Source organism: Streptomyces sp. NPDC005805, assembly GCF_040630445.1.
Lineage (GTDB): Bacteria > Actinomycetota > Actinomycetes > Streptomycetales > Streptomycetaceae > Streptomyces.
Genome location: NZ_JBEXXN010000015.1, coordinates 1 through 57,017 on the forward strand (window position 1 = coordinate 1; position 57,017 = coordinate 57,017).

A 57,017-nucleotide genomic window follows, 5' to 3' on the forward strand; every position below is an offset into this window, starting at 1 on the left:
CGGCGACAACCCCGTCGTCTTCGCCGTCGACTCCTTCCCCGAACAACTCCACAAACCCGTCACCGACCACGGCGACTTCATCAACGTCTTCGACGCGAGGCTCATGAACAAGATGGTCAACTGCATCAACGGCAACCGCAGGTGCCGGTGACACCCCACCACCGGTAACCCGCGGGACGCGCCGGGGCCGGGACCGGCTGGACTCCTCCAGCCGGTCCCGGCCCCGGTGTGCGTGCGGACGGACGGAACGCGGACGGGTGCCGCCACGGTCCCGGGCCGGCCGGCCCGGGACCGTGAGCGGGGGGCGGGGCGTCAGCCCCCGTGCCCCTCGTGCTCCCCGTGGTCCTCCGACTTCTCCCCGTGCCCCTTGTGATCCTCGTCGTGGTCCTTGTGCTCCTCGTGGTCCTGGTCCTGGCCGCCGTCCGAGCCGCCCTTGCCCGGCCCGTCCGTGTGCGCGCCGTGGTCCGTGCCCGTCTCGACCTCGCCGCCCAGGCGCTCCCGCAGCGCGGCGACCACCTTCTCGTCGCCGCTCGCGACCCACTTCCGGCCGACCAGGTACACACCGCCGTAGTCGTTCGCCTCGTTGATCCACTCGCGCTGGCCGCGGTCCGTGGCGAAGGTCGTCAGGATGTAGCGGCCGTCCTTGGTCGCGCAGTTCGCCTGCCGCAGCTCGGCCGCGTCCGTCTGGATGTTGGGCTCGCAGTCGGCCCGCTTCGCTATCTCCTCCAGGCTCCCGGTGGCCGCCTCGGGCGCGTCCGCGACACGCCCGTTGTTCTTTTCACCCGATGAGCAGGCAGCCGCGAGGACCAGGGCCGCAACCGCCAGTCCTGTCCGGGCCACCCGTGCCGTACTCGTGTTCGTGGTCGTCCGCATCCGGCCATGGTGCCCCCACAGGTCCCCGTTCGGGGAGTGAACCGCGAGTAACGTGCGCTCCCGCACGCACCAGGAGTCCCCGCCGCACCACGGAGGAACGGGATATGGCCGAGCTGTCGAGACGTACCCTGCTGGGCGCCGCCGGACTGGCCGGGGCGGGTGCGGTGCTCGCCGCCCCCGGTGCGGCGGCCGCCTCCCCCGCCCTCGCGGCACCGCCGCCGCCCCCGCCCGGCGGGGGCCGGGCCGACACCCTCGCGCCCGCCCGGGCCGCGCTGGAGCGCCTGCTGCCACGGCACGCCCACCAGTTCGCGCTGCGCGCCCTGACCGGGCCCGAGCGGTTCCGGGTCACCGGCACGGCCGGGCGGATCCAGGTCGCGGGGACCGACGCGGCCGTGCTGCTCACCGGCGTCCACTGGTACCTCAAGTACGTCTGCCGGGCGCACATCTCGTGGTCCGGCTCCCAGCTCGACCTGCCCGCCGTGCTGCCGGCCCCGGCCACCCCGCTGGAGCGTACGGCGACCGTCCCGCACCGGTTCGCGTACAACGACACCCACGACGGCTACACCGCCCCCTACGCCGACTGGGCGCGCTGGGAGCGGCTGATCGACGTGCTCGCGCTGCACGGCTGCAACGAGGTCCTGGTGACGCCCGGCCAGGAGGCGGTCTACCACCGGCTCCTCAGGGACTTCGGCTACTCGGACACCGAGGCGCGCACCTGGCTGCCCGCGCCCTCGCACCAGCCGTGGTGGCTGCTCCAGAACATGAGCGAGTACGGCGGGCCGATGTCGGCGGCGCTGCTGGAGCGGCGCACCGAGCTGGCGCGGCGGATCTGCGACCGGCTGCGGGAGCTGGGCATGCGGCCGGTGCTGCCGGGCTGGTTCGGGACGGTGCCGGACGGCTTCGCGGCCCGCAACCCGGACAGCGACGCCCGGGTCGTCCCGCAGGGCACCTGGAACGGGCTGCGCCGGCCCGACTGGCTGGACCCGCGCACCCGCGCCTTCGCCGATGCCGGCCGGGCCTTCTACCGGCACCAGGAGGAGCTGTTCGGTGAGGTCGCGTACTTCAAGATGGACCTCCTCCACGAGGGCGGCACCGCCGGGGACGTGCCCGTGCCGGACGCGGCCCGCGCGGTGGAGCGGTCCCTCCAGGAGGCCCGGCCGGGGGCGACCTGGGTCATCCTGGGCTGGCAGTCCAACCCGCGCCCGGCGCTGCTGGACTCCGTGGACACCTCCCGGATGCTGATCGTGGACGGGCTCTCCGACCTGGACACGGTCACCGACCGGGACACCGAGTGGGGCGGGGCGCCGTACGCGTTCGGGACCATCCCCAACTTCGGCGGGCGGACGACGATCGGCGCCAACACCGACCGCTGGACGGCGAAGTTCACGGCCTGGCGGGACCGGCCGGGCAGCGCCCTGGTGGGCACCGCGTACATGCCGGAGGCGGCGGAGCGGGACCCGGCGGCGCTGGAGCTCTTCAGCGAGCTGGCCTGGCGCGAGGAGACGATCGACCGGGAGGCGTGGTTCGCCTCGTACGCGGAGGTGCGCTACGGCGGCGAGGACCCGGCCGCGCGCGAGGCGTTCGCGGCGCTGGCGGCCACCGCGTACCGGCTGACCAGCAGCGACGGGCGGCCGCACGACTCGCTGTTCTCGCGGCGGCCGTCGCTGGGTTCGGCGGTCAACACCGCCTTCGACCAGGCCGGTTTCGACCGGGCGCTGGACGCGCTGCTGCGGGTGCGGCCGGAGCTGCGGGACTCGGACGCGTACCGGCACGACCTCACGGATGTGGCGCGGCAGGCCCTCGCCAACCGCTCGCGCACCCTCCAGGTGCCGCTGCGGGCCGCGTACCGGGAGAAGGACGCGGAGTCGTTCCGGGCGATCGGGGCGCTGTGGCTGCGGCTGATGCGGCTCAGCGGGACGACGGCGGGCTGCCACCGGCAGTTCCTGCTCGGGCCGTGGCTGGAGGACGCCAAGCGGCTGGCCACCTCGACGTCGGAGGCGGTGGAGCTGGAGCGCACGGCGCGGGCGCTGGTCACCACCTGGGCGGACCGGGCGGCGGCGAACGAGCTGAGCAACTACGCCAACCGCGACTGGCAGGGGCTGATGGAGGACGTCCATGTGCCGCAGTGGGAGGCGTTCCTCACGGAGTACGGGGACGCGCTGGCGGAGGGGCGGGCGCCGAAGTCCTTCGACTGGTACCCGGCGGAGGAGGCGTGGACCCGGGAGCGCACCCCGTATCCGGTGCGGGCGACGGGGGACGCGTACCGGACGGCGCTGCGGGTGCGCGACGCGCTGGCCGTCGCGCCGTACCAGGGCGCGGCCTCGCTGCGCTGCGACCCGCCGGGGCTCACACCGGGCGGTACGGGCAGGGTGACGGTCACCTTCCGGAACCTCAGCGGGCTGCGGGCCACCGGCCCGGTCGAGCTGGAGCTGACCGGGCCGGACACCGACCGGCAGGGCCCGGCGCGGCTGGACGGGGTCCCGGCGGGCGGCAGCGGCGAGGCGGTCTGGCGGGTCACGGCCCCGGCGGTGGACCTGACCGAGCCGCTGGTGCCGCTGCCGTACGCGCTGACCGCCCGCTACGGCCCGCTGGGCGAGGAGCCGGTGGCGGTCACCCGGCGGGGCGATCTGCACCTGGCGGCACCGCTGGACGCGGGCTGGCGCACGTACACCTCCAACGAGGCGGTGTTCGGGCAGCTCGGCGACCGCTTCGCGATCGCCGGCGGCGGCGCGGACCTGTGGCGCGGCACGGTGGAGTTCGGCACCGCGTACCGGCCGGGGGCGCTGCGCCCGGGCGGGAGCGTGCTGCTGCGGGTGGACGCGCAGGACGACACCGGCGCATGGGCGCGGGCGGGGATCACCGTCCGCGACGACCTGTCCGCGCCGGGCGCCACCGGTTTCGTCACCCTGGCGGTGACACCGGGCCGGGGCGTCGCGATGGCGTACGACACCAACGGCGACGGCTCCCTGGACACCCAGCGCCGGATCGCGGGCGTCCGCGCCCCGGTCCTGCTGCGCCTGACCCGCAACGTCTCCGGCACCTTCACGGGCGCGTTCTCCACCGACGCGGGCGCCACCTGGCGCACGGTCGCCACCGCGACCGTCCCCGGCGCGTCGACCGTCCAGGACGCGGGCCTCTTCCAGTCGGCGGGCAACGGCGGCGGGGGTGCGCGCGGGACGGCGCGCTTCAGCGGGTGGGGGGTGACGGGGGCGTAGCCGCGCGGGCGCGCGGCCCGCTTCCGGCCGCAGCGGACCCCGTCCGCGAGCCCGGCGCCTTGGGTCCCGGGCTCGCGGGCGGGGCTCGCACCCGGTGCCCGTGTGGAGCCGGGCCCGGCAGGCCGCTCCGCCGGGCGGGTTGCACCCCTGCCCGAGGCGGCGGACCCTGCGCGGTCCCCGGGCCCGGTTCCGGGCCCCGGCCCGGTCTCGGACAGGAACCGGCCCGGCGGGCCCGGGGCTCGGCCCCGGGCGGGCGCCGCTGAGGGCGGGCCGGCTCTGCCGAGCACCCCGGACGACGGTCCCGGGCAGGTCCGGGCCGAGACCGGGACCTGCCCGGGCAGCGGGGCGGCGCGCGCGGGCCACCCGGGCGGAGCCTGCGGACCACTGCCGGACCTCCCCCGGCCGGGCCCCGGAGCGGCCCGGCGGGCCCGGGGCTCGGCCCCGGGCGGGCGGGGCCCCCGGGAGCGGTGCCGCGGCCCGGCGGGGGTGGGTTCGTACCCGGGCCGGGGCCCGGGGACAGCCCAGCCGGGCTCGGCCGGGGCCGCCGGCCGGTGGCGGTGCACGGTCGGGGGCGTCGGCCGGGGGCGGTGCACGGTCGGGGGGACGCGGGCCAAGGCGGTCGCCGACCGATGCGCGCGCCCGAGCCCGGCCCGGCGGCGGCCCGGTGGTGACCCTCGGGCCCGTGGCTCGTTCTGAGGGCATGCAGCGACAGCCGGCCGATTCCCCGACCGTCTCCTCACCCGTCGTCGAGGGCTTCGGTGCCGTGGCCGCGAGCGGGGTGTGCGGGGAGTATCCGCGGTTGGTGCGGCTCGCCTATCTGCTGCTGCCCGCGTCGTACGGGCGGCGTCGGCGGGTGCTCGCCGCGCATGCCGTGGCGCGGCGGGCGCTGCCGCGTGGGCGGGAGGCGGTGGTCCGGGTGCCGCGGGCGCGGCGGCCGGAGGAGGAGGGCGGGGCCGTGGACGCGGCGTACGCGCTCGCCCGGGCGCGGGTGGTGCGCGGGGCGCTGCGGGGGCGGCTGCTGCCGTCCGCGCTGCCGCGCGTCTGGGGGCTTCGGGTGTTCCCGCGGCCCGGCGGCAGCGGTGAACTCGCCCTGGACCAGCGCCTGTCGGAGCTCTCCGGCCCCGGGCGCGCGGTGTGTGTGCTGCGCGGCCTCGAAGGGCTGGACGACGCCCGGGTACGGGACCTGCTCGCGGCCGCCGGGGTCGCCGACCCGGCCGCCGCGGTCGCGGAGGCGGACGCGGTGCCCGCGCGGGAGCTGCCCGGGGAGCTGTTCCTGTCCTCCGGGTTCGACGCCTGCTCGCTCCAGGTGCGCCCGCCCGACCCGGATCGCCGGGGACGGCGGCTGCGCGCCGGCGCGGCGGCCCTCGCGGCGCTCGCCGTCTGCGGGACCCTGCTCGCCCTGCCCGGCACCGGCGGCGACGGCCGCCCGGACGACGCGGCGCGGGCGCTGACCCCCGAGTCGCTGACACGAGTCTCCGCGTCGGCCTGGGAGGCGTCCACCCGGCGGGACTTCTCGGTGTGGCCGGTGCGCGGCACGCTCACGGAGGACACCGCGCTGCTGGGCCGGGCGCTGGCGATGTGGGCGGAGCCGTCCGGCGGGATCACCGTCTCGGCCACCCCCGGCACCCCGTCCGGCCCGCCCGCCGGGCCCGCGCAGCTCCTGTTCGCCGGGGAGGTCGGCCGCGCGCGGGTGGTGCTGCTCCACGACGGGCTGCGGATCGTGCGGTACGCGGAGTCCCTGCGGCCCGGCGGCGCGTCCGCCCTGGACTTCGCCCGCACGGACGGCGCGGACGCGGCCTCGGCGGCGGCCCTGGTCGCGGGCCGGACCGGCGGCTCGGTGCGCTATCTGACCGCGCCCTGGGTGCGGGAGGTGTCCGTACGGGACCTGCTCGACCCGGACGCCCGGCCGCGCCCGCTCGGCCGGGACAGCGCCGATGTGACGGAGCCGCTGCGCACCGTCGGCCGGGAGGACTCCTGCGAGGTGTGGGAGACCCTGCGCGTCGAGGACGCGGACGGCGCCACCCGGCTCCTGACCGATCTCGGCGAACTCGCCCCGGCGCGGCTGACCTTCGGCCCGCCCGACGCGGCACGGGACGCGGACGGGACGGCGGCCCGCGCCGTCTGGGCCCGGGCCGCGTGCTCGCTGACCGCGCTGCGTTCGCACGGGGTGCGGGAGGTCAACGGCTGGGCGTACGCGCGTCAGCGGCTGCCCGAGGCGAACGGGACGGCCGTGTGGCTGTGCACCCGGGGCGAGACCTGGCGGGGCCCGGGCAACCGGGTCATGGCTCAGTTCCTGCCGCCGCCCGCCCGGCCCGCCGCCCCGGCCACGGTGGTGGCCCGCGCGCAGGGCACCCCGGCGTGCGGGGTGCGCCGGCCGCGGGTGCTGGCGGGGGTGCTCTGGCAGTCGCAGGCGGGCCAGTGGTACGCCCTGGCCGCGGGCGGGGGCCCGTACCGTTCGCTGAGGCTGTCCGGCGGGGTGACGGGCGAGGGCGAGGGGCCCACCCTCGCGGTGCGGGCGCGGGAGGGCGCCCGGGCCGGGCTGGACGGGGAGTTGGCGGACGGGACGCGGGAGGGCGCCCTGCGCTGACCCGGCGCGCACGGCACTCCACGGGACGGCACGGCACACGCGCCCCGGGGACACGCCCGCCCCGGCGACCGCCCCCGCAGTGCGCGCCCCTGCGGTATACGCCCCGCCCGTCAGGAAGTCCGCGCAGACCCCTGTCACCCCGGCGTACTCCTCAGTACATTGACGCCATGTCTAACACGCAGCCCCGGCCGGTGGCTTCGGAGCGGACCACGCTCACGGCGCGCAAGGTCTCCTTCGAGTGGGCGGACACGCCCCTGCACTGGATACCGGGCGACCCGTTCGCCACGCACACCGTCAACGTCCTGCATCTGCTGCTGCCCGCGGGCGAGCGCTGGTTCGTGCACGTCTACCGGCAGGTGCTGCCGTACATCCGCGACGAGCAGCTGCGCCAGGACGTCATCGGGTTCATCGGCCAGGAGGCCATGCACTCCCAGGCGCACGACGACGTCCTGCCGCATCTGCGCGAACTCGGTCTGGACCCCACGCCGTACACCGCCCAGGTGGACTGGATGTTCGAGAAGCTGCTCGGCGACCGGACCCTGCCGCCGGGCCGGGCGAGCCGCTGGTGGCTGATGGAGCGGGTCGCCCTGATCTCGGCGATCGAGCACTACACCGCCTTCCTCGGCGACTGGGTCCTCAACGCCGAGGAGCTGGACCGGCGCGGCGCGGACCCGGTGATGCTGGACCTGCTGCGCTGGCACGGCGCCGAGGAGGTCGAGCACCGCTCGGTCGCCTTCGACCTCTTCATGCACGTGGACGGCGGCTACCGCCGGCGCGTCCGCACCTGGGCCGTCGCCTTCTCCACCCTGGTCTTCCTGTGGCAGCGCGGCGCGCGCTTCTTCATGGAGAACGACCCGACCCTGCTCGACGGCCGGGCGAGCTTCGGGCAGTTCCACCGGGCGGGCCGCCACGGGGTCCTGCCGCGCACCGAGGACATGATCCGGTCCATCCCCCGCTACCTCAGCCGCGCCTACCACCCCTCCCAGGAGTGCAGCACGGCGCAGGCCGTGGCCTATCTGGCCACCTCGCCCGGCGCGGGCGGGGGCCGCTGAGATGCCCCGACTGCGCACCGCCGTCCTGGTCGCCGGGGCGGCCCTGCTCGCCCGGCGGGCCGCCCGCCGCCGTATCCGGCGGGCCCCGCTGTGGCCGATGCCCGCGCTGGCGACGCCCGTCTCCGGGCAGGGCCGCCCGCGTACGCCCGTGCGCCGCGCGGTCGTCACCGCGCGCACCGAGCCCGCCGAGGGGGTCGTCCGGCTCCGCCTGGAGGCCCCCGGGCTGCCCGCCTGGGAGCCCGGCGCGCACATCGACCTGGTGCTCCCCTCGGGCCTGGTACGGCCCTACTCGCTGTGCGGCGACCCGGCCGAGGCGGATGTGTACACGGTCGCGGTCCGACGGGTGGAGGACGGGCGCGGCGGCTCCCGCGAGGTGCACGAACAGCTCACCGAGGGCACCGAACTGGAGATCCGGGGCCCGCGCAACCGCTTCCCGCTGGCGCCCGCGCCCGGGTATCTCTTCGTCGCGGGCGGCATCGGCATCACCCCCGTCCTGCCGATGGTCCGGGCGGTCGCCGCCGCGGGCCTGCCCTGGCGGCTGCTGTACTGCGGGCGTTCCCGCGCCTCGATGCCCTTCCTCGGCGAACTCACGGAACTGGCACGGTCCGCCGGACGCCCGCAGGCCGGCGGACCCACGCGGCCCGCCGGGTCGGAGGGGCCCGGCGGGCGGCTGCTCGTGGTGCCCGAGGACGAGGACGGTCTCCCCGATCTCGCCGCCTTCCTGGCCGGCACCGCCCCCGGCACCGCCGTCCACACCTGCGGCCCCGCGCCGCTGATGGCGGCGGTCGGGGACCTCCTCCCGGCGGGCTGCACCCTGCGGCTGGAACGGTTCGCCGCCGGGGCCGCGACCGCCGCCGCGGACCCGGGGACGGCGTTCGAGGTCGAACTCCGGCGCACCGGCGCGGTGGTGCCGGTGGCCGCCGGGCAGTCGGTGCTCGCCGCGGTGCGCGAACGCCTGCCGGACGTCCTCTACTCCTGCGAGCAGGGCTTCTGCGGCACCTGCCGCCAACGGGTCCTGGACGGCGAGGTCGACCACCGTGACGAACTCCTCGGCGAGGAGGAGCGCAAGGACGCGATGCTGCTCTGCGTCTCCCGCTGCCACGGGAAGCGGCTGGTCCTGGACCTGTGACGGGCCGCGGTCCGGGCCGGGGACGGGCGCTGCCCCGGGGTGCGCGGGCGCGCTCCGGGGACGGGCGCGTTCCGGTCAGTCGGTAGGGTGTTCGTATGACGACCGGGGTGCGCAGGAGGATGGGCGTCGAGGAGCGCCGGCAACAGCTCATCGGCGTGGCGCTGGAGCTGTTCAGCCACCGCTCCCCCGACGAGGTCTCGATCGACGAGATCGCGGCCGCCGCCGGGATCTCCCGGCCGCTCGTCTACCACTACTTCCCGGGCAAGCAGAGCCTGTACGAGGCGGCGCTGCGCCGGGCGGCCGAGGAGCTGGCCGCCCGGTTCGAGGAGCCGCACGAGGGCCCGCTCGGGGCGCGGCTGCTGCGCGTGATGGGCCGGTTCTTCGACTTCGTCGACGAACACGGCCCGGGTTTCTCGGCGTTGATGCGGGGCGGCCCGGCGGTCGGCTCCTCCACCACGACCGCGATGATCGACGACGTCCGGCAGGCCGCGTACGAGCAGATCCTGGCCCATCTCGGGGTCGCCGAGCCGTCTCCCCGGCTCGCGCTGGTGGTCCGCTCCTGGGTGTCGCTGGCCGAGTCCACGGCGCTGATCTGGCTGGACGGGCGCGCGGTGCCGCGCGCCGAGCTGGAGTTGCAGCTGGTGCACGACTTCGCGGCGCTGGCGGCGGTGAGCGCCGCGTACGACGCGGAGATGGCGGCCGTCCTGGTCGGCATGCTCGCGGACGAGCCGGCCGACGGCCCGTTCGGGGACCTGATGGTGCGGCTGGCCCGGCTCGCGCCCGAGGTCCTCAAGGTCCCGGCCCAGCGCGCCGGTTCCTGAAACAGCACCCCCGGCTCCCGCCCGGGTTCACACCTTGCGCGCGTCCGTCCCCAGGTAGCGGAACCGGCCGCCGGTGACCCGGTAGAAGGAGACGCCGGTGCCCACGAAGCCGCCGTTCTGCGGTTCGAAGGCGTAATTCCGGGACACGCCTTCGTGCCGGGCCCGGCGCAGCAGCGGCACCAGGTCGCCCCGGGAGACCGACGCGCGGCCCGCGTCCCGTACGCAGCCGGCGACCAGGCCCACCAGGTCGTACGCCTCGGCGGCGAACGGCGGGGGCGGGTCGCCGTCGTGGCGGGTGCGGAAGGCGCGGGTGAACTCCCGGGCGCCGGGCGCGGCGAGCGGGTCGGTGGCGGTGGAGACGACCAGCCAGCCGTCCGCCGCGCCGCCCGCCGAGGCGGTGAAACGCTCCTCGTGCGCGGCCTGGCTGGCGATGCGCGGCCCCCGGTAACCGGCCTTCGCCAGGGCCCGCGCGAACGCGGCGGCGGCCTCCGCTCCCCCGCCGTGCACCACGGCCCCGGGCTTCTTCGCGACCAGGGCGCGGGCCCGTGCGTCCAGGTCGGCGGCGCCCTCGGGGACGGTCTCGGCGAGGACGCTCCGGCCGCCGGTGCCGCGCAGTCCCTCGCCGAGGAAGCGGGTGACCTGGCGGCCGTACTCGGTCTCGTCGTCGACCAGGGCGATGTCGTCCAGGTCGTGCAGGCCCAGGTACTGGGAGACCGGGTACATCTGCATCGCGTTGCTGGGGCGGGCGCACAGGAAGACGCGGTTGATGTGGCGGGTGTCGCCGTCCAGGGCGCTGAGCAGGGTGAGCGCCGCCGTGTCGTAGAGGCCCAGCACGGCGCCCGCCGCGTCCGTGCCGGTCGCGCCGACGACGGCGGCGACGGACTCGTCCGCGATCAGCTTCTCGGCCGCCGCGACCGCTCCTTCGGTGTCGCCCCGGTCGTCGGCGACGGTGAGCCGGAGGGTGAACGGTTCGTCCGCGCGGGCGTTGTGCTCCGCGACGGCGAGGCGCATGCCCTGTTCATGGGCGCGGCCCGCCGCCCGCCCGGGGCCGCTCAGGTCGGCCTGGAGGCCGAGGTGGACCACGGGCCGGTCGGCGGTGGTGCCGTCCCCCTCGCCCGTGCCGGTGGTGCGGTCCTCGCGGCGGCCCAGCAGCCAGGCCGTGGTGCCGCCGCCGGTGGCGACGACGGCGGCCCCCGCGCCGAGCCAGGTCAGCATCCGGCGCCGCCCGGGCGGCGGGACGGCACCACCCGGCACGGTCGCGCCGGGGGCCCCGGCGGTGGCCGGTTCAGGGGCCGGGAGGGAGACGCTGGTCGCCTCGATGTCCGGCAGGGCGAGCATCCGGGCGGACCGTTCGGCGATCAGATGGGTGACAGGGCCGGGCAGCCAGCCGCCGCCCGCGTCCTCGGCCCAGGCGGCGCGCAGTTCGGCGGCGGTGGGCCGGCGGGCGGGGTCCTTGTCGAGGCAGGCGGCCACCAGCGGGCGCAGCCCGTCCGGGACTCCGTCGAGCCGGGGCTCGTCGTGGACCGTGCGGAACAGCACGGCGTCCACCGGCCCGCTGCCGAACGGCCGTGTGCCGGTCACCGCCCACACCAGCACGCAGCCGAGGGAGAACAGGTCGCTCGACGGGCCGACCCGGGCCCCGGTGGCCTGTTCGGGCGAGAGGAAGCCGGGTGAGCCGACGACCATGTCGGTGGCGGTGAGCACGGTGTCGTCGAGGGCGCGGGCGATGCCGAAGTCGATGAGCCGGGGCCCGTCGAGGGCGAGCAGCACATTGCCCGGCTTGACGTCCCGGTGCACCATCCCCGCCCGGTGCACGGCGTCCAGCGCCTCGGCGAGCATCGCGCCCAGCGCGCGGACGCCCGGCTCGGGCAGCGGACCGGTGTGCGCGACGGCCTCCGACAGGGAGGGGCCGGGCACGAACTCGGTGGCCAGCCACGGCGCGGCGGCCTCCGTGTCGGCGTCCACCACGGGCACCGCGTACCGGTCGCGCACCTGCCGGGCGATGGCCACCTCGCGCCGGAAGCGGGCGCGGAAGGCGGCGTCGTCGGCGTACTCGGCGCGGATCAGCTTGATGGCGGCGAGCGCCCCGCCCGGGGAGCGCCCGAGCAGCACCACGCCCATGCCGCCCGCGCCGAGGCGGCCGAGGACCCGGTATCCGGCGACGCGGGCGGGGTCGCCCGGTCCGAGGGGTTGCAGTTGGCTCACGTCAGGGGCTCGCTTCGGACTCTCTTCGGGACGACGGTGTCACTGACGGCGTCCGGGACACCGTCACTTCAGTTCCAGCTCGACGCGGTACAGCAGCTTGGCGCCCGCCTCGGCGGCGAGCCGGATCAGGTCGGAGACGGTGTGGCCCTTGGCGCCCTTGACCGAGACGGCCGTGGTGACGCTGCCGATCCGGGACTTGGTCCACACATAGGGCTGCGGGCCGCCCGAGCCGGGGCCGGTGTACTTGCCGGACTCGAAGAGGGTGGCGTCGGCGTTCTTGACGTCCTTCGGGTCGAGGTGCATGGACATCAGGCCGTCGAGCCGCTGCCCGCCGCCGAGTTGCTGCACCGGGCAGCGGAAGCTCTCCTGGACGGTGTCCTTCATCTCCCGGTCCGCCAGGGCCTCGGTGCGGTGCACGGTGACGGTGAGCGAGCCCTGGACGCGGCCCTTGCCGTCCTTGGCGGGCAGGTCGATCCGCCGGGTGTAGCTGTCGAGCATCCCGTCGGGCAGCGGAGTGCGCGTCCAGGTGCAGGAGTCGGGCAGCAGCGGGCGGCTGCCGGCCACCTCGTACGGGTCGTGGCGGACCATCCCGGGCGTCCAGTCGGCGGGCTCCAGGGCGGCGTTGCGGGTGAGTTCGCGGGCCCGCTCGGCGGTCTTCGGGACCCGCTCCGGATCGGGCGTGAAGTCGTAGGCGTCCGGCAGCGCCCCCGTGGAGGGGGACGGCGAGGCGGACGGCGACGGCGAGGCGGAGGCCGTCGGGGAGGGCGAACCCTCGCCGCCCTTCGCCGTGGTGCGCTCCCCGTCGCCCTTGCCGCAGCCGGTGAGTACGGCGGTGGCGGCGAGTGCCGCGCAGAGCGCGGCGGTACGGCGGCGCTGGGCCGCCGGCTGCTGTCCGGACATGGCATCCCCCTGTGGTTCACTGCGCGTTCACTGCACCCCGGCCCGTGCCGGTACCGCCCCCGCGGTGTCGGTGCGAGGCGAGCGTAGGCGGTCCGGGCGGGCGGCGCATGGGTGCGGATACTCATGCCGGCACCCGGTGAACCACTCGCCCGTGGCACGTGTTTCGCACCTTGCGCGGTTCCGCCGGCCGGCCCCGGGCACTCCACGGGCGCAGCCGGTGGCGGTGCGGTGGCGGTGTGTGCAGACGCGGGTGCGACCGGTACAGTCCAATCCGTGACCGCACCCGCACGCCTGGCCGACATAGCCGCCCAGGCGGGGGTCAGCGAAGCGACGGTGAGCCGGGTTCTCAACGGGAAGCCCGGAGTCGCCGCGACCACCCGCCAGTCCGTCCTCGCCGCTCTCGACGTCCTCGGCTACGAACGGCCCGTGCGGCTGCGCCGCCGCAGCGCGGGGCTGGTCGGCCTGATCACGCCCGAGCTGGAGAACCCGATCTTCCCGGCGCTCGCCCAGGTGATCGGGCAGGCGCTGACCCGGCAGGGCTACACACCGGTGCTGGCCACCCAGACCCCGGGCGGCTCCACCGAGGACGAACTCACCGAAATGCTGGTGGAGCGGGGCGTTTCGGGCATCATCTTCGCCTCCGGTCTGCACGCCGACACCAACGCGGACACCGACCGCTACGAGCGGCTGCGCGCCCAGGGCGTCCCGTTCGTCCTGGTGGACGGCTTCTCGCCGTATGTGCGGGCGCCGTTCATCTCCCCGGACGACCGGGGGGCGATGCAGCTCGCGGTGACGCATCTGGTCTCCCTCGGCCACAGCCGGATCGGACTGGCCGTCGGGCCACGGCGTTTCGTCCCCGTACAGCGGAAGATCGAGGGGTTCGCGCGGGCGGTGCGGGACCAGCTCGGCGGCCCGGCGGACGCGGTCGAGGACGAGCTGGTGCAGCACTCCCTCTACACCCTGGAGGGCGGGCAGGCGGCCGCCTCGGCGCTGATGGACCGCGGCTGCACGGCCGTTGTCTGCGCGAGCGACATGATGGCGTTGGGCGCGATCCGGGCGGCGCGGCAGCGCGGCCTGGACGTACCGGGGGACGTCTCCGTCGTCGGCTTCGACGACTCCCCGCTGATCGCGTTCACCGACCCTCCGCTCACGACCGTGCGCAAACCGGTACCGGCGATGGGCCAGGCGGCCGTCCGCGCGCTGCTGGAGGAGATCGGGGACGTGCACTCGGCGGGCGACGGCAGCGACGGGCGCCGGGCCCCGGTGCACGGCGAGTTCGTCTTCATGCCCGAGCTGGTCGTCCGCGGTTCAACCGCCTCCGCGCCCCGAACGGCGACCCTGCCGCATCCCCGGGAGGTACCTCGTCCCTAAGGTGGAGCGGGTGCGGCCGGGACCCGACCGAGGGATGATCAGGGTGGGCCGTGTTTCTGGCAAACTCTCGTCCCATGGGTGAAGCGACTGTGAAGACTCTGGACAGCCGAACAGCGACCCCGTCACCCATCGTGGACGACGAGGCCGCCGCGAGCGCTGCCCCGGACACGGGCGCTCCCCGCGCCCGCGGCCCCCGCTCCCCCCGCCGTCCGCGGATCTGGTTCGAGATCCTGCTCATCGCGGTGAGTTACTGGACGTACTCCCTCATCCGCAACGCGGTCCCCGAGCAGAAGGCCGAGGCCCTGCGGAACGCGGACTGGATCTGGCAGGCGGAGCAGACCCTCGGTATAGCGGTCGAGGAGTCGGTCAACCACGCCGTGAACTCGGTGACATGGCTGATCGTGTCGATGAACTACTACTACGCCACCCTCCACTTCGTGGTCACCATCGGTGTGCTGGTGTGGCTGTACCGATGGCATCCGGGCCGTTACGCGGCGACACGGCTGGTGCTGTTCGCCACCACCGGTGTGGCACTGGTCGGTTACTACCTGTATCCGCTCGCGCCCCCTCGGCTGATGAACGGGCAGAACTTCATCGACACCGTCCTCGTCCACGAGACCTGGGGCTCGATGGCCTCCGGCAACCTCAAGAACATGTCCAACCAGTACGCGGCGATGCCGTCCATGCACATCGGCTGGTCGCTCTGGTCCGGCATCGTCATCTGCGCGCTGGCGACGGTGCCGTGGGTGCGGGTCCTCGGCGTGCTGTACCCGACGCTGACCCTGGTCGTCATCGTGGCGACGGCGAACCACTTCTGGCTGGACGCGGTCGGCGGCATGATCTGCCTGGCCTTCGGCTTCGCGGTCTCCTGGGCCTGGTACCGGGCGCTCCCCCACCGGCTGCCGCGGCTGGTCGACGAGTCGGCGCAGCGCCCGCGCGGCGCCCTCGCGGCGAAGCTGGCCCGCTTCCGGTCCTGAGTCCCGCGTCCTGGGTCCTGATGTCCGAGTCCGGGCGCGGGGCCGTCCGCCCGGCGGCGTAGGGCTTCCGGCGCAGCCGGGTTGCGTCCCGCGCCCGAGGCGGCGGGCCGGCGGGCGTCCGTAGCGTCACGGGTATGACGACGACACCACGCACGGTCAGGACCACGGTCAAAACCCTCGGCATCCTCGGCACGGGGACGGTCGGACGCACCCTCGCACGCGCCTGGGCCAAGGCGGGCCACACGGTCCTCCTCGGCTCCCGCCGGCCCGGCGACCCGGAGGTCCGCGCCCTGGCGGCCCGGGAGGCGGGCGAGAGGGTGACCCTGGTGGACTCGGCGGCGGCCGTGACCGGTGCGGACGTGGTGGTCAACGCGACCCCCGGCACGGTCTCGGTGGAGCTGCTGTCCGCGATCGGTGAGGCGGCGCTGGCGGACCGGGTGCTGCTGGACGTCGCGGTGGGCTTCACGGAGGACTTCTCGCTCTCCCACCCCGGGGAGAGCCTGGGCGAGGAGATCCAGCGGACCTTCCCCCGGGCCCGGGTGGTCAAGACCCTCTGCACGGTGGACCGCAACCTGATGGTGGCGCCGGACTCCCTGGAGGGCCCGAGCACCCTGTTCCTCTCCGGCGAGGACACCGGCGCCAAGGAGACGGTCCGCGGGCTGCTGCGCGACCTCGGCTGGCCGGACGGCTCCCTGCTCGACCTGGGCGGCATCGGCACCGCGCGCGGGCAGGAGCACTTCAGCCTGCTCTTCATGGGCGTGGCCGAGGCGCTGGGCGACTACGGCTTCGGCATCCGCGTGGTCCCGCCGGCCGCGACCCGGTAGGGCGCCTCCCCTCCGTCGTCGCCGCCGGGGTCTCACGCGCCGTAGAACAGCTCCTCGACCACGGCGCGTGCCCGGCGGGTGACCCGGCGGTAGTCGTCCAGCATGTCCCCGACCCGCCCCGGGCCGTAGCCCAGGTAACGGCCCACGGCGCCCAGCTCCCGGCCGTCCGAGGGGAAGGTGTCCCCGGCCCGGCCGCGCACCAGCATCACCGCGTTCCGCACCCGGGTGGCCAGCACCCACGCCTCGTCCAGGACGGCCGCGTCCTCGGTGGCGATCAGCCCGGCGGCCTGCGCGGCGGCCAGGGCCTCCCGGGTGCGGGTGGTGCGCAGACCGGGCTCGGCCCAGCCGTGCCGCATCTGGAGGAGCTGGACCGTCCACTCGACGTCGCTGAGCCCGCCGCGCCCCAGCTTGGTGTGCAGGGTCGGGTCGGCGCCGCGCGGCAGGCGCTCGGACTCCATGCGCGCCTTCAGGCGGCGGATCTCGCGCACCGCGTCCTCGCCCAGGCCCTCCGCCGGATAGCGCAGCGGGTCGGCGAGGTCGAGGAAGCGGGCCCCGAGGTCCGCGTCCCCCGCCATGTGCCGGGCCCGCAGCAGTGCCTGGCTCTCCCAGACCAGCGACCAGCGGCGGTAGTAGGCCGCGTAGGAGGCGAGGGTGCGCACCAGCGGGCCGCTCTTGCCCTCGGGGCGCAGGTCGGCGTCGATCAGCAGCGGCGGGTCGGCGGTCGGGAGCTGGAGCAGCCGCCGCATCTCGGCGACGACGGTGTTCGCCGCGCGGGCCGCCTCCTGCTCGTCCACGCCCTCGCGCGGCTCGTGCACGAAGAGGACGTCCGCGTCGGAGCCGTAGGCCAGCTCCCCGCCGCCGAAGCGGCCCATGCCGATGACCGCGAACCGGGTCGGCAGGGTCTCGCCCCAGCCGTTCGCGACGGCGGCCCGCAGGGCGCCCGCGAGGGTGGCCGCCGTCAGATCGGTGACGGCGGTGCCGACCCGGTCCACCAGGGCCCCCGGGTCGGCCTCGGCCGGGCTGTCCTCGGTGCCGTAGGAGCCGATCAGATCGCCCGCGGCGGTACGGAACAGCTCCCGCCGGCGGACCCCGCGCGCGGCGGCGACCGCGGCCTCGGCGGTGTCGGCCCGCTTCACCGCGGCCAGCACCTCCTGCTCCAGGTGCTCCCGGCCGCGCGGCTTCAGGCCCTCCGGGTCGCCGAGGATAGCGACCGCCTCGGGGGCGCGCAGCAGCAGGTCGGGGGCGAGCCGGCCGGCGGACAGGACCCGGGCCAGGTTCTCGGCGGCCGCGCCCTCGTCCCGCAGCAGCCGCAGGTACCAGGGGGTCTGGCCGAGGGCGTCGGAGACCTTGCGGAAGCCGAGGAGGCCCGCGTCCGGGTCGGCGGAGTCCGCGAACCAGCCCAGCAGCACCGGCAGCAGGGTCCGCTGGATGGCGGCCTTGCGGCTGACGCCCGAGGACAGGGCCTCCAGGTGCCGCAGGGCGGCGGCCGGGTCCGCGTAGCCGAGGGCCTCCAGGCGCTGGCCGGCGGCCTTGGCGCTGAGCCGGGTCTCGCCGGGGGCGAGCTGGGCGACGGCGTCCAGCAGCGGCCGGTAGAACAGCTTCTCGTGCAGCCGGCGGACCACGGAGGCGTGCCGGCGCCACTCGCGGTTCAGCTCGGCGACCGGGTCGGTACGCAGGCCCAGCGAGCGGCCGAGGCGGCGCAGATCGGCCTCGTCCTCGGGCACGAGGTGGGTGCGGCGCAGCCGGTAGAGCTGGATGCGGTGCTCCATGGCGCGCAGGAAGCGGTAGGCGTCGTCGAGCTGGGCGGCGTCCGCGCGGCCGACGTAGCCGCCGGCGGCCAGGGCCTGGAGGGCGTCCAGGGTCTTCCCGCTGTGCAGGGTCGCGTCGCTGCGGCCGTGCACCAGCTGGAGGAGCTGGACGGCGAACTCGACGTCCCGCAGCCCGCCCGGGCCGAGCTTGAGCTCGCGGTCTATCTCGGCGGCGGGGATGTTGTCGACGACGCGGCGGCGCATGCTCTGCACGTCGGGGACGAAGTTCTCCCGCTCGGCGGCCCCCCAGACCAGGGGGGCGACGGCGTCGATGTACTCCTCGCCGAGCGCGGGGTCCCCCGCGACCGGCCGGGCCTTCAGCAGGGCCTGGAACTCCCAGGTCTTGGCCCAGCGCTGGTAGTAGGCGAGATGGCTGGAGAGGGTGCGCACCAGGGGGCCGTTGCGGCCCTCGGGGCGGAGGTTGGCGTCGACGGGCCAGATGGTGCCCTCGACGGTGGTCTCCGAGCAGATCCGCATCAGATGGGAGGCGAGCCGGGGGGCGGCCTGGAGGGCCTTGGCCTCGTCGGGGACGCCGTCGGTGGCGTGGGGGCCTTGGGTGCCGGTCGCGGAGGTGCCGGTCGCGGGGCCGCCGCCGTGGGTGCCGTTGGCCGGCTCGGCGACGAAGATCACGTCCACGTCGGAGACGTAGTTCAGCTCGTGGCCGCCGCACTTGCCCATCGCGATCACGGCCAGCCGGCAGGCGGCGGCGTCCTCGGGCGCGGCGGTACGGGCGATGGCGAGCGCGGCGCGCAGGGTCGCGGTGGCGAGGTCGGCCAGTTCGGCGGCGGTCTCGGCGACGTCGGTGGTGCCGCACACGTCCCGGGCGGCGATGGCGAGGAGGCAGCGCCGGTAGGCGACCCGCAGCGAGACGGGGTCGTCCGCCTCGGCGAGGCCGCGCTCGAACTCGGCGACGCCCGGGTGCAGGTCGGCCGACTCGTAGGTGAAGAGCGCCTGCCAGTCGTCCGGGTGCCGCACCAGGTGGTCCCCGAGCGCCTCGGACGCGCCGAGCACCCCGAGGAGCCGGTCCCGCAGGGGCTTGGCGGCCACGAGGGTGTCCAGGAACCGGCGCCGCGCGTCCTCCTCCTCGTGGGCCTCGGCGATCCGGACCAGGGACCGCAGCGCGAGATCGGGGTCGGCGGTGCCGCCGAGGGCGTCGAGAAGGACGGGGTCACCGCGGACGGCGGCCACGGCGGGCAGATCGAGCAGCCGCTCGGCGGCGGACGGGTCGGTGAATCCGTGCCGCAGAAGTCGCGTGAAGGTGCTGCTTCTGCGCCCCGGCACCGCCGTCATCCCGCTCTCCCGTCCTCACGGTGACCCACCCACGACCGAACGGGCCCGCCCGGCCCCGCCGATCATGCCGCCAGTTCGAGCCTAGCCCCCGCCTCCCGGCGACGACCCGCCGGGACGACGGGGTGTGGCGGGGTCACCGCCCCGGGCCGGGCGGGACGGGGTCCCGGTCCGCGCCCCGCCGGGACGGCACGATCCGGCCGTCCCGGGCAGGGCAGCGCGCCGCCGGACGCGCGACAGCGGACGTCTCCGCGGCAACCCCCGCGCCCGCAGCCAGGCGGGGTGGCCCCGCCCCGGGGCGGGGCGGGCCCGGGGCGGGGCGGGCCCGGGGCGGGGCGGGCCCGGGGCCCGGGTCCTGGGACCGGGCCCGCCGGGACGGCACGATCCGGCGGGCCCGGCGGGGCCGGGGGCAGGGCCCCGCCGGGACACGCGTCAGCGGGCGGCGCCACCGCAACCGCCGCCCCCGGCGCACACCGGGGCCGGGCGCGGCAGGGCCCGGGCCCCGGGCGGGTGGCCTCTGCGGGCGAGGACGGGCTCCGCGACCCGCCGGAACGGCACGATCCCGCCGGGGGCCCGGCAGGGGCACCCACCCGCCGTGCCCCAGCGAACCCCCGGGCGGGTGGCCCCGGGGCCTCTCCGGACGAGGACGGCCTCCCCGCGTCCCCCGGAACGGCACGATCCGGCCCGGGGCGCGGGAGGGCTCCTGCCCGCCGTGCCCCAGCGGCCCCTGGGCCCAGGCCCGGGGCGCCACGGCAACCCCCGCAGCGCGGACCGGGGCCCGGGCCCGCCGGGCGGCCCCGCTGCCGGGCGCGGGGCGCCCCGCGCCCGCGCTCGCGCCCGCGTGACATTCGCCATGTTCCTGGCATGGACGCCCCACTGAACCGCATCCTCGGTATTTCCGTCTTCCCGGCCGATCAGCGTCGATCACGCCGATGTCCGCCGGTCGGACCGCGGAACCCGCTCACCGCCGCCCGCGCGGCCGGGCCCGCCCGCGTCCTCCCACCTGAACACCGAAAGCACCACCACCGCCATGCGCTCGTCCGGGTCCCGCCGCCGTCCTGCCCTGCTGTCCCGTCGAGGCCCGACGGCGGCCCTGCTGATCGTCCCGGTCGCGGTGGCCGGCTGGTTCCTCGCCGCACCCGGCGCGTCCTCCACCGATGCCGAGGGCGCCCCGGCCGCCGCCCCGAAGGCCCGGCCCGTGACCGCCGCGCCCGCCGCCGCGCACGTCCCCGCCTCCGTCGTGCAGATCGTGGCCCACCCGGACGACGACCTGTTCTTCATGAACCCCGACACCCGCCAGTCCGTCGAGACCCGCACCCGGCTGACCTCGGTGTATCTCACGGCCGGCGAGTCGGACGGCGTGAACGCGGCCCGCACCGGCCCGTTCGCCCCCGCCGCCGTCCCCGCCGCCGACAAGGCGCACTACGCGGAGGCCCGGCAGAACGGCATACGCGCCGCCTACGCCGAGATGGCCACCGGCGACCGGACCAGCCCCTGGCGCCGCACCGAGATACCCACCGCGGGCGGCGCCACCGCCGAGCTGGACGTGCTCGCCGCCCGGCCCGAGATCTCCCTGGTGTGGGTGCAGCTGCGCGAGGCCGGGTCGGTCTCCGGCGACCGGCCGGTCAGTCTGCACGGCCTGTGGGACGGCCGGATCACCGAACTCCCCTCCCAGCTCGCCTCCGGCTCCCCCGTCCGGCAGGGCTTCCGCTACGCCAAGCAGGACGTCGTCGACACGGTCGCCGGCCTGCTGGAGCGGTTCCGCCCCACCCACGTCCGGATGCAGGACCCGACGCCCGGCCGCTCGCTGAAGACCGGCCGGGCCACCGACCACCAGGACCACATGTACGGCGCCCGGTTCGCGCAGGCGGCCCTCGCCCAGTACGCGGGCGTCCCGGACCGGCCCGCGTTCGGGGTGCAGAACTACCTCGGCTACCTCAACGGCGGCCTCCCCCGCACCCTCGACCCGCAGACCGCGGCGGCCAAGCTGCGCACCCTGCACACCTACGCCTGGATGGACGCGGAGAACTACTGCGGCGCGCCCGCCGGCTGCGGCGACCGCAAGGTGGCCTCCCGCCCCGGCGGCCACGGCTGGACGCAGTCGATCCGCTACTCCCGGGGCGAGTCGGTCTCCTGGACGCAGCCCGGCCGGGACGGGGGCCTGTGGGCGTTCTCGGTGCTGGACACCCGGCTCGCCGTCTGGCACCGCCCGGCCGGCGGCGACTGGACCGGCCCCCGGCTGCTGCCCGGCCGTGGCCTGGACAGCGGGGTGAGCTCGGTGCGCCTGCCGGACGGGCGGATCGCCGTGTTCGGCACCCGTACCGTCCTCGACGGCGGCCCGGCGGACTACCGGCGCGAGGTCGTCACGGCGGTGCAGCGCACGGCGGACGGCGCGTTCGGCCCGTGGACCTCGCTCGGCACCCCGGAGCGCAGCGACGCCCACGCCCTGTCGGACATCAGCGCCCCGGCGGCGGCCGTCGACCCGGCGGGCCGGATCACGGTGTACGTGCGCAACGGCCGCTACAGCCTCAGCTCCACCGCGCAGCACTCCGACGGCAGCTGGACGCGGTGGCGCGGCCGGGGCGGGCGCGATCTGCACGGGGACCCGGCGGTGGCCACGGACGCGCGGGGCCGCCAGTACGTGTTCGCGGGCACGCCGCTGAGCGTGGTCGCCTGGGCGCAGCCGCGCGCGGGCGCGCCGCTGTCCGGCCCGACGGCGACCGGTCTGCCCCCGACGACCCTGGCGCTGAGCGCGGCTCCGGACGGGGACGGGGTGCGGCTGCTGTTCCGCAAGCCGTCCTCGGGCGCGGTGCGTTCGGCGCACTTCGCGGACGGCACGGTCACGGCGCCGGCCGTCACCGACCTCGGCGGTGTCTCGGGCTTCGGCCCGGTGAGCGCCTCCGGCCCGGCCGGGACCTGGCTCACGGTCCGCTCCGGCAGCGGCACCCCCGGCACCTACGCCCCGGGCACGGGCACGGCGGGCCGCGCGGCGGGCGCCCCGCGCTGGCAGACCGGCCCGGACGGCCCCCTCTTCGCGGGCGCGCCCTCGGGGACGGAGGCCGGGGCGGGGGCGATCGGCCTGGACGGGCGGCTGTACTGGACCGCGCCGGGCGCGGGGAGCGGCTGGCGGACGGTCCCGGCGGGGTGACGCGGCAGGGCGGCGGTCTCCGGTCCGGCCGGGCCGGGCCCGGCCGGGGGTGACGGGGCAGGCCCGGCCCGGTCCGGTCCGGCAGGGTGACGGCCCCGGGTGCGATGAGTTCCGGGGGCTCGTACGGTCCCCCTTGGGGGACGCACGGGCGACGGCCCCGTGCCCCGCGCCCGGAAGGCCAGGTCTCTCCATGTCCGCGACACCCGCCGCACCGCCCGAGCCCGACGTCCGGCTGGACCCCCGGTTCAGCGACCCGGCCGCCTCCCCCGCGTCCTGGGCCGACGCCCGGGAGCTGATCGAGACGGCGGAGGTCTTCTGGCTGACGACCGTCCGCCCCGAGGGCCGTCCGCACGTCACCCCGCTGATCGCGGTCTGGCACGACGGCGCGCTCCACTTCTGCACCGGCACCGCCGAGCGCAAGGCGAAGAACCTGCGCGACAACCCGGAGGTCGTCCTGACCACCGGTGGCAACTCCCTGGCCGAGGGCTTCGACCTGGTGGTCGAGGGCGCGGCCTCCCGGGTCACCGAGTCGGCGGCGCTGCGCGCGCTGGCGTCCGCGTACGTCGCGAAGTACGGCACGGACTGGACCTTCGAGGTCGGTGACGGCGTGTTCCTCGGCGACGGCCACGAGGCCCTGGTATTCCGGGTGGCACCGCGGACGGTGTTCGGCTTCCGCAAGGGCGACCCGTACGGCCAGACCCGCTGGCGCTTCCCCGCGTAGACCGCCCGGGCCGCCCGGGCCCCCGCTCCCCTCTTACCGAAAGGTGCATCCCACCATGGACATGACCCTGGAAGTCGCCACGATCCCGGTGGCCGACATCGACCGCGCCAAGACCTTCTACGCGGACGCCGTGGGCTTCCGTGTCGACCTCGACCAGGAGGTCGCCCCCGGCATGCGCATCATCCAGCTCACCCCGCCGGGCTCGCGCTGTTCCGTCGCCCTGATGTCCGGCATGCCGAACCACCCGCAGCAGCCGTCGATGGCCCCCGGCTCCCTGCACTCCCTCCAGCTCTGCGTGACCGACATCGCCCGGGCGCACGAGGAGCTGTCCGCGCGGGGCGTGCCCGTCACACCGGTCCAGCACGTCGGGGAGACGGGCTGGGAGGACGGCCCGAGCGGCCAGGAGTGGAACGCGTTCATGTTCTTCAAGGACCCGGACGGCAACACCTGGTGCGTCCAGGAGGCGCCGTCACCGCTCTCGGAGCGCTGACGCCCGTCGGTCGGCCCTGATACGGGACTTCCTCTCCCGGCACGGGTTGTGAGGCGCCCGCCCGCCGGCCGGATCACTCCCGGCCGGCGTCCTCCGGTCCGTCAGCGGGCTTCTCCCACACCGAGACGTGACGGGTGCTCTCGTGTGTGAACGGTGCTCTCGTCCAGTCCTCCCAGCGGTCGCGCAGCCGCAGCCCCGCAAGCCGGGCCATCAGGTCGAGTTCGGCGGGCCAGACGTAGCGGAACGGGATCGACCGGTGGCGGGCGGTCTCCCCGTCGGCGTGGACGGTGACGTAGTCGGAGCTCATCGACTGGGTGGCGGTGTCGTACACGTCGAAGGCCCAGCCCTCCGGGCCGATCCGGAACGGGACCGCCGTCTGGCCGGGCGGCAGGAGCCGCAGTCCGGGGACGCCGACCTCGACCACGAAGCAGCCGCCCGGCCGCAGATGCGCGGCCGCGTTGCGGAAGCAGTCGACCTGGGCGTCCTGCGTGGTCAGGTTGTCGATCGTGTTGAACACCAGATAGGCGAGCGCGAACTCGCCCGGTACGCGGGTGGCGGCGAAGTCCCCGATCGTGGTGGCGACCGCCTCCGCGCCCGGCTTGGCCCGCAGGCGTCCGACCATCGCGCGGGAGAGGTCGATCCCGTGCACCGGGACCCCGCGGGCCGCCAACGGCAGCGCGATCCGCCCGGTGCCGACGCCCAGTTCGAGCGCGCCGCCGTCGCCCGCGAGCCCGGCCAGCAGGTCGACCGCCGGATCGACCGCTTCCGGCCGGAACATGTCGGCCGAGAAGGCGTCGTAACGGGCCGCGACGCTCTCCCCGAAGTACCCGTCGCCGGTGTCGTCCGGCCGGCCCGTGTCGTGAACGTTCCGCTCGTCGTCATGCATCGGGGGACCGTACCGCCGGACCCGCCGCCCTCGCACGCCCATTTTCCGTCGCCCCCGCCCCGGGAACGGCCGTCCGGGGCAGGATGGCTGACATGACGACGACAACGGCAGCGGCGGCGGGCGAGTTCGCCATCGGCGGGGATCTGACGGTACGGCGGCTCGGCTTCGGCGCGATGCGGTTGCCGACGGAACCGGGGCCGGAGCGCGAGGCGTCGGTCGCCGTCGCCCGGCGGGCCGTGGAACTCGGCGTCACCCTGATCGACACCGCCCATCTCTACGGCGGCGGAGCCAACGAGGAGCTGCTCGCCGAGGCCCTGCACCCGTACCCCGCGGACCTGCTGGTCACCACCAAGGTGGGTGTCGCGCGGTCGGCGGAGACCGGCGAGTGGGGGCTCGACGCCCGGCCCGCCGTCCTGCGCGACCAGGTGGACCAGGCGCTGCGCCGGCTGCGCGTCGAACGGATCGAACTGCTCCAGCTCCACCGCCTCGACCCGGCGACACCCCTGTCCGACCAGATCGGCACGCTGCGGGAACTCCAGCTCGCGGGGAAGGTCGCCCGCATCGGCCTGTCCGAGGTCACGGTCGCCGAACTGGCGCAGGCGCGGGCTCTGGCCGACATCGTCAGCGTGCAGAACCGCTACAACCTGCTGGACCGCGAGCACGAACCGGTGCTGGAGGCGTGCGAGGCGGCGGGGATCGCGTTCCTGCCGTGGCGGCCGGTGGCCACGACCCTGCCCGACACCTCCGGGGGCAGCGGCGGACACCAGGAAGGGGGCGCGGACGCGGATGCCGCCCGGGCGGAGATCGCCGCCGTCGCGGCCGAGGCGGACGCCACCCCGGCGCAGGTCTCCCTCGCCTGGCTGCTGGCGCGTTCCCCGGTCGTCCTGCCGATCCCGGGCACGGGCCGGACCGCGCACCTGGAGGAGAACGTCGGGGCGGCGGGCGTCCGGCTGTCGGCCGCGCAGCGTGCGCGGCTGGACGCGCTGGCCGGTCCGGCGGCCGTGAACGGGGGCGCGGACCGGGCCGGTTGAGCCCCCGGGCCCGCCCCGTTGAAGACGCCGGAAAACCCGCCCCGGGTCGCCCCGGAACGGCCCCGGGGCGGGCCTCCAGGAGGCCGTTCCGGGGCCCCGGCCCGCCCGCCGGACCCGGTGGGTCCGCCCGCCTCCACCAGGCCCCCAGCAGCCCGCCGAAGCCCGTCTCGCACACCGCCTGACCTGGGCAAACACCCCTCCACCGCGTACCGTTGGGTCCTACGGCAACGCGCGGGACAGGGGACTCGTATGCACGGCACCGACACCACCAGGGACCGCGCGACGGGCACCGCCACGGACCGGATCGGGCACCGCGGCATCCGTACCGTCGAGGACGTACTCACCCTCCTGGACGGCCTGTTCGCGCCCGCGGCCGACCGCTGGGGCGAGCGCGGCACCGACTGGTGGGACGGCTTCTACGCGGACCGGGACCGGCCGGTGCCGTTCTTCGTCCCCAAGCCCGACGAGAGCCTGGTCGCGGCCCTCGCCCGGGGACTGGTCCCGTCCGGCGGGCGGGTCCTCGACCTGGGCTGCGGTCCGGGCCGGAACGCGGTCCACCTGGCCGCCGCCGGGTTCGCCGTGGACGCCGTGGACCTCTCGCCGACCGCCGTCGCCTGGGGCCGGGAACGCGCGCGGGACGCGGGCGTCGACGTCCGGTTCGTACGGGGCGACGCGTTCACCGCGGAGCTGGACGGCCCGTACGACCTCATCCACGACTCGGGCTGCTTCCACCATCTGCCGCCGCACCGCCGCATCAGCTACCTGGCCCTGCTCGACCGCCTGCTCGCGCCCGGCGGCCTGTTCTCCCTCACCTGCTTCGCCTCGGGCGCGATGGGGTCCGAGCTGCCGGACACCGCGTTCTACCGGGACGGCGGGCTGGGCGGCGGACTCGCCTACCGGGCCGGGGAGTTGCGCGGGATCTTCTCCGGCCCCGGCACCCGCCCGCTGCTCGACGAGGTCGAACTGCGCCGGATGCGCGACGAGCCGGCCGACTCCCCGCACTTCGGCGAACCGTTCCTCTGGGCCGCCCTCTTCCGCCGGCCGGCCGCCTGATCCACCGGCGCCCGGCTGAGCAACCACGCCCCACCGGCCGTAGTGAGGGGCAACGGACCAACGGACGGGGCGACGGGACCGCTCCCGTCAGGGATCATGGGTGGGACCGAGAACGACGCACGGACGCACGGACGCGCGACCGCGCGGGGGGAAGGAAGGCTCGTGAGCTACTGCCTGCGGATGAGCACCGGCGACATGCGGCAGGTGATCCGGCTGCTCACCTCCGTCGAGCGGACCGACGACCAGGAACGGGTGCTGGAGAGCGTCCGCCAGCACTGCCGGGAACGGGACGCGCGCCACACGCATGAGGGCGTCCGCCGGCGGCTCACCGTCGAACAGGCCCTGGAGGAACTGCTCGACGGCACGCCCGGTTCGGACATGGGCGCCGAATACACCTACGCCTTCGACGCGTTGGTGTCCCGCCACTTCTCGGACCCGGTCGACCTCGGGGCCTGGCGCCGGCCGTCGTGGTTCTACGCGATGGACGCGGAGCTGGCCGGCTGCGGTGTCCCGTCCGCGCTGCGGCCGGGCGACTTCCTCTTCGCCGGCCCGCCGATCCGGCTCCCGCACCCGGGGGACGCCTTCCCGTCCATCGGCACCCTCGCCACCGACCTGGCGGGGCAGCTGGCGGACGCGTACGAGGCGGTGCTGCACCGGCTGGCGCCGGAGTTCCAGAACACGGCGCAGCACTTCGCGAAGCTGATGCGCTTCGAGGCGGAGGAGTGGGCGCACGCGAAGGCGCGCGGCCGGACCGAGGACACGATCTACTTCTTCTTCACCTGACGCCACCCCTGACGTCGCCGGCACGGCCGGCGCCCCTGACGGGCCCGGCGCGCTCGTCGCGCGCATCGGCCCCGGTCCCGGCATCGCCGGGCACCGGGGCCGGGGGCGGCCGGGCGCTTCATGGGTCCCGGCCGCCTGCCGCACACCGTCACCGCTCGGTCACTGCTGCGGCGGCTCCTCGCGCCGGCCGCCGAACTGGTCCTTCATCTTGTCCTGTGCCGTGTCGACCTGGTCCTTGTACTTGCCCTGGGTCTTGTCGTCGACCATGTCACCGGCCTTGTCGATGCCCTTGCCGGTCTGGTCCTCATGACCTTTGAGCTTGCTCTTGATCTTGTCCATCATGGACATGTGGTCTCCTCCTCGACGCAGGAATCGCCGTCCCTCCAGGGTCGGCCGCGCGGGCGAGTACCGCATCTCCAGACCAGCGCTCCGGCGCTGACCTGCGGTTTCAGCTCAGCACGCCATCGAACACAGTCTCGAATGCCGACTTGAACCAGTAGTACACCTGATGCCGCCGCCGACAGTACCGCCGCGCCCGCCACCACCCCCGGGGCGCCAGCTCCCGCTTGCACCACTTGCACCTGCGCTCCCTGCGCCGCCGCATCCCGCCCCTCTCCCCCGCACCCCTCTGCCCGGCGGTCCCCCGGCGAGCCTGCCCGCGACGCCCGACCAGGCGCGCCCTCTCGCCTACATGAACGCCGAACACGGGCGTCCCGGTTGCGTCCGATGAGACGGAGCGCCCGATTCTCAGGTCTGCACCTGCGCCTCCTCAGTACTGCCGGAAAGGCTCCATGCCTTCCTAAACCGTTCCAGCAGCAGACGGCTGGACCTCGGGGAGACTTCGAGATCGAGCCGGGCCTCCGCGAGTCGGTCGAGTTGCCCTTCAGGGCCCTTCCGCCTCATCGCGTACTCGTCGGGAAAGCGCCTCGCAACTGCGAAGAACTCGATCATCGCCAGGATGAAATCCGCGTACGCCGCGACTTCGCTCCAGCCCTGGACTACGTCATCCGCCGAATCCCGTTCTTGGGAAAGGGCACGGGAGTCAGCGACTTCGAGCAGCTTACGCACCGTGTTCGCGGCCTCCTCGACGGACTCGTCCACGCCCCTTTCCCAGACACCGGTGAGCGTCAGACGTATGTCGTCCAACCGATATCCGTCCACACCGTCGGCCTCGCCCAGGGCCACGCGAAAGGATCGCAGGGATTTCTGGAATTCATCCAGAAGCAGTGTCAACGCGACGCGTGGCAGACGCCCGCCGCCCGGACCGATCCGTTCGGGAATCGCCACCATGCAGCGCGTAAAGCGTATGAGGTCCCTGGTGATACCGCCGGAAAGGCAGTGCGCGAGCGCGATAAACGGAGAAGGCAGGCCCGGGACCCGGCTCTGCAGTATTCGGTGGGACTGCTCCAGGCTTCTCGGCACCACATGGATCACGTCGTCCAGCGAACTGTCCAGAACATCCCTGACAGGCATGCCCCGTCGCACGAAGCCCGCTCCGATCTCCTCGGCCACGGACAGAAGAAAATAGACGTGGGAAACACCGAACACCGCCTTGATCTCGGCCAGCAACGCCCTTGCCTGCTCTGCCGAGCCAATGCGGTCGACTTCGTCCACGAGGATGAAGATGCGCTGCGGTCCCTCGTCCGTGCCCGCCCCGTGCTCGGTCATCTCTCCGAGCATCCGTCGAAAGTGGACCACGAGTTCGGGCAGAGTCAGATTCCGGGAGGAGAGCGTCGTCGTACGCCCCGCCCCGAGCGTCCCCGCGACAAGGGGAGCGAACCCCGTGTTCACCGCGAGGCTCGTGCTCTGCACCGTCCGCAGCAGATAGAGGTAGTTCACGCAGTCCTGCAGGAGGGGCGATCGCCTGCGCTTCCTCGGCAGGGTCGTCAGCAGCGCGATCCCCAGGACCGCGAGGGGCGTACGCGTCACCCAGGGGCTCTCGGCCCATGCCAGGGTCGCGGCACGCGCCGTGGCCGTCCACGACTGCGACAGCCACGGGTAGAACCCGGCGCGCAGCGCCTCCTGAATCGCGTGGAACAGGGGCGCCAGTGCGACAGAGAGCAGCAACACGGCCGCCGTCGCCTGGAGTACGCGCCGGGACAGTCTGCGCAGACGCTTGAGCAGGTGCTTCCGTAGTCTCACCAGAACGGGAAACGCACCAGCCCGTTCATCGTCGTACTGGGCCAGGAACTCCTCGCACACCCGCTGGAACAGGGAGAGGAGAAACTCCTGAGGGACGTAGGCAGCCGGCATCTGTACTGGGACGATCAAGTCATGTGGTTCGGCTGTCTCGACCAGGGCACGGAGGAGAGTCGACTTGCCGACACCCCGTGGCCCCGAGACCGCGACCGTGCCCCCGGACATCAGACCGAGCTTCGTGTTGAGATCGTCCAACTCGTCATGAGGCACGAAATAGCGCAGGTCGTGGGCATCGACGAGTCCGAGAATGTCCGGTGTGACGAGGAGCCTGCTGTGATCCTCACCAAGGAGAAGCTGGAGCACACCTCCCACTTCGCGTGCCAGTTCAGCCGGTAACGCGTCCTGCCACTGCCTGCGCATCAGCGCCACTTGAAGGTCCAGCAGAACCGTCCGGAGAGGGCGCAGTACACGCCGGGGGAAAGACTGGGTCCCGCGGCGCCGCGCGGCCAGTTCCCGTTGCTCCACGGCATCCTGATAGTCCGCGTACTCGCCCCTCCCGGAGGCGAGAACGTGGGCCACGAACCGGTGCCCGAACAGCTCCGCTCTCAGGAGATCCAGGTCCACGCCGGCCGCGAGGTAGGCCCTGACGACCTCGTTCTCGTCGATCAGCCCCGCAACGGCGTCCTCGTACGTCCTCTCGTCCTGAGGCAGGCCCCAACGCGCCCTCGCAACATCCTCGTCCGTCACGCGCGCCCCCCGTACCTCGACCCCACACCGCGAACACCTAGACGGTACGGCTGGCGGCGGAGGCGCAGGGGAAGAACGCGGATGCCGATGCGGAAAGCAGGCGCGTCGGTCCGCGGCATCGGCCGACGGCCCGACCGCGGACTCGCGTCAGTGGACTGCGGCACAGGCAGCGACTTGCTCTCGAAGGCCCGCTACCTCGCTGCGGTGGGACACACTGTTTGCCGGACTCAGAACCACCTGGGTTCTGCACTGGCTCCTGACCCTCTTTCTGCCGGCCATGACAGCAACTGCTTTCGACCGAGCTCTAAATCCACCCCCAACTTCACCAGTCAATGCCGATCCCGAGCCGCCGGGGCAGACACGTCCTGATCGCAGGCGCTCGGGTGCGGCCCGGACCGGGAAGCGCCCGGCGGAGCCGCAGGGCAGGCGCTTGGCGGCCCCTGGACGCCCAGAGCTGAGCATGACTGCGGGCGGGTCGCTTCGGTTGGACCGGGCGGCCCGCCCGCATTTGCGGTCTCTAAGCCGCTGACCTGCTGCTACAGCACCGGCAAAGACTTCCGCAGCTCGAAGGCCGTGACCTCGCTGCGGTACTCCTCCCACTCCTGCTTCTTGTTGCGGAGGAAGAAGTCGAAGACGTGCTCCCCCAGAGTCTCCGCCACCAGTTCGCTGCGTTCCATCAGGTCGATCGCCTCGCCCAGGTTCTGCGGGAGCGGGGTGATGCCCATGGCGCGGCGTTCGGCGTCGGAGAGGGCCCAGACGTCGTCGTCGGCGCCGGCGGGGAGTTCGTAGCCCTCTTCGACGCCCTTGAGGCCGGCGGCGAGGAGGACCGCGTAGGAGAGGTAGGGGTTGCAGCCGGAGTCGAGGGAGCGGACCTCGATGCGGGCGGAGCCCGTCTTGCCCGGCTTGTACATCGGGACGCGGATGAGGGCGGAGCGGTTGTTGTGGCCCCAGCAGATGTACGAGGGGGCCTCGCCGCCCGCGCCGGCGCTGCGGGTGGAGCCGCCCCAGATGCGCTTGTAGGAGTTGACCCACTGGTTGGTGACCGCGGAGATCTCCGCCGCGTGGCGCAGCAGGCCCGCGATGAAGGAGCGGCCGACCTTGGAGAGCTGGTACTCCGCGCCGGACTCGTAGAACGCGTTGCGGTCGCCCTCGAAGAGGGAGAGGTGGGTGTGCATGCCCGAGCCGGGGTAGTCCGAGAACGGCTTCGGCATGAACGTGGCCTGGACGCCCTGCTCCAGCGCGACCTGCTTCATGACCAGGCGGAAGGTCATGATGTTGTCCGCCGTGGAGAGCGCGTCGGCGTAGCGGAGGTCGATCTCCTGCTGGCCGGGGGCGCCCTCGTGGTGGCTGAACTCGACCGAGATGCCCATGGACTCCAGCATCGTGATGGCCTGGCGGCGGAAGTCCATGCCCACGTTCTGCGGGGTGTGGTCGAAGTAGCCGGAGTTGTCGGCCGGCGTCGGGCGGCTGCCGTCGACGGGCTTGTCCTTGAGGAGGAAGAACTCGATCTCCGGGTGGGTGTAGAAGGTGAAGCCCAGGTCGGAGGTCTTGTTCAGGGCCCGCTTCAGGACGTACCGGGGGTCGGCGAAGGACGGGGAGCCGTCGGGCATCAGGATGTCGCAGAACATGCGCGCGGTGCCGGGGGCCTCGGCGCGCCAGGGCAGGATCTGGAAGGTCGCCGGATCCGGCTTGGCGATCATGTCCGACTCGTAGACGCGCGCGAAGCCCTCGATCGCCGAGCCGTCGAAGCCGATGCCCTCGTCGAACGCCTGCTCCAGCTCGGCGGGGGCGACCGCGACGGACTTCAGGAAACCGAGCACATCGGTGAACCACAGGCGCACGAAGCGGATGTCGCGCTCTTCGAGCGTGCGGAGCACGAATTCCTGCTGCTTGTCCATTCGAGAATTCCACCCATCGTTGCCGGTCGCGCCGCGTGCTGCCGCCCCGAGCATGCCATCCCTCGGTTTCCGGCGCGTTGCGCACCGCGGCTGTGCCCATTGTGGGTCAGGGCCCACCCCGAGACGACCCTGAGGGGCCCCTCACTCCACCCCGACATGTGTCAGGTTTCTTTGACAGGTAGGGAGGGGCGTGTCAGCGTGAACTGACACATACGAGGGAGGGGGCGCGATGGCCGAGACGCCGGACCCCGCACCGGGACCGGACTCCACAGCGGGGCCGGACTCCGCCGCACCGGGACCGGACCCCGCCGGGGCCGGGACGCCGGTGCTCACCGGGGACGAGCTGCTGAAGGTCCTCGGCGCCCTCGGCAACCCGCACCGGATGCGGATCGTCGCGGCCCTGCTCGACGGCCGGGACTACGTCAGCCGGCTCGCCCGTGAGCTGGCCATCGGCCGCCCCCTGCTGCATATGCACCTCCAGCGGCTGGAGGCGGCGGGCCTGGTGCGGGGCGAGCTGGAACTGTCCGAGGGCGGCAAGGCGATGAAGTACTTCGAGCTGACGCCGTTCTGCTTCGCGCTCACCCCGCGGACGATCGGCGCGGCCGCCGCCACCCTCGGCGGCGCCGGGGAGCAGGGCCCGGACGCGCCGGACGCACCGGACGCACCGGGCGCACCGGGCGGCGACGCCCGCGGGAGCGTCGGCGAGGACACCACTACGGCCGGCGGCACGACGGCCGGCCCATCGACGAAGGAGAAGACGACATGAGCGGCGACGTGGTGGGAGCGGTGGGTGCCGCGGGTCTCTTCCTGCTGTGCATCGTGATCGTCTGGCAGGTCGCCGCGACCTGGCGGGCCCGCGTGCTGGCGACCCGCGACACCGAGTACCGCAAACTCGCCGAGAAATACGCCCAGTTGCTGGAGGACAGCACCGAGCTGCACCGCCGGACGCTGGACGAGCTGACGCAGACGCGGAACTCGCTCGCCTCGATGGAGCGCATGATGCGCGAGATCGAGTAGCGGAGGACCCGACAGCGGGAAACCCGGCCCCCGCCGGGACGACCGGCCGGCGGCCGGACGACCGGGCCCGCGCCGTAAACCGGCCCCGCCGGGACGACCGGGCCCACCCCGGAAACCCGGCCCCGGAAAAAACCAGGCCCCGGAAAAGAACCCGGGCCCCGGAAAAACGGTACGGCCAGGAGCTGCAACTCCCGGCCGTACCCATGGAGATCACAACCCAGGCACGTCCCCTCGTACCCACGGCAGGTCCGCGAACCGTCACGCCGTGGGGCGGGGCCCGTGCGCCCGGAACTCCACACCCAGGAGACTACTCATGAAAGCGCTGCTCACGCGCCTGGCCCAGGCACCGGGCGGCAGGCGCGGCAAGGTCCTCGTCCTGCTCGGCTGGGTCCTCCTCGTCGCCGCGCTCGGCCCGCTGGCCGGGAAGCTCGGCGAGGTGGAGGACACCGGGCCGAACGCCTTCCTCCCGCGCGGGGCGGAGTCGGCCCGGGTCAACACCGAGCTGGAACGGTTCCGCGCAGACGCCGCCGACGGGGCCGAACCGGCCGACGAGGTCATGCCCGTCGTGGTCGTCTACAGCACGACCGGCACCGGCACCGGAACCGCCGACCGCATCGGGGACGCGGCACGCGCCAAGGCGGAGGCCGACCGGCGGGTGTTCGCCGGGCACGTCGCCGAGGGCGAGCGGGTCTCCCCCGCCCTCCCGTCCGACGACGGCCGCGCGCTGATGGTGGTCGTGCCCCTCGCGGGCGAACTCGGCGACAGCGTCGAGCAGATCCGCGACACCGCCGCGGCCAACGCCCCGCCCGGGCTGGAGGTCGTCGTCGGCGGCCCGGCCGGGTCCCTGACGGACCAGGTCGCGGTCTTCGACACCCTGGACGCGACCCTGATGATCGCCACCGGGCTGGTCGTCGCCGTGCTGCTGCTGGTCACCTACCGCAGCCCGGTGCTCTGGCTGTTCCCGCTGCTGGCCGTGGGCTTCGCGGCGGTCCTCACCCAGGCGGCGACCTGGCTGCTCGCGCGGTACGCGGGCCTCCCCGTCGATCCGCAGAGCGCGGGCGTTCTGATGGTCCTGGTGTTCGGGGTGGGCACCGACTACGCGCTGCTGCTGATCGCCCGCTACCGCGAGGAGCTGCACCGGCACGCGGACCGGCACCGGGCGATGCGGATCGCCCTCGTCCGCTCGGGCCCGGCCGTCCTCGCCTCCGCCGGCACCATCGCGGTGGGCCTGGCCTGCCTGGCGCTGGCGGACATCAACTCCTCCCGCTCCCTCGGGCTGGTCGGCGCGATCGGCGTCGTCTGCGCGTTCCTGGCCATGGTGACCGTGCTGCCGGCGCTGCTGGTGCTCGCCGGGCGCTGGGTGTTCTGGCCGTTCGTGCCGCGCGTCGGCACCCCGGTGCGCCGGTCCGTCACCGTCTGGTCGCGGATCGGCGCGGCGGTGGCCCGCCGGCCGCGCTGGTCCTGGCTGATGTCGGCCGGCGTCACGGGCGTCCTCGCGCTCAGCGCCGTCGGGATCGACATGGGCCTCGGCCAGGCCGAGATGTTCCGGCAGAAGCCCGAGTCGGTGGTGGCGCAGGAGCGGATCTCGGCGCACTACCCGTCCGGCGTCTCCGATCCGGCGACGGTGGTGACCGCCGCGGACCGGGCGGACGAGGTGCGGGGCGCGCTGGCGGGTGTCGAGGGCGTGGCCCGGGTGGACACCGGGGACCGGACGGCGGACGGGCGGCTCGCCACCCTCCGCGTGGTCCTCGACGACGCCCCCGACTCCGCCGCCGCCCGGGACACCGTCGACCGGCTGCGCACCGCGGCCCACGCGGTCGGGGGCGCGGAAGCCCTGGTCGGCGGGACGACGGCGCAGGCGCTGGACACCCGGCGGGCGGCCGACCGGGATCTGCGCACGGTCATCCCGGTCGTCCTGCTGGTGGTGCTGCTGGTGCTGGTGTGGCTGCTGCGGGCGGTCGTGGCGCCGGTCCTGCTACTGGCGACGGTGGTGCTGTCGTATGTCGCGGCGCTGGGCGCGTCCCATCTGCTCTTCGAGCACGTCCTCGGCTTCGCGGGGGTCGACTGGTCGATTCCGCTGATGGGCTTCGTCTTCCTGGTGGCCCTCGGCATCGACTACAACATCTTCCTGATGCACCGGGTCCGCGAGGAGGCGCGGCGCCTCGGGCTCGTACGCGGGGTCCTGGAGGGGCTGACGTCGACCGGCGGGGTCATCACCAGCGCGGGTGTGGTGCTGGCGGCGACCTTCGCGGTGTTCGCGGGCCTGCCGCTGGTCACCCTGGCGCAGCTGGGCGTGCTGGTCGGGATCGGCGTCCTGCTGGACACCTTCCTGGTGCGGACGGTGCTGGTGCCGGCGCTCGCGCTGGACCTGGGACGCCGGTTCTGGTGGCCGGGCCGCCTGTTCCGGACGCCGGTCCCGGCATCGGCATCGGCAAGCGACTCGGCGGGCGACGGGGAGCGGGCGGCGCGGGCCCCGGAGACCGTCTGACCCTCCGCACGGCGCGGCCGTGGTGGCCGGGCGCCCCCACCTCGGGGCGTCCGGCCACCGTTTCGTCCGCGTTCATAACGTTTTGCCCTCTGGCCCCGCCACCGGATCGGCCACCATGTGGTCCCCGCGTGCCGCTCCCCGACTACGATCTCGGCCCATGAGGAGGGGTTCGCGGGGTCACCGCGTCTCGCGCGTCGCGCGTCCCACGGCTCTGCTGAGCGCGGTGGTGACGCTCCTCGGCGCGCTGTTCCTCTGCCTCAGCCCGTCCGGGCCGGTCTCCCACCACGGCGCGGCGGAGCAGCAGCGCCACGGGGTGACCGCCGTCGACGGGCACGGCGCGGACCGGGGGCCGGCGTTCACCTGCCCGTACGACCGCGGGGACTGCGGGCTGATGCCCGTGCTGAACCCGGCGGTGCTGACCGCGCCGCCGCTCGACGCCCCGCTCCAGGCGGCCTCCGAGCCCCCGTACACCGTCCCGCCCGCCGCCCCCGGCGGGCCGCGACGTTCCGGGGCACTCCCCCGCGCCCCGGATCTGCACGTCCTTCAGGTGCTGCGGGCCTGAGAGGCCCGCACGCCGCACCACGGCACGAGGCGCGGACGCACCCGCGCGCCGCGCACCACCCCCCGCAGACCCCCGTCTTACGAAGGACGACCCATGGCTTCCCGCAACACCACCAACGAGCGCCGGGCCCGAATAGAGCAGATGCGCCGTGCCGAGCAGGCGCGTGAGCGCCGCAACCGCGTCATCACCATCAGCATCAGCGCCGTCGTGGTCGCCGCCCTCGTCGGCTTCGGCGGCTATGTGCTCAAGAAGGAGTCCGACGAGAAGGCCGCGGCGGAGGCCGCCGCCAAGGCGCCCATCGGGCAGGAGCAGAGCTGGGACGCCAAGAAGCTCACCAACAAGCACGTCGACACGCCCGTCACGTACGAGATGAAGCCCCCGGTGGGCGGCGACCACAACCCGGTGTGGATGAACTGCGACGGCGACGTCTACACCGAGGAGATCCCCGAGGTGAACGCGGTCCACTCCCTGGAGCACGGCGCCGTGTGGGTCACCTACACCGACAAGGCCCCCGAGGCGGATGTGAAGAAGCTCGGCGAGAAGGTCAAGGAGACCCCGTACTCGCTGATGAGCCCGTACAAGGAACAGAAGGGCGCCATCATGCTCAGCGCCTGGGGCAAGCAGGTGACGGTCGACTCGGCGGACGACCCGCGGGTCAACCAGTTCTTCACCAAGTACGTGCAGGGCCCGCAGACCCCGGAGCCGGGCGCCGCCTGCACGGGTGGCGTGGACGGGAAGTGATCCGGACGTGAACGGGATGACACGCACGCACTGGGCCGCGATCACGGCGGTGGTGCTGGCGCTGCTGTTCGCCGGGGCGGCCACGGTGGCCACGGCGGGCGGCAGCGGCGGCACGTCCGGGGCGGGCACGCCGGCCTCGGACTCGGCGGACGCCGGGTTCGCCCGGGACATGTCGGTCCATCACCAGCAGGCCGTGGAGATGTCGTTCATCGTCCGGGACCGGACGGAGAACGAGGAGATCCGGCGGCTCGCGTACGACATCGCCAACACCCAGGCCAACCAGCGCGGGATGATGCTGGGCTGGCTGGACCTGTGGGGCCTGCCGAAGGTCGAGGCGGGCACCGAGCCGATGACGTGGATGCACGGACCGGACGCGGGCCACGGCGGTGACGGCAGCGGCGGCAAGGGCTCCGGTCACGGCGGCCACGGCGGTGAGAACGGCCACGGCTCCCCGGAGGACGAGGGGCGGCTGATGCCGGGCATGGCCACCAAGGCGGAGCTGAGGAAGCTCGGCGGGCTGAGCGGCACGGAGGCGGAGGTCTTCTACCTTCAGCTGATGATCGCCCACCACAACGGCGGCATCGCGATGGCCGAGGGCTGTGTGGAGCGCTGCGAGGTCGGCGCCGAACGGAACCTGGCCGGCACGATGGTGCAGGGGCAGGAGTCGGAGGTCGAGCTGATGGTGGGCCTGCTGAAGAAGCGGGGCGCGCAGCCGGAGCTCTGAGCCCGACCGTGGTCACAGCCGACGGGCCGGTCACCCCTCACGGGGGTGGCCGGCCCGTCGGCGTACGGCCCGTCGGCGTGCGGGGGCGCGGCCCGGTGCCGGGCGTCAGCTGACGGCGACCGCCACCGTCGCCGCCGTCACGGCCAGCATCGCCGCCTGCATCTCCCGGATCGCCTCACGGACCTCGCGTCCCGCCCACTGGCCGTCCGCGATCTCCTTCATCCGGGGCTCGACCTCCTTGCGCGGCACCCCGGGGAACGCGATCCGGTGCAGCCCCGCGCCCTGGAGGAGGGCGACCAGCCCCGCCGTGCGGTCGTCCGGCCGCGCCCCGGCCAGGACCGTGTCCTTGAGGCGGGCGCGCAGTTCGCGTTCCACCGTGCCGTCCGCCTCCGGGTAGCGGCGGATCGGGAAGATGCCCAGGGCGTTGCGCCGCTGCTCGGTGACGAGCCCGCGCCCGACCAGGCTCTCGATCGCGGCGCGCGGCGCCCTGGCCTGGTCCTTCGTCAGCCAGCTCGCGACCTTGGGGGCGCGGCGCTTGCCGCACCAGTCGGCGAGGTCGGTCAGCCGTCCGTCGAGCAGCGCCTCGCCGACCGGGGTCCGGTCGGTCACGGCGACGCGCTTGCCGGTGACGCTCACCCGCCCGGCGAGCGCCAGGTCGAGGACGATGCCGCCCGCGACGGCCCAGGAGGCCGAGGACAGGTCCTTGGCCGCGCCCGACTCGTCGTCCAGTGACAGCAGCATGATCTCTTCGCCCAGGCTCACGGGCACGGACGGCTCCCCTCGTCGTACAGCGGTGGTCGTGCGCGCGGGCCCGCCCGGGGCGGTCCGGCGCGCACCCGTAAGGACGCGCGGCGGGGCGGCGGGTTTCCGGGCCGCCCGGGGGCCGCTCGCGCCAGCGGTCGCGTACTCCGAACGGCCCATCGAGAATGGCAGGGGCTCGGGGAACGATCCGACGCAGACGCAGGAGGCGGAGCCGATGACCACGGCGAAGGACATCATGCATCCCGGGGCGCAGTGGATCCCCGCACACGAGACCCTCGACCGCGCGGCGCAGCTGATGCGCGAGCTGAACGTGGGCGCCCTGCCGATCGCCGACGCCGACGAGCGCCTGTGCGGCATCCTCACCGACCGCGACATCGTCGTGGGCTGTGTGGCGATGGGGCACGACCCGTCGAAGGTGACGGCCGGGGACATGGCGCAGGGGACGCCGCGCTGGATCGACGCGGGCGCGGACGTGGCCGAGGTGCTGCGGGAGATGCAGGGCCACCAGATCCGCCGGCTCCCGGTGGTCGAGGACAAGCGCCTGGTCGGCATGATCAGCGAGGCGGACCTCGCCCAGCACCTGAGCGAGCCGCAGATCGCGACGTGGGCGGAGCAGGTCTACGCGGCCTCCGGCCCGCGCTGAGCCACCTCCGCGCGCGGGACGGCGGGACGGCGGGACGGCGGGACCGGGCCGCGCGGCCCGGTCCCGGAACCCCCGGGGCCGCCCTGGAACCGGGTCGCGAGCCCGGTCCCGAGGAGCCGTGCCCGGCCTGGCCGGGGGCCCCTCCCGGCGCGCGCCGCGACGAAGGTCACGCCCTTTCCCGGCCCCCGCCCGGGACATCGCGTCAGAAAGACGATTACACTGGCTCCCGTGCCTCAACTACGCCTCGCCCTGAACCAGATCGACTCGACCGTCGGCGATCTCGCCGGCAACGCCGAGGCGGTCGTGCACTGGACCCGGCACGCCGCCGAGCAGGGAGCGCACCTCGTCGCGTTCCCCGAGATGGTGCTGACCGGCTACCCCGTCGAGGACCTCGCCCTGCGGTCCTCCTTCGTCGACGCCTCCCGCGCCACGCTCAAGGAGCTGGCCGCGCGGCTCGCGGCGGAGGGCTTCGGCGAACTGCCCGTGATCGTCGGCTATCTGGACCGCGCCGAGACCGCGCAGCCCACGTACGGCCAGCCGGCCGGCGCCCCGCGCAACGCGGCGGCCGTGCTGCACCGCGGCGCCGTGGCCCTCACCTTCGCCAAGCACCACCTGCCGAACTACGGCGTCTTCGACGAGTTCCGCTACTTCGTGCCCGGCGACACCCTGCCGGTGATCCGGGTGCACGGCGTGGACGTGGCCCTCGCGATCTGCGAGGACCTGTGGCAGGACGGCGGCCGGGTCCCGGCGGCCCGCAGCGCGGGCGCGGGCCTGCTGGTGTCCGTCAACGCCTCCCCGTACGAGCGGGAGAAGGACGACACCCGCCTCGAACTGGTCCGCAAGCGCGCCCAGGAGGCGGGCTGCACCACCGCGTACCTGGCGATGATCGGCGGGCAGGACGAGCTGGTCTTCGACGGCGACTCGATCGTGGTCGGCCCCGACGGCGAGGTCATCGCGCGGGCCCCGCAGTTCTCCGAGGGCAGCGTCCTGATCGACCTGGACCTCCCCGCCGCCGCGGCCCTGCCCGTCACGGGCACCGTGGACGACGGGCTGCGCATCGACCGGGTGGTCCTCTCCGAGGAACCGCTGCCCGCCTACGAGCCGGAGCTGACCGGCGGGTACGCGGAGCGCCTGGACGACGACGAGGAGATCTACACCGCCCTGGTCGTCGGTCTGCGCGCCTATGCCGCGAAGAACGGTTTCCGCTCGGTGATCATCGGCCTCTCCGGGGGCATCGACTCGGCCCTGGTCGCGGCGATCGCCTGCGACGCCCTGGGCGCGCAGAACGTGTACGGCGTCTCGATGCCGTCCAAGTACAGCTCCGACCACTCCAAGGGCGACGCGGCCGAGCTGGCCCGCCGCACCGGACTGAACTTCCGCACGGTGCCCATCGAGCCGATGTTCGACGCGTACATGGCGTCCCTCGGTCTGACCGGCCTCGCCGAGGAGAACCTCCAGTCGCGGCTGCGCGGCACGATGCTGATGGCCCTCTCCAACCAGGAGGGGCACATCGTCCTCGCGCCGGGCAACAAGTCCGAGCTGGCGGTGGGTTACTCGACCCTGTACGGCGACTCGGTCGGCGCGTACGGGCCGATCAAGGACGTCTACAAGACGACCGTGTTCCGGCTCGCGAAGTGGCGCAACCGGGCCGCCGGGGAGCGCGGCCAGACCCCGCCGATCCCGGAGGCGTCCATCACCAAGCCGCCGAGCGCCGAGCTGCGCCCGGGCCAGGTGGACACCGACTCGCTGCCCGACTACGACGTCCTGGACCGGATCCTGGAGCTGTACGTGGACCGGGACCAGGGCAAGGACGCCATCGTGGCGGCCGGGTTCGACGAGGAGCTGGTGGCGAAGACCCTGCGGATGGTGGACACCGCCGAGTACAAGCGGCGCCAGTACCCGCCGGGCACCAAGATCTCCGCCAAGGGCTTCGGCAAGGACCGGCGCCTGCCGATCACGAACCGCTGGCGGGAGACGACGGGCGGCTGAAGGCGGTCCCCGCCGGCTCCTCGGCCGGCTGCTCACCCCGGGGGCTTCCCGCGACCACGCGGGAGGCCCGGCCCGGCTCAGAGGGTGACGCGGGCCGCCACCGGGAGGTGGTCGCTGTCGGTGCGCGGCAGGGTCCAGGACGCGACCGGCTCCACTCCCCGCACCATGATCTGGTCGATCCGGGCCATCGGGAACGAGGCCGGCCAGCTGAAGCCCATCCCGTCGCCCGCCGCCCCCTGGGTGGAGCGGAGCTGGGAGGTGACCGCGTTCAGCGCCCGGTCGTTCATGGTGCCGTTGAGGTCACCGAGGAGGACCACCCGCTCGTGGCGGGCGCGGGCGATGGCCTCGCCGAGGGCGTCCGCGCTGGCGTCCCGCTGCCCGGCGGTGAACCCCGCGTTCAGCTTCACCCGCACCGAGGGCAGATGGGCCACGTACACCTCGACGGGCTTGTCCGGCACCGCGACCGTGGCACGCAGGGCGCGGTCCCAGCCGAGGCGGATGTCGACGGCGGACACCCCGGTGAGCGGGTACTTGCTCCACAGCCCGACCGTGCCCTTGACCACGTGGTACGGGAACTCCTCCGCCAGGGCCCGCTCGTAGGCCGCCACCTTGCCGGCGGGCAGCTCCTGGAGGGCGAGGACCTGGGCGCCGGAGTCGACCATCTCGCGGGCGGTGCCGGCCGGGTCCGGGTTCTCGGCGTTCACATTGTGGGAGGCGACCATCAGCTCGCCGTCGGAGACCGAGGACTTGCTCGTCAGCAGGCCGCCGAAGAGGTTCAGCCAGACGACCACGGGCAGCAGCAGGGCCACCAGCGCGGTCGCCGAGCGGCGCACCAGCGCGCCCACCAGGATCAGCGGCACGAACAGGCCCAGCCACGGGAGGAAGGTCTCGGTGAGGCTGCCGAGGTTGCCGATCCGGTTGGGGATCTGGGCGTGCAGGATCATGGTGAGCGCCACCACCACGGCGAGGGCCGCGAGCAGCGCCCCGCGCCGCCAGATGCCCCGGTCGCCGCGCCACCGGTCGAGCAGGACCCGCAGGCGGGAGCCCGATGGCCGGGTGCCCGTCGTGTCGCTGTCCGTCTCCGCCGTGTACGCCTGCGCCATAGAGCTGTCCTCACTGCTGTGCTGCCACACCACCGGGTCCGCCGTGGGGCGTCCCGCCGCGCCGCCGCCCACGGGTCCGTCGGACGACCCGGGAGGGCCGGACCGGGAGCGCCGTGCGGACGTCGGGAGCCCTGCCCCCGGGATTCGCCCCGGGATCGTGCCGGGCCCGCCCCGGGAGAGACCCTAGGCGATGATCGCGTCCGCCCGGCCCCGAGGGGACGGCGTCACACGTTCCAGGACGAGCACCCCTCCTCCCGGGTTCCTGGCGTCCGCCCAGGTCGGAACGCTGTGACAGAACGCTCACATTCGGCGTGGCGGGCCCGGCGGGCCCCCTCGGCGGCAGCCCCCTTCCGCGCGGGCGGCACGAAGTGCCACCATGGAGGGGATCCGGGGACGCCGTCAGGGCGCCTCGAGATGACGAACAGGGAGCCGATCAGCCATGACGCTTCAGGCTGCGCAGAACCAGCCCGCGGGGCCCGCCGCCGGCAGCACGGCCGGCCCGGCCGCCGGGAAGACCGACAGCAAGGCGCTGTACGGGGGCGCTCAGACCCGCCGCATCACCGTCCACGACATCACCGCCGCCAAGGAGCGCGGTGAGAAGTGGCCCATGCTCACCGCGTACGACGCGATGACCGCGTCCGTCTTCGACGAGGCCGGCATCCCGGTCATCCTGGTCGGCGACTCCATGGGCAACTGCCACCTCGGCTACGAGACCACCGTGCCCGTCACCATGGACGAGATGACCCTGCTCTCCGCCGCGGTGGTACGCGGCACCAAGCGGGCCCTCGTCATCGGCGACCTGCCGTTCGGCTCGTACCAGGAGGGCCCGGTCCAGGCCCTGCGCAACGCGACCCGGCTGGTCAAGGAGGCCGGGGTCGGGGCGGTGAAGCTGGAGGGCGGCGAGCGCTCCCTCGCGCAGACCGAGCTGATCGTCGAGTCCGGCATCCCCGTCGTCTCCCACCTGGGCCTGACCCCGCAGTCCGTGAACACCATGGGCTACCGGGTCCAGGGCCGCGGCGACGAGGCGGCCCACCGGCTGCTGCGGGACGCCAAGGCCGCGCAGGACGCGGGCGCGTTCGCCGTGGTGCTGGAACTGGTGCCGGCCGAGCTGGCCGCCGAGGTGACCCGCTCCCTGCACATCCCGACCGTCGGCATCGGCGCGGGCGACGGCACGGACGCCCAGGTCCTGGTGTGGACGGACATGGCCGGTCTGACCGGCGGCAAGGTCCCGCGCTTCACCAAGCAGTACGCGAACCTGCGCCAGACCCTCGGCGACGCGGCGAGGGCCTTCGCCCAGGACGTCGCGGGCGGGGCCTTCCCCGCCGAGGAGCACACCTTCCACTGACCATCTCCGGCACCACGACAGCCCGCCGATCTTCCCCCGTCGGCGGGCTGTCGCCGTTTCCGGGGACTTCCTTCACAGCGGAATTCCGGCCCTCCTGGCCAGGGCCGCGACCTTGGGGTTGCTCCGCTTGTGCAGCGAGACGAGCACACGGCCGAGTTCCTGGCTCGTCGGATGGACCCTGGCCATCCTCGGGCCCGAAGTGCATGCCCTGAACGTCCACGTCGTCGTCGAACTGCTCTGCGGCCCTCCTGGCGCCCCTGGTGTGGACCTCGACCAGGCCCTTGTCCCGCATGCGGCCGGCGAGTGTGAGCCCCCTGAGGTGGAGGAGGCCCAGGGCGAGGTGCCTGGAGCGGCCCCGCATCGTGCTTTCGGCTCGGACCACGGCTCGGTCGACGACAGCGACACCCCCGGCGAAATCCCCTCCGTTGAGAAAGGCACCGGCCTCGTCCCTGGCTGCCACCGCGAGTGCCGGGGAGTTCGCCCGCTCTGCGGCCTGTCGCTGCTTCACGACGGCCAGCTCGGCCATGGTCATCCAGCGATGCCGGGCGGCGAGCCAGTAACCGTGCTGTACACATCGGCGACACCGGCCCAATCCCCGGGCAGGCCGCTCCCGTGGGCGCGGTCCTGCACGCGCTGAAGCAGGCCGGGAAGCCTCTGTGTCACGGCCGCGAGGTCGGCGTCGCCCCGTAGACGGAACAGGTCCCCGAGGTCGCGCTCCAGACGATCGGCCTGCACCGGCGCTTCGGTCGGGTGGTCGAAGCGGCGCATCACGCCGCGCAGTTCCCTCAGGCGGTCCTCTTCCCCGCTCGGCGGGGGCGCCTCGCCCAACAGCTCGTCGAGGCCGATACCGAAAGCGGTGGCGATGGCTCTGATGATGACCATGTCGGTGTACCGGGTCGGTGGGGGGCGCGGCACCCGGCAGGCGCCGGGGCGACCGCGCGGGGGCGGAGCGGGCCGGCGCGCCCGGCGGAGATGCGCACGCCGACGGGGGCGACCGCGCGGGGGCGGGGCGGGTGCGGCCCGGGAAACCCGTCCCGCTCCCCAGGAACCGGCGCGACCCCGTGGACGTTGTCCCGTTGTCACACTCCGTCACGGCCGCCGCCGTGGCGGCCGAGCACGGGAGCCGCGTCCATGTCCACCGCCACCGCCAGGCGCCACAGCGACCGACGGATCAGCCCTGTCTTCCTGGGCATCCTCGCCGTCATGGCCGTCTCCGGCTGGGCCGTGTGGACGGGCTTCGCGGCGCAGCCCGGCGTGGCCGTGTTCCTCTTCGTGCTGTCGGCGTGGATCGTCTCCCTCTGCCTCCACGAGTACGCGCACGCCCGCACCGCCCTGCACAGCGGGGACCTGTCGATCGGCGCCAAGGGCTATCTGACGCTGAACCCGCTGAAGTACACCCATGCCCTGCTGAGCATCGTGCTGCCGGTGCTCTTCGTGATCATGGGCGGGCTGGGTCTGCCCGGCGGCGCGGTCTTCATCGAGCGGCACCGGATCAGGGGGCGGTGGAGACACAGTCTGATCTCGGCCGCGGGGCCGCTGACCAACGTGCTCTTCGCCGTGGTGTGCACCGCGCCGTTCTGGCTCGGCGCGCTGGACGGCGTGCCGCTGCCCTTCGTCCTCGCCCTGGCGTTCCTGGCGCTGCTCCAGGTAACGGCCGCGATCCTGAACTTCCTGCCCGTTCCGGGCCTGGACGGCTACGGCGTGCTGGAGCCCTGGCTGCCGCACCGGCTGCGCCGCCAGGTGGAGCCCTTCGCCCCGTTCGGTCTGCTGGCGGTCTTCGCCCTGCTGTGGATACCGGGGGTGAACGCGGTCTTCTTCGACGCGGTGTACGCGCTGATGGACGGGCTGGGCGTGCCCCGGGAGGCGGTGTACTGCGGCCGGGAGCTGTTCCAGTTCTGGAAGGGGGAGTCCGGCTTCTGTGCCGTGCCGGTGGACTGACACCGGCTGCGGGCCGGGCCCGGCTGGGCCTGTTTCGGGCCGGGCCCCGGCGGGTCCGGCGCGCCCGGGTCAGGCGGAGGCGGCCTCGCGCTCGGCCCGGGCCCGGCGCAGGTAGTACCAGGCCATGTTCGAGGAGACCCCGGCCAGCAGCACCCACACGATGCCGAGCCACATGCCCTGTGCGAAGGACACCACGGCGGCGACCACCGCGAGCGCGCAGACGACGAGGGCGTAGAGAGCGAGGCGGGGCATGGGGTGCGGCTCCTGTCCGGGTCCTGCGGTCGGGGTCCTGCGACCGGGGTTCTGCGAGGGCGGTCCCGCGAGGCGGTCCGCGGGGGTACGTCCCGTCCAGTGTCCCCCATGCCCGGCGCGCACCCGTCCGTGCCCCGCCGCAGCGGGCCGCGGACGCGCCGGACGCCCCGTGCACACCGGGGCCGGGCGCCGGACCGTACGTCCCGCGCGCCGGGGTCCGGTGCGCGCGCCGCACTCCCGCGCGCCGGGGCCGGGCGCGGTCTACACGTCGGTGACGCGCAGCCCCGCGTGCGCCTTGTAGCGGCGGTTCACGGAGATCAGGTTGGCGACGAGGGACTCCACCTGGTGCGCGTTGCGCAGCCGCCCGGCGAACACCCCGCGCATGCCCGGGATGCGGGCGGCGAGCGCCTGCACCACATCGGTGTCGGCGCGGGACTCGCCGAGCACCATCACATCGGTGTCGATCTCCTCGATCGACGCGTCCTGGAGCAGCACCGCGGAGAGGTGGTGGAAGGCGGCGGTCACCCGCGAGTCCGGCAGCAGGGCGGCGGCCTGCTCGGCGGCGCTGCCCTCCTCCGGCTTGAGCGCGTAGGCGCCCTTCTTGTCGAAGCCGAGCGGGTTGACGCAGTCGACGACGATCTTGCCGGCCAGCTCCTCGCGGAGGCTCTCCAGGGTCTTGGCGTGGCCGTCCCACGGCACCGCCACGATCACGACGTCGCTGCGCCGCGCGCACTCCGCGTTGTCGGCGCCCTCGACGCCGAGGCCCAGTTCGGCGGCGGCGGACTCGGCCCGCTCGGCGGCCCGTGAACCGATGATCACCTTCTGGCCGGCGCGGGCCAGCCGGTACGCCAGCCCCCGGCCCTGGTCGCCGGTCCCGCCGAGGACGCCGACGACGAGTCCGGATACGTCGGGGAGGTCCCAGGGGTCCTTGGCCGGGGCCTTCGCGGGGGCGCCCGCAGTGTTGTCGGAAGTCATGGGCCCGACCCTATCCGTGGCCGCCCGCACACGAACGGGTGAGCCCGCCCCGGTTCCGGCCCCGGCGCTCCCGGCGGGCCGGAGGATACGGAGGCATGGACGCCGTACGGGTCGCGCTGCTGCGCGAGGTGCTCGCCGGGACGGAGTGGCCGTGGGCCGCCCGGCACTTCGCGCGGGCGCTGCGGGCCTCGGCCGGGCGCCGCCGGGGCGGGCTGCTGCTGGTGGGGACCGAGGTGTACGAGCCGTGGCACATGGCGGCGCACCTGGTGGACGAGGCGGCCTGGTCGGGGCGCCCGGAGCTGGAACCGGTCCTGGTCAGGCACCGGGTGAGCCCCGGCGACCCGGCCCATCTGGCGGTGGGCCTGGGGCGGCTGGAGACGGCCCGCCGGGGCGAGACCCTGCTGGTGGTGGCCCCGGAGCTGCCCGATCAGGACCTGCTGGAGCGGGTGCACGACGCCCGCCGGGCGGGGGCGACGGTCCTGGCCCTGGAGGGCGGCGAGCCGGAGGTGCGCGGTCTGGCCCATGAGGCGCTGACCGTGGGCCCGGATGCCGAGGTGGACATCGACGTGGTGCAGCACCTGGTGAGCGCGGCCGTCGGGGAGAACGGTGTCCCGGTGCCGCGCGCCGGCGGCGGGCGGCGGCGGTTCCGCGACCGCCTCTCCCGCCTGGCGGACCAGCTCACCGCCCCACCACCGGACCCCTGGTAGCCCCGCGGCCCGGCGCGCCCGCCGCCCCGGAACGGCCCCCGGTTCCCCCGGACCGCACCGGACCCGGCAGCCCCCGGAGCGGCCCTTGGGCCCGCTTCCCGCGCGGAGAGGCGCCGCCCTCGCGCGGATAAACGGCTTGCCGCCCACGTCTCCCCCGTCCGAGCATGACCCGTTGTGACATCCAAGCTCGCCGCGGTCCTGCCCGACCTCTCCCCCTGGCGCTCGTCGCGCGACTTCCGCCTCCTGTGGGTGCAGGGGCTGGTCACCTACTTCGGCAGCTTCATGGCCCTCATCGCCCTGCCGCTCCAGATCAAGGACCTGACCGACTCGCCGCTCGCGGTCGGCGCGATGGGCGCGGTGGAGCTGGTGCCGCTGGTGGTGTTCGGCCTGTACGGCGGGGCGCTCGCCGACGCGGTGGACCGCAAGCGGCTGATCCTCGGCACCGAGGCCGGTCTCGGTGTCCTCGCGGTGATCCTGCTGGTCAACGCGATGCTCCCGGAGCCGCTGCTGTGGCCCCTGTACGTGGTCGCGGCGGGCGTCTCCGCGCTGGCCGGTCTCCAGCGTCCCGCGCTGGACTCCCTGCTGGCCCGGATCGTCCCGCACGACCAGCTCACCGCGGCGGCCGCGCTGAACGCTTTGCGCTGGCAGCTCGGCGCCATCGCAGGGCCCGCCCTCGCGGGTGTGGTGGTCGCCTACGCGGGCCATGCCACGGCCTACGCGGTGACCGTCGTGGGCTTCGCCGCGTCCGTGGTCCTCTGCCTGGGCCTCTCCCCCGCGCCGCCCGCGCACGACGCGGAGAAGCCCTCACTGCGCGGTATCGCGGAGGGCGCCCGGTACGCGTGGAGCCGTCCGGTGCTGCTGGGCACCTACGCGATCGACCTGGCCGCGATGTTCTTCGCCTTCCCGAACACGGTCTTCCCGTTCCTCGCGGAAGATCTGGACGCCGAGTGGTCGCTCGGCCTGATGTACGCGGCGGGGTCGGTCGGGTCGGTGGTGCTCAGCCTGACCAGCGGCTGGACCTCGCGGGTCCGCCGGCACGGGCTGCTGGTGGTGTTCGGGGCGACGGGCTGGGGCCTGGCGATCCTCGCCGCGGGCTGGTTCTCCGACGTATGGCTGGTGCTGCTCTGCCTGGCCTTCGCCGGGGCGGGCGACATGCTCAGCGGGCTGGGCCGCTCGACCATCTGGAACCAGACGATCCCCGAGGAACTGCGCGGGCGGCTGGCGGGCATCGAGGTGCTGTCGTACAGCGTGGGCCCGCAGCTCGGGCAGGTCCGGGCGGGCGCGATGGCGGGCTGGACGGGCACCCGGACCGCGATCTGGAGCGGCGGTCTGGCGTGCGTGGCGGCCGTCGCCCTGCTCACGGCGGCGCTGCCGAGGCTGGTGACCTACGACGCGAGGACGGACGAGGACGCGGTGCGGCGGCGCGCCCAGAAGGAGGCGGCGGGAGCCGAGGCGGCGGGCACCGGAACCGGCGCGGACACCTGAGCCCCGGGGGCGTGAGCCGGCGGGCGGGCGGGCCCGGCCCGGGGTGTGGCTCCCGGGCCCGGGCCCGCCCGGCCGGTCACTCCTCGCCGGACCGGGGGCCCTCCCCCGGCCGGGGCGCGTCGTGCCAGCGGGGGTCGTTCTCCCACTCCAGGTTGCGTTCGCGCGCGGTGTCCATCGCGTGCTGGGCCTCCTGCCGTGAGGCGTACGGTCCGAAGCGGTCCTTCGCGGGGCACTCCGGCCCCTCCTCGACCTTCTTGTGCTCCAGGCAGTAGTACCACTCGCCCGGCTTGCCGACCGTGCGCTTCTTGAACAGGGCCATGGTGAGCTCCTTCCTCTGATCCATGCTGCCCCACCCCGGCTGGTTAGACTCGCTCGCATGTCTGGCCAGTCGCTGCTCGTACCGGGGACGCTCTCCCCCATCCGCCCCGTCCCCGCGTCCATCCGGCGCCCCGAGTACGTCGGGAAGCCCGCACCGACGCCGTACACCGGGCCGGAGGTGCAGGACGCCGGGACCGTCGAGCGGATGCGCGTCGCCGGGCGCCTCGCCGCGCAGGCGATGGAGGAGGCCGCGAAGCACATCGCGCCCGGTGTGACCACGGACGAACTGGACCGGGTCGCGCACGAGTTCCTGTGCGACCACGGCGCCTACCCGTCGACCCTGGGCTACCGGGGCTTCCCGAAGTCGCTGTGCGCCTCGGTCAACGAGGTGATCTGCCACGGCATCCCCGACTCCACGGTCCTACGGGACGGCGACATCGTGAACCTCGACGTCACGGCGTTCATCGGCGGGGTGCACGGCGACAACAACGCGACCTACCTCTGCGGTGACGTGGACGAGGAGTCCCGGCTGCTGGTGGAGCGCACCCGGGAGTCGCTGAACCGCGCGATCAAGGCGGTCAAGCCGGGCCGCCAGGTCAATGTGATCGGCCGGGTGATCGAGTCGTACGCGAAGCGCTTCGGCTACGGCGTGGTCCGCGACTTCACCGGCCACGGGATCAACTCCTCGTTCCACTCCGGGCTGATCATCCCGCACTACGACGCCGCGCACGCGACGACGGTCATCCAGCCGGGCATGACGTTCACCATCGAGCCGATGCTCACGCTGGGGACGCACGAGTACGACATGTGGGAGGACGGCTGGACCGTGGTCACCAAGGACCGCAAGCGGACGGCGCAGTTCGAGCACACGCTCGTGGTGACGGACACGGGCGCGGAGATCCTGACCCTGCCCTGACGCCCTCCCCCTTCTCTGCCCCGGCTCCGGCCCGGGACGGCCCGCCCGCGCGGCGCCGTCCCGGGCCGGAGGCGTTTTCCGGCCGGTGGCGTTCCGGCAGTGGCGTTTCCGGCAGTGGCGTTTCCGGGCGCTGATCGGGGAAGATATTTACCGACAGCCTGTCGGAAACCAGTTGACTTAGGTAAGCCTAAGTAAGAGGATCGTAGCTGGTTCCCTTCCCTTCCGGTCCCGGAGGTCCGCCTTGGACACGCCCTTCTCCACGCAGATCCGTGTCGCCTCGCACGAGCAGCACACCGAGGCGGAGACCTCGCCCTTCATGGGCCACCTCCTCGGCGGCAAACTGGGCGTGGAGGCGTACACCCGCTACACCGAGCAGCTCTGGTTCGTGTACCGCGCGCTGGAGGACGCGGCCGGGGCGCTGCGCGAGGACCCGGTCGCCGGGCCGTTCGTCCGCCCGGAGCTGATGCGCACGGCGGCGCTGGAGCGCGACCTCGCCCATCTGCGCGGCCCGGACTGGGCGGCGGGCCTGGCCCCGCTGCCCGCCACCGAGGCGTACGCGGCGCGGGTGGCGGAGTGCGCGCGCACCTGGCCGGGCGGCTATGTGGCCCACCACTACACCCGCTACCTCGGCGACCTCTCCGGCGGCCAGATCATCCGCGACCGCGCGGAGAAGACCTGGGGCTTCGCCCGCAAGGGCGACGGCGTCCGCTTCTACGTCTTCGAGGAGATCGGCAACCCGGCGGCCTTCAAGCGCGAGTACCGCGCCCTGCTGGACGCGGTCCCGGCGGACGACCTGGAGAAGCAGCGGATCGTCGACGAGTGCAAGCGCGCCTTCGACTACAACGGCGCGGTCTTCCGCGAGCTGGGCACGGAGTTCCCGCTCAGCGCCTGACGCCCTCGCGCGGGCGCGCCCAGCGGCCTCCGCACCGACCTCGACACCCGCCTCGGCGCGGCCACCCCTCGGGTGGCCGCGCCGTCGTCGTCCGGGCGCGCACCCGGCGCGCCCCGCGGGTCAGCCCGCCGGGGTCGCGTCCGGCAGGGTCGCGTCCGGCAGGGTCACCGCGTGCGGGAGGCGGGAGCGGCCGGAGGTGCGGGGGGTCAGGGGGGCGATGCGCAGGCCGGGGGCGGCGGCCGGCGGGGCCGGGCGGGTGGCGGCGGGGGAGGCGAGGCGGACCCGGCCGCCGATCTCCACGATGCCGTCGGGGCCCGGGGCGGTGAGGATCTGGGAGCCGCGCCCCTGGGTGATGTTGAGCGCCCGGCCCAGCGCCTCGGTCAGCAGCAGCGCCGCCGCGCCCGTCGCCTCGTCCTCGTCCACGCCGTCCCCGCGCCGGGGGAAGCCACGGGCGCGGACCCGGCCGGCCGCCTCGTCCTCCCAGGCCCAGGCGTAGAGCCAGCCCTCCCCGGGCGGGGGCGCGGGCAGGGCGTCGACCTCGGCGGGGGACGCGTACCGCGTCAGCACCCGCGGGGTGACCCAGTCGGCGCGGGCGGTGATCCAGGTGAACTCCCCGTCGTGGCGGGCCCATACCTCGCCCACCGGCGGGTGCACGGACTCCAGGTCCAGCAGCCACGCGGTGCCGACGAGGGGATGGCCGGCGAAGGTGAGCCGGGTGCCGGGGGTGTAGAGGTCGACGACACCGCGCTCCGGGTCGTCGACGAACACCGTCTCGCGGTAGCCGAGTTCGGCGGCCAGGGCCTGCCGGGAGGCCCGGTCCGGGCAGCTGCGCGGATCGCGCACGACACCGAGGGCGTTGCCGAACCGGCCGTCGCCGGCGCAGAACACGCGGAGCACGTCGAGTTCCTTCACCCCGGCATTGAAGCACCTCCCCGCACACGGCCGCCGCCCCCGGCGGGAAGCCGGGGGCGGCGGTCGGCACGCGGCCGGGATCAGGCGACGGAAGTCCCGGCCGCGGCGCGTCGGGGGCCCGGCCGGGACGGGAGCCCCGGCCGGTCCCGGGGATCAGGCGGTGGCGGCGTCCTGGCCGTCCTCGCCGTTCTGGCGCCGGCGGACGGCGACGACGACACCCGCGCCCGCCGCCGCGACCACGGCGGCCGCGCCGAGCAGCGCGCCGGTCGGGACGTCGGAGCCGGTGGAGGCGAGGGCGCCCGAGCCGCCGACCGAACCGCCGCCGGCCGTGCCGCCGCCGACGGTGCCACCGCCCGCGGTGCCGCCGGAGCCGCCGGTGCTGCCGCCGGCCGAGCCGCCCGTGGAACCGCCGGTGCTCCCACCGGTCGATCCGCCGGTACCGCCCGGGAGTTCGGCGTCCTTGTCGAGGGAGACGGCGAGGGAGACCGGGTCCAGCTCGGCGCCGGCCTGGTAGAAGCCGCCGAACGCCTTGGCGCCGTCCGCGGTCAGCTCGGCCGGGACGCCGCTCAGGGTGACGACGCCGTCCTTGGCGGCGATGTCGCCCTTCGGCAGGTCGAGGTCGGCGAGGGGCAGGTCGTCGAAGGTGGAGACCTTGTGGGTCTTCTGGTCCTTGGTGGAGACGTCGGCGAGCAGGGTGCCCTTGCCGTTCTTCACCTCGGTCTTCAGGTCGCTCAGCTTGAGGTCGAGGACGTAGTCGCCGCCGGCCTCCTGGTGGCCGAGGAAGCGGACCGAGCCGTCGAAGCCGGCGTCGAGGGTCTGGTCGTCCTTGTCGAAGGAGCCCTCGGCCTTGGTGAAGCGGTAGATCTCGCCGTTCTTGACGGCGCCGCCGCCGAGTTCGACCTTGCCCTTGGCGATCGGGCCGACGACATAGCTGCGGAAGGACTCCTTCACGCCCCAGTCGAGGTTGCCGTCGACGACCGGGCCCTCCTCGGGGGCGGGCTTGCCCGACGGGTCGGTGGAGGGGTCCTCGGACGGGGTCGGCTTCGGGTCCGTGGACGGGTCGGTCGACGACTCCGACGGCGTCGGCTTCGGGTCCGTGGACGGCGTCGGCTTCGGGTCCGTGGAGGGGCTGGTCGACGGCGACGGGCTGGGCTTCGGCGGCGCCTGCTTCACCGAGAGGGTGGCCGGGTCGAGTTCGGCGCCGGCCGAGTAGAAGCCGGCGAACGCCTCGGAGCCGTCGGCGGTGAGCTTGGCCGGGATGTCCTTGAAGACCATCGCGCCGCCCTCGCCCTGGCCCGGGCGCACACCGGTGAGGTCCAGGTCGGCGATGACCGCGTCGTCCTTGGTGACGACCGTGCCGTCCATCTTCTTGCTGGTGTAGTCGGCGGTGATGGTGCCGGCGGTGCGGCCGGTGCCGACCTTGATGTCACCGATCTGCACATCCAGGATGCCGCCGTGGCCCTGGAAGCGGACCTGGCCCTTGAAGGCGGTCTCGGAGGCGTGGGTGCCCGTGTCGTAGGTGCCCTTGCCGTCGGTGAAGGTGAAGACGCCGTTGCCGTCGGCCTGGGTGGCGCCGTCGGAGACGGTGATGCTGCCCTTGGCGATCGGGCCGGCGACGTACTTGCGGAAGGACTCCTTCAGGCCCCACTCCAGGGTGCCGCCCACGAGTTCCAGCTTCGGCGCGGGGGCCGGGGCGTCCTCGGGGCCGGCGGCGAGCGCGGGAAGGGCGAATCCGGTGGCACCGAGGGCGACGGCGGTCGCTATGACGGCGCCGAGGGCGAGGGGGCGGCGAACTGCTGCCATGGTCGGGGGTCTCCTTGATGGGTTCAACGGGGGTGGAGTGGGGGTGGGTTCAGTTCTCGTCGCCGGCGGACGGACCGGGGGTTCCGGGCTCGGACGGAGAACCTGCGGCGGTCGCGCGGCGCCGCCGGAGGGCGACGTAGACCGCGGCGGCCGCGACGGCGAGCAGGGCGGCGGCGATCGCCGCGTACATCCCGGTGGAGGACGACGAGGCGGTCTTCGCGGTGTCGTCCGCCTGCTCGGTGGGGTTCGGGGTGGCCTTCGCGTCCGCGGGGGCGGCGGAGGCCGGTGCGGTGGGCTCGCTGCCGAGGTCGGGCAGGGCGGGGAGCTTCGCCTTGGCGTCGACGGCGACGGCGAGGGAGACCGGGTCCATCTCGGTGCCGGCCTTGTAGATCGAGCCGAACGCCTTGGACCCGCCCTCGGTGAGGGTGGCGGGCGCCTCGGTGAGCCGTGCGAGGCCGTCCTTCGGCGCGAAGTCCTTCGCCTCGAAGGTGACGAGGGACACGGCCTTGTCGGTCTTCCCGGCGCTGGTGACGTCGGCGAGGAGGGTGCCTTCGCCCTTCTCGACGCGGACGGAGACCTTGGCGAGGGTCAGATCGAGGTCCTTGCCGGTGAAGCGGACGCTGCCCTGGAAGTCGGCGTCGAGGGTCTGCTTCTTCGCGTCGTAGGAGCCCTTGCCCTCGGTGAAGCGGAACAGCGCGCCGCCGTCCCGGGCCCCGTCGGCGAGGGCCCACTCTCCCTGGGCGATGGAGCCGGTGACGTACTCGCGGAAGGTGCGGCGGACGCCCCAGTCGACGGCCGCGTCGTGGAACGCTCCCTCGGCCTTGTCGCCCTTCTTGCCGTCCTTGTCGTCCTTCTTGTCGTCCTTCTTGCCGGCGTCGGCGGAGGGGGACGGCTTCGCGGGCTGCTTCTTCGCGGGGGCGGCGACGTCGACGGAGAGGCTGACCGGGTCGAGCGGGGTGCCGGCCGTGTAGTACCCGGCGAAGGCGGTCGCGCCCTGCGCGGTCAGGGTGGCGGGGACACCGGCCAGGGAGACCGGGCTGCCGCCGCCGCGCATGTCGATGCCGGAGAGGTTGAGGCTGGCGAAGGCGACCTGGTTGTAGGTCGTCAGCTTCCCGCTGCCGCGCGCCTTGCTGACCATGTCGACATGGACCGTGCCCCGGCCGCCGGAGATCCGGACGGTGGGGTTGCTGATGCGCAGATCGAGTTCATGGCCCCCGTCGGGCTTCTTGTGGCCGAGGAAGTGGACCCCGCCGGCGAATCCGGAGCGGAAGGCGCCGGTCGCCGGGTCGTAGGAGCCGTTCGCCGAGTGGAAGCGGAACTGGCTGCCGCCCACGGTCGCGGCGCCTCCGGTGAGACGCCAGTTGCCGTTGGCGATGGGCCCGGTGATGTAGCTCTGGAACGACGCCTTGATGCCCCAGTCGAGCCTGCCGCCCTGCACCGTCCGGTTCTCGGCATGGGCCGCGGTCGCGGGAAGCAGGGCGCCGAGCAGTGCCGCGAGGAGCGCCACCGCGAAGGCGCGGGCCGGTCTGAAGGGAAGCATGAGGTCACTCCGCACGAGACAAGAAAGCACAGGCCGAACCGGCCCGGACCTGGTAAGCGAGGTAAGGCTAACCTAAGCTACCTCCAGCCCCCGCCGGAACCCTTCCTTCACGGGAACCTCGGACGATCCGCACACCTCACAGGTGCGAATCGGGTGGTACCGGCACATGGGCGACGACAACATAGATGACGGACAGACAGGACGGTGCCCTACGTGCGCACTCCACGCCTGGCAGGTGCACTGATATCCGTGCTTGCCCTCGCCCTCGCCGCCACCGGCTGCGCGGGCCAGGACTCCCCGGACGCGCCGCGCGGGAAGCAGCAGCAGTCGGCGAAGGCGGCGGCCGACCGGGTCGAGCCGCTGGCCGGCAAGCCGGAGCCCGCGATGCCGGTCACCGTCGACTCCGCGGACGGGCGGCGGGTGACGATCGAGAACGCCGACCGGGTGGTCCCGCTCACCGGCTCCCTCAACGAGATCGTCTTCACCCTCGGCCTGGGCGACCGGGTGGTGGCCCGGGACATCACGGCCACCTTCGAACAGGCCGAGAAGCTGCCGGTCGTGACCCGGGCGCACGACGTCTCCGCGGAGAGCGTGCTGTCCCTGCGGCCGTCCGTCGTCCTCGCCGAGACCAGCACCGGCCCGGCCGAGGCCATCGACCAGATCCGGGACGCGGGCATCCCCCTCGTCGTGGTCGAACCCGCGAAGGGCCTCGCGGACGTCGGCAAGCGGATCGAGCGGGTCGCCGAAATCCTCGGTGTCGAGGAGCAGGGCGCGGAGCTGAAGAAGCGGACGGAGGCGCGGATCACGGCCGTCCAGAAGAAGATCCCGGCCCGCGAGGGCGAGAAGCCGCGGGTCGCCTTCCTGTACGTCCGCGGCTCGGCGGCCGTCTATCTGATCGGCGGCGCGCAGTCCGGCGCGGTCTCCCTGCTGGAGGCGGCCGGGGCGGTGGACGCGGGCAAGGAGTCCGGGCTGAACAAGGACTTCACGCCCATCACCAGCGAGGCCCTGGCGAAGGCGGCGCCGGACGCGATCCTGGTCATGACCAAGGGCCTCCAGTCCGTGGACGGCGTCGACGGCCTGGTCAAGATCCCGGGCGTCGCCCAGACCCCGGCCGGCATGGACCGCCGCGTGGTCTCGATCGAGGACGGCGTCCTCCTCAACTACGGCCCCCGCACGGACCAGGTCCTCGCCTCGATCGTCGAGCAGCTCTACGCGGACAAGGGTGCGGCCTCGTGACGACGACACCCCAGCGCCCGGCCGGGGCGGCCGGGTCCGCCGAAGGCGGCGGGGCCGGCCGCGCGGCCACGCCCGCCGGAGGCGACGACGACCCGGCGCGGGCCACTCAGGCAACGGACGACGGGCCCGCCCCCGTGGCGCTGCGGAAGGCGAACGCACCCGCGGCCGGTGGGCCGGTGGCCCCGAAGGGCGACGCGGGCGCGACCGGGGCGGGGCCCGGGCGGCGGCGCACGGCGCACGGCAGCGCCTGGGCGCTGACCGTCGGGCTGGTGGCCGCGCTCGTCGTGGTCGCGCTGGCGTCCGCCGGGATCGGGGCGTACCGGATTCCGCTCGGGGACATCCTCGCGTCCATCGGCCACCGGATCGGTCTCGGCGGGCACGCGCTCGACCGGGTCGGGGAGAGCGTGCTGTGGAACGTGCGCTTCCCCCGGGTCGTGCTCGCGCTCCTCGTCGGCGCCTCCCTCGGCTGCGCGGGCGCCCTGATGCAGGGCGTGTTCGGCAACCCGCTCGCCGAGCCCGGCGTCATCGGGATCTCCTCCGGCGCGGCCGTCGGCGCGGTCGGGGCCATCGCCCTCGGGCTGACCTTCTTCGGCAACTGGACCGTCACCGCCTGCGCGTTCGTCTCCGGACTGGTGACCGTCCTCCTCGTCTACGCGCTGTCCCGCTCGGGCGGCCGGACCGAGGTCGTGACCCTGATCCTCACCGGCATCGCCGTCAACGCCTT

The 57,017-nt window shown here is 74.4% G+C and carries 47 protein-coding genes (1 of these 47 running past the window's edge); 30 read left to right on the plus strand and 17 right to left on the minus strand.

The annotated features are described in order from the left end of the window. Positions 1-312 precede the first annotated feature (312 nt). Positions 313-873, minus strand: a complete 561-nt coding sequence (locus tag ABZ457_RS11065; protein ID WP_359156309.1) for a hypothetical protein — start codon at positions 871-873, stop codon at positions 313-315. Positions 874-977: 104 nt separating this feature from the next. On the opposite strand from ABZ457_RS11065, the gene ABZ457_RS11070 reads away from it, so the two are divergent. The 5 genes from ABZ457_RS11070 to ABZ457_RS11090 all read left to right on the plus strand — a co-directional run bounded on the left by ABZ457_RS11070 (position 978) and on the right by ABZ457_RS11090 (position 9,677). Then, positions 978-4,088, plus strand: a complete 3,111-nt coding sequence (locus ABZ457_RS11070; RefSeq protein WP_359156311.1) for an alpha-N-acetylglucosaminidase TIM-barrel domain-containing protein — start codon at positions 978-980, stop codon at positions 4,086-4,088. A gap of 700 nt (positions 4,089-4,788) precedes the next feature. Continuing rightward, positions 4,789-6,675 (plus strand): hypothetical protein, encoded by a 1,887-nt coding sequence (locus ABZ457_RS11075; protein WP_359156313.1) that lies wholly within the window; start codon positions 4,789-4,791, stop codon positions 6,673-6,675. 167 nt (positions 6,676-6,842) lie between these two features. Then, positions 6,843-7,727 (plus strand): metal-dependent hydrolase, encoded by an 885-nt coding sequence (locus ABZ457_RS11080; RefSeq protein ID WP_359156315.1) that lies wholly within the window; start codon positions 6,843-6,845, stop codon positions 7,725-7,727. Position 7,728: 1 nt separating this feature from the next. Beyond that, entirely contained in the window at positions 7,729-8,856 is a 1,128-nt protein-coding gene (locus ABZ457_RS11085) for a PDR/VanB family oxidoreductase (protein WP_359156317.1), read from the plus strand. A gap of 95 nt (positions 8,857-8,951) precedes the next feature. Beyond that, positions 8,952-9,677, plus strand: a complete 726-nt coding sequence (locus ABZ457_RS11090) for a TetR/AcrR family transcriptional regulator (RefSeq protein ID WP_359156319.1) — start codon at positions 8,952-8,954, stop codon at positions 9,675-9,677. Between the two features lie 27 nt (positions 9,678-9,704). Here the strand turns inward: ABZ457_RS11090 and ABZ457_RS11095 are convergent, their stop codons facing one another. After that, positions 9,705-11,873 carry a bifunctional serine/threonine-protein kinase/ABC transporter substrate-binding protein gene (locus ABZ457_RS11095; protein WP_359156513.1) on the minus strand — a complete coding sequence of 723 codons (2,169 nt, stop codon included), beginning with the start codon at positions 11,871-11,873 and terminating at the stop codon, positions 9,705-9,707. Between the two features lie 72 nt (positions 11,874-11,945). Next, a complete protein-coding gene (locus ABZ457_RS11100; protein ID WP_359156321.1) occupies positions 11,946-12,782 on the minus strand; it encodes a hypothetical protein in 837 nt (278 codons plus the stop codon). A 273-nt stretch (positions 12,783-13,055) separates the two neighbouring features. Here ABZ457_RS11100 and ABZ457_RS11105 point away from each other — a divergent pair, with 273 nt between their 5' ends. The 3 genes from ABZ457_RS11105 (at position 13,056) to ABZ457_RS11115 (ending at position 15,954) form a co-directional block, all read left to right on the plus strand. Beyond that, complete coding sequence (locus tag ABZ457_RS11105; protein ID WP_359156323.1) at positions 13,056-14,153, plus strand: LacI family DNA-binding transcriptional regulator; 1,098 nt, start codon at positions 13,056-13,058, stop codon at positions 14,151-14,153. 74 nt (positions 14,154-14,227) lie between these two features. Next, positions 14,228-15,130: a phosphatase PAP2 family protein gene (locus ABZ457_RS11110; RefSeq protein WP_359156325.1), complete on the plus strand. Its 903-nt coding sequence runs from the start codon at positions 14,228-14,230 to the stop codon at positions 15,128-15,130. A 134-nt stretch (positions 15,131-15,264) separates the two neighbouring features. After that, on the plus strand, positions 15,265-15,954 hold the full coding sequence (locus ABZ457_RS11115; protein ID WP_359156327.1) for an NAD(P)-binding domain-containing protein: 690 nt from the start codon (positions 15,265-15,267) through the stop codon (positions 15,952-15,954). A 32-nt stretch (positions 15,955-15,986) separates the two neighbouring features. Here ABZ457_RS11115 and ABZ457_RS11120 read toward each other — a convergent pair whose 3' ends face one another. Further along, a complete protein-coding gene (locus ABZ457_RS11120; RefSeq protein ID WP_359156329.1) occupies positions 15,987-19,052 on the minus strand; it encodes a bifunctional [glutamine synthetase] adenylyltransferase/[glutamine synthetase]-adenylyl-L-tyrosine phosphorylase in 3,066 nt (1,021 codons plus the stop codon). A gap of 1,027 nt (positions 19,053-20,079) precedes the next feature. Between ABZ457_RS11120 and ABZ457_RS11125 the strand changes: the two genes are divergently transcribed. The 3 genes from ABZ457_RS11125 (at position 20,080) to ABZ457_RS11135 (ending at position 23,408) form a co-directional block, all read left to right on the plus strand. After that, positions 20,080-22,197, plus strand: a complete 2,118-nt coding sequence (locus ABZ457_RS11125; RefSeq protein WP_359156331.1) for a PIG-L family deacetylase — start codon at positions 20,080-20,082, stop codon at positions 22,195-22,197. Positions 22,198-22,387: 190 nt separating this feature from the next. Further along, positions 22,388-22,918, plus strand: a complete 531-nt coding sequence (locus ABZ457_RS11130) for a pyridoxamine 5'-phosphate oxidase family protein (RefSeq protein WP_359156333.1) — start codon at positions 22,388-22,390, stop codon at positions 22,916-22,918. Between the two features lie 55 nt (positions 22,919-22,973). Continuing rightward, entirely contained in the window at positions 22,974-23,408 is a 435-nt protein-coding gene (locus ABZ457_RS11135) for a VOC family protein (RefSeq protein WP_359156335.1), read from the plus strand. Positions 23,409-23,481: 73 nt separating this feature from the next. Here ABZ457_RS11135 and ABZ457_RS11140 read toward each other — a convergent pair whose 3' ends face one another. Next, positions 23,482-24,294 carry a class I SAM-dependent methyltransferase gene (locus tag ABZ457_RS11140; protein ID WP_359156337.1) on the minus strand — a complete coding sequence of 271 codons (813 nt, stop codon included), beginning with the start codon at positions 24,292-24,294 and terminating at the stop codon, positions 23,482-23,484. A gap of 92 nt (positions 24,295-24,386) precedes the next feature. Here ABZ457_RS11140 and ABZ457_RS11145 point away from each other — a divergent pair, with 92 nt between their 5' ends. The 3 genes from ABZ457_RS11145 to ABZ457_RS11155 all read left to right on the plus strand — a co-directional run bounded on the left by ABZ457_RS11145 (position 24,387) and on the right by ABZ457_RS11155 (position 27,161). After that, positions 24,387-25,325 (plus strand): aldo/keto reductase, encoded by a 939-nt coding sequence (locus tag ABZ457_RS11145; RefSeq protein WP_359156339.1) that lies wholly within the window; start codon positions 24,387-24,389, stop codon positions 25,323-25,325. A gap of 249 nt (positions 25,326-25,574) precedes the next feature. After that, a complete protein-coding gene (locus ABZ457_RS11150; RefSeq protein WP_359156341.1) occupies positions 25,575-26,378 on the plus strand; it encodes a class I SAM-dependent methyltransferase in 804 nt (267 codons plus the stop codon). 162 nt (positions 26,379-26,540) lie between these two features. Continuing rightward, complete coding sequence (locus tag ABZ457_RS11155; protein ID WP_359156343.1) at positions 26,541-27,161, plus strand: hypothetical protein; 621 nt, start codon at positions 26,541-26,543, stop codon at positions 27,159-27,161. Between the two features lie 159 nt (positions 27,162-27,320). Here the strand turns inward: ABZ457_RS11155 and ABZ457_RS11160 are convergent, their stop codons facing one another. The 3 genes from ABZ457_RS11160 to ABZ457_RS11170 form a co-directional block, all read right to left on the minus strand. Further along, a complete protein-coding gene (locus tag ABZ457_RS11160) occupies positions 27,321-27,509 on the minus strand; it encodes an antitoxin (protein ID WP_359156345.1) in 189 nt (62 codons plus the stop codon). 399 nt (positions 27,510-27,908) lie between these two features. Further along, complete coding sequence (locus ABZ457_RS11165; protein WP_359156347.1) at positions 27,909-30,047, minus strand: hypothetical protein; 2,139 nt, start codon at positions 30,045-30,047, stop codon at positions 27,909-27,911. A 536-nt stretch (positions 30,048-30,583) separates the two neighbouring features. Further along, the gene (locus ABZ457_RS11170; RefSeq protein ID WP_359156349.1) at positions 30,584-31,945 is read right to left on the minus strand and encodes a glutamine synthetase family protein; all 1,362 of its coding nucleotides are present in this window, start codon (positions 31,943-31,945) and stop codon (positions 30,584-30,586) included. A 325-nt stretch (positions 31,946-32,270) separates the two neighbouring features. Here ABZ457_RS11170 and ABZ457_RS11175 point away from each other — a divergent pair, with 325 nt between their 5' ends. The 6 genes from ABZ457_RS11175 (at position 32,271) to ABZ457_RS11200 (ending at position 37,477) form a co-directional block, all read left to right on the plus strand. Continuing rightward, on the plus strand, positions 32,271-32,711 hold the full coding sequence (locus tag ABZ457_RS11175) for a winged helix-turn-helix domain-containing protein (RefSeq protein ID WP_359156515.1): 441 nt from the start codon (positions 32,271-32,273) through the stop codon (positions 32,709-32,711). Continuing rightward, positions 32,708-32,962, plus strand: coding sequence for a hypothetical protein (locus ABZ457_RS11180; protein ID WP_359156351.1), 255 nt, complete (start codon positions 32,708-32,710; stop codon positions 32,960-32,962). The genes ABZ457_RS11175 and ABZ457_RS11180 overlap by 4 nt, the downstream gene beginning before the upstream one ends. Before the next feature lie 313 nt (positions 32,963-33,275). Beyond that, positions 33,276-35,450 carry an MMPL family transporter gene (locus ABZ457_RS11185; RefSeq protein ID WP_359156353.1) on the plus strand — a complete coding sequence of 725 codons (2,175 nt, stop codon included), beginning with the start codon at positions 33,276-33,278 and terminating at the stop codon, positions 35,448-35,450. Between the two features lie 157 nt (positions 35,451-35,607). Next, positions 35,608-36,012 (plus strand): hypothetical protein, encoded by a 405-nt coding sequence (locus ABZ457_RS11190; RefSeq protein WP_359156355.1) that lies wholly within the window; start codon positions 35,608-35,610, stop codon positions 36,010-36,012. A 93-nt stretch (positions 36,013-36,105) separates the two neighbouring features. Beyond that, a complete protein-coding gene (locus tag ABZ457_RS11195; protein WP_359156357.1) occupies positions 36,106-36,753 on the plus strand; it encodes a DUF3105 domain-containing protein in 648 nt (215 codons plus the stop codon). 16 nt (positions 36,754-36,769) lie between these two features. Beyond that, the gene (locus ABZ457_RS11200; protein ID WP_359156359.1) at positions 36,770-37,477 is read left to right on the plus strand and encodes a DUF305 domain-containing protein; all 708 of its coding nucleotides are present in this window, start codon (positions 36,770-36,772) and stop codon (positions 37,475-37,477) included. Positions 37,478-37,582: 105 nt separating this feature from the next. Here the strand turns inward: ABZ457_RS11200 and ABZ457_RS11205 are convergent, their stop codons facing one another. After that, positions 37,583-38,245 (minus strand): GPP34 family phosphoprotein, encoded by a 663-nt coding sequence (locus ABZ457_RS11205; RefSeq protein WP_359156363.1) that lies wholly within the window; start codon positions 38,243-38,245, stop codon positions 37,583-37,585. 208 nt (positions 38,246-38,453) lie between these two features. Between ABZ457_RS11205 and ABZ457_RS11210 the strand changes: the two genes are divergently transcribed. Both ABZ457_RS11210 and ABZ457_RS11215 read left to right on the plus strand, forming a co-directional pair. Continuing rightward, positions 38,454-38,882, plus strand: a complete 429-nt coding sequence (locus ABZ457_RS11210) for a CBS domain-containing protein (protein WP_359156365.1) — start codon at positions 38,454-38,456, stop codon at positions 38,880-38,882. 228 nt (positions 38,883-39,110) lie between these two features. Further along, positions 39,111-40,871 (plus strand): NAD+ synthase, encoded by a 1,761-nt coding sequence (locus ABZ457_RS11215; protein WP_359156367.1) that lies wholly within the window; start codon positions 39,111-39,113, stop codon positions 40,869-40,871. A gap of 77 nt (positions 40,872-40,948) precedes the next feature. Here the strand turns inward: ABZ457_RS11215 and ABZ457_RS11220 are convergent, their stop codons facing one another. Further along, positions 40,949-41,974: an endonuclease/exonuclease/phosphatase family protein gene (locus ABZ457_RS11220; protein WP_359156369.1), complete on the minus strand. Its 1,026-nt coding sequence runs from the start codon at positions 41,972-41,974 to the stop codon at positions 40,949-40,951. Positions 41,975-42,413: 439 nt separating this feature from the next. Here ABZ457_RS11220 and panB point away from each other — a divergent pair, with 439 nt between their 5' ends. Then, positions 42,414-43,319, plus strand: coding sequence for a 3-methyl-2-oxobutanoate hydroxymethyltransferase (gene panB, locus ABZ457_RS11225; protein WP_359156371.1), 906 nt, complete (start codon positions 42,414-42,416; stop codon positions 43,317-43,319). Between the two features lie 528 nt (positions 43,320-43,847). On the opposite strand, the gene ABZ457_RS11230 is transcribed toward panB, so the two are convergent. After that, positions 43,848-44,201 carry a hypothetical protein gene (locus ABZ457_RS11230; protein WP_359156373.1) on the minus strand — a complete coding sequence of 118 codons (354 nt, stop codon included), beginning with the start codon at positions 44,199-44,201 and terminating at the stop codon, positions 43,848-43,850. 249 nt (positions 44,202-44,450) lie between these two features. Between ABZ457_RS11230 and ABZ457_RS11235 the strand changes: the two genes are divergently transcribed. Further along, positions 44,451-45,257 (plus strand): site-2 protease family protein, encoded by an 807-nt coding sequence (locus ABZ457_RS11235; RefSeq protein WP_359156375.1) that lies wholly within the window; start codon positions 44,451-44,453, stop codon positions 45,255-45,257. 69 nt (positions 45,258-45,326) lie between these two features. Here ABZ457_RS11235 and ABZ457_RS11240 read toward each other — a convergent pair whose 3' ends face one another. Then, positions 45,327-45,509, minus strand: a complete 183-nt coding sequence (locus tag ABZ457_RS11240; protein ID WP_359156377.1) for a hypothetical protein — start codon at positions 45,507-45,509, stop codon at positions 45,327-45,329. Between the two features lie 261 nt (positions 45,510-45,770). Next, positions 45,771-46,484, minus strand: a complete 714-nt coding sequence (npdG, locus tag ABZ457_RS11245; protein ID WP_359156379.1) for an NADPH-dependent F420 reductase — start codon at positions 46,482-46,484, stop codon at positions 45,771-45,773. A gap of 95 nt (positions 46,485-46,579) precedes the next feature. On the opposite strand from npdG, the gene ABZ457_RS11250 reads away from it, so the two are divergent. Continuing rightward, a complete protein-coding gene (locus tag ABZ457_RS11250; protein ID WP_359156381.1) occupies positions 46,580-47,191 on the plus strand; it encodes a hypothetical protein in 612 nt (203 codons plus the stop codon). Between the two features lie 174 nt (positions 47,192-47,365). After that, positions 47,366-48,676, plus strand: coding sequence for an MFS transporter (locus tag ABZ457_RS11255; RefSeq protein ID WP_359156383.1), 1,311 nt, complete (start codon positions 47,366-47,368; stop codon positions 48,674-48,676). 76 nt (positions 48,677-48,752) lie between these two features. On the opposite strand, the gene ABZ457_RS11260 is transcribed toward ABZ457_RS11255, so the two are convergent. Then, positions 48,753-48,995: a hypothetical protein gene (locus tag ABZ457_RS11260; protein ID WP_359156517.1), complete on the minus strand. Its 243-nt coding sequence runs from the start codon at positions 48,993-48,995 to the stop codon at positions 48,753-48,755. Positions 48,996-49,052: 57 nt separating this feature from the next. Here ABZ457_RS11260 and map point away from each other — a divergent pair, with 57 nt between their 5' ends. Both map and ABZ457_RS11270 read left to right on the plus strand, forming a co-directional pair. Then, positions 49,053-49,910, plus strand: a complete 858-nt coding sequence (map, locus tag ABZ457_RS11265; RefSeq protein ID WP_359156385.1) for a type I methionyl aminopeptidase — start codon at positions 49,053-49,055, stop codon at positions 49,908-49,910. 241 nt (positions 49,911-50,151) lie between these two features. Then, positions 50,152-50,802 carry a biliverdin-producing heme oxygenase gene (locus tag ABZ457_RS11270; protein WP_359156387.1) on the plus strand — a complete coding sequence of 217 codons (651 nt, stop codon included), beginning with the start codon at positions 50,152-50,154 and terminating at the stop codon, positions 50,800-50,802. A gap of 120 nt (positions 50,803-50,922) precedes the next feature. Here the strand turns inward: ABZ457_RS11270 and ABZ457_RS11275 are convergent, their stop codons facing one another. From ABZ457_RS11275 to ABZ457_RS11285, 3 genes are all read right to left on the minus strand, one after another. Then, positions 50,923-51,714, minus strand: a complete 792-nt coding sequence (locus ABZ457_RS11275; protein WP_359156389.1) for a PhzF family phenazine biosynthesis protein — start codon at positions 51,712-51,714, stop codon at positions 50,923-50,925. Between the two features lie 153 nt (positions 51,715-51,867). Beyond that, positions 51,868-53,517, minus strand: coding sequence for an HtaA domain-containing protein (locus tag ABZ457_RS11280; protein ID WP_359156391.1), 1,650 nt, complete (start codon positions 53,515-53,517; stop codon positions 51,868-51,870). A 49-nt stretch (positions 53,518-53,566) separates the two neighbouring features. Further along, positions 53,567-55,057 carry an HtaA domain-containing protein gene (locus ABZ457_RS11285; protein ID WP_359156393.1) on the minus strand — a complete coding sequence of 497 codons (1,491 nt, stop codon included), beginning with the start codon at positions 55,055-55,057 and terminating at the stop codon, positions 53,567-53,569. 204 nt (positions 55,058-55,261) lie between these two features. Here ABZ457_RS11285 and ABZ457_RS11290 point away from each other — a divergent pair, with 204 nt between their 5' ends. Together ABZ457_RS11290 and ABZ457_RS11295 are read left to right on the plus strand one after the other, a co-directional pair. Beyond that, positions 55,262-56,293, plus strand: a complete 1,032-nt coding sequence (locus tag ABZ457_RS11290) for an ABC transporter substrate-binding protein (protein ID WP_359156395.1) — start codon at positions 55,262-55,264, stop codon at positions 56,291-56,293. Between the two features lie 176 nt (positions 56,294-56,469). After that, a protein-coding gene (locus ABZ457_RS11295; protein ID WP_359156519.1) for an iron ABC transporter permease crosses the window boundary here: on the plus strand, positions 56,470-57,017 show its 5' portion. The gene runs 538 nt beyond the window's last position; the window shows 548 of its 1,086 coding nt (coding positions 1-548); the start codon lies at positions 56,470-56,472; the stop codon falls past the right edge of the window.

Bases quoted from the DNA above. Each gene is read 5' to 3' on its own strand.
- ABZ457_RS11100 (WP_359156321.1), bottom strand. From the start codon at position 12,782: ATGTCCGGACAGCAGCCGGCGGCCCAGCGCCGCCGTACCGCCGCGCTC.
- ABZ457_RS11230 (WP_359156373.1), bottom strand. From the start codon at position 44,201: ATGGTCATCATCAGAGCCATCGCCACCGCTTTCGGTATCGGCCTCGAC.
- ABZ457_RS11220 (WP_359156369.1), bottom strand. From the start codon at position 41,974: ATGGCGCAGGCGTACACGGCGGAGACGGACAGCGACACGACGGGCACC.
- ABZ457_RS11075 (WP_359156313.1), top strand. From the start codon at position 4,789: ATGCAGCGACAGCCGGCCGATTCCCCGACCGTCTCCTCACCCGTCGTC.
- map (WP_359156385.1), top strand. From the start codon at position 49,053: ATGTCTGGCCAGTCGCTGCTCGTACCGGGGACGCTCTCCCCCATCCGC.
- ABZ457_RS11280 (WP_359156391.1), bottom strand. From the start codon at position 53,517: ATGGCAGCAGTTCGCCGCCCCCTCGCCCTCGGCGCCGTCATAGCGACC.
- ABZ457_RS11250 (WP_359156381.1), top strand. From the start codon at position 46,580: ATGGACGCCGTACGGGTCGCGCTGCTGCGCGAGGTGCTCGCCGGGACG.
- ABZ457_RS11120 (WP_359156329.1), bottom strand. From the start codon at position 19,052: ATGACGGCGGTGCCGGGGCGCAGAAGCAGCACCTTCACGCGACTTCTG.
- panB (WP_359156371.1), top strand. From the start codon at position 42,414: ATGACGCTTCAGGCTGCGCAGAACCAGCCCGCGGGGCCCGCCGCCGGC.
- ABZ457_RS11285 (WP_359156393.1), bottom strand. From the start codon at position 55,057: ATGCTTCCCTTCAGACCGGCCCGCGCCTTCGCGGTGGCGCTCCTCGCG.
- ABZ457_RS11070 (WP_359156311.1), top strand. From the start codon at position 978: ATGGCCGAGCTGTCGAGACGTACCCTGCTGGGCGCCGCCGGACTGGCC.
- ABZ457_RS11260 (WP_359156517.1), bottom strand. From the start codon at position 48,995: ATGGCCCTGTTCAAGAAGCGCACGGTCGGCAAGCCGGGCGAGTGGTAC.
- ABZ457_RS11170 (WP_359156349.1), bottom strand. From the start codon at position 31,945: ATGGACAAGCAGCAGGAATTCGTGCTCCGCACGCTCGAAGAGCGCGAC.
- ABZ457_RS11150 (WP_359156341.1), top strand. From the start codon at position 25,575: ATGCACGGCACCGACACCACCAGGGACCGCGCGACGGGCACCGCCACG.
- ABZ457_RS11140 (WP_359156337.1), bottom strand. From the start codon at position 24,294: ATGCATGACGACGAGCGGAACGTTCACGACACGGGCCGGCCGGACGAC.
- ABZ457_RS11085 (WP_359156317.1), top strand. From the start codon at position 7,729: ATGCCCCGACTGCGCACCGCCGTCCTGGTCGCCGGGGCGGCCCTGCTC.
- ABZ457_RS11240 (WP_359156377.1), bottom strand. From the start codon at position 45,509: ATGCCCCGCCTCGCTCTCTACGCCCTCGTCGTCTGCGCGCTCGCGGTG.
- ABZ457_RS11110 (WP_359156325.1), top strand. From the start codon at position 14,228: ATGGGTGAAGCGACTGTGAAGACTCTGGACAGCCGAACAGCGACCCCG.
- npdG (WP_359156379.1), bottom strand. From the start codon at position 46,484: ATGACTTCCGACAACACTGCGGGCGCCCCCGCGAAGGCCCCGGCCAAG.
- ABZ457_RS11145 (WP_359156339.1), top strand. From the start codon at position 24,387: ATGACGACGACAACGGCAGCGGCGGCGGGCGAGTTCGCCATCGGCGGG.
- ABZ457_RS11090 (WP_359156319.1), top strand. From the start codon at position 8,952: ATGACGACCGGGGTGCGCAGGAGGATGGGCGTCGAGGAGCGCCGGCAA.
- ABZ457_RS11125 (WP_359156331.1), top strand. From the start codon at position 20,080: ATGCGCTCGTCCGGGTCCCGCCGCCGTCCTGCCCTGCTGTCCCGTCGA.
- ABZ457_RS11115 (WP_359156327.1), top strand. From the start codon at position 15,265: ATGACGACGACACCACGCACGGTCAGGACCACGGTCAAAACCCTCGGC.
- ABZ457_RS11195 (WP_359156357.1), top strand. From the start codon at position 36,106: ATGGCTTCCCGCAACACCACCAACGAGCGCCGGGCCCGAATAGAGCAG.
- ABZ457_RS11210 (WP_359156365.1), top strand. From the start codon at position 38,454: ATGACCACGGCGAAGGACATCATGCATCCCGGGGCGCAGTGGATCCCC.
- ABZ457_RS11185 (WP_359156353.1), top strand. From the start codon at position 33,276: ATGAAAGCGCTGCTCACGCGCCTGGCCCAGGCACCGGGCGGCAGGCGC.
- ABZ457_RS11135 (WP_359156335.1), top strand. From the start codon at position 22,974: ATGGACATGACCCTGGAAGTCGCCACGATCCCGGTGGCCGACATCGAC.
- ABZ457_RS11080 (WP_359156315.1), top strand. From the start codon at position 6,843: ATGTCTAACACGCAGCCCCGGCCGGTGGCTTCGGAGCGGACCACGCTC.
- ABZ457_RS11190 (WP_359156355.1), top strand. From the start codon at position 35,608: ATGAGGAGGGGTTCGCGGGGTCACCGCGTCTCGCGCGTCGCGCGTCCC.
- ABZ457_RS11180 (WP_359156351.1), top strand. From the start codon at position 32,708: ATGAGCGGCGACGTGGTGGGAGCGGTGGGTGCCGCGGGTCTCTTCCTG.
- ABZ457_RS11160 (WP_359156345.1), bottom strand. From the start codon at position 27,509: ATGTCCATGATGGACAAGATCAAGAGCAAGCTCAAAGGTCATGAGGAC.
- ABZ457_RS11200 (WP_359156359.1), top strand. From the start codon at position 36,770: ATGACACGCACGCACTGGGCCGCGATCACGGCGGTGGTGCTGGCGCTG.
- ABZ457_RS11235 (WP_359156375.1), top strand. From the start codon at position 44,451: ATGTCCACCGCCACCGCCAGGCGCCACAGCGACCGACGGATCAGCCCT.
- ABZ457_RS11130 (WP_359156333.1), top strand. From the start codon at position 22,388: ATGTCCGCGACACCCGCCGCACCGCCCGAGCCCGACGTCCGGCTGGAC.
- ABZ457_RS11065 (WP_359156309.1), bottom strand. From the start codon at position 873: ATGCGGACGACCACGAACACGAGTACGGCACGGGTGGCCCGGACAGGA.